We start from the raw sequence: 55,211 nt of genomic DNA, 5'->3' as shown, positions 1-55,211 counted from the left end.
ACTATTGAGTTCTCAAACAACAGACACACCCGGCACCACCACAACAACTCAGCCGTGGATCGCTCCGGAGCAACTTTTCAAACTTACCCGGTTCCGAGGAGCTTTGCAAATCAGCGTTTCCGCGATTTCCATTTCCACGAGGTGGGTCCCCGCCGTTATTCAGCACGCAAATTTGCGAACCATTTTAAGGCTGTTTATCAGGGGGTCGGTCGCTATCTTTCCGCATCAGCGGCGGCGACTCGAATTACTTTACACGGCACCGGGACAGGGCACAAATCAACCTCAAAGAGTTCCCGGGGTGGCGGAATCCCCGAATCTGCGCGGAATTCGGCCCGCTCAGACGGCCCTTGGGCCCAGTTCGGGCGCACCCGGGGTTTGTGGACCGCGTCACATGAAGCACCACAGTCAACCGGGCGTGAGTCGATCTGCCCTCCAGTTGACCGGGGCGGTAGGGAGAGATTGCGGGGTTGGCTTCCTCGTCCAGAGACCTTACGAGCCGCAGGAGGTGTCCGCCGGGCTGTCAGCCGTGGAAGGAATCCCGGGCAGCGCCGCACGAACGGCGCTCCTTAGCTCCGATAACGGCGGAAGGCCTGCGAGTCTCTGCCCACTGCTGTAGATCCGGCAGGAGATTGCCGCTTCGCCTGATGCGGGGAAGAGATCACGGCCGTCTGCGGCAAAGGTCGGCGACCCATGGTAGGCCAGAGCCTTGGCTTGGTCGTCCGTTGTTATTTCGGTCAGGCGGATTGCTGCGGAGCCGGGAGCTTCCAGTGCAAGTGCCTGCACAAAGAGGGCCTGGGCATCCTCCACATTGGGACAGCCCGGAATTACGCGCAGTTCAAAATCCATGGTGCTCTCCTCTCCCCCAAGCGTACTGCGGGATCATCGCGCTGAGGCCGCGGCCTGGGATGCCTTTCGTTGGCGCACGGGACCGCGGCTTCAAAGGCCTTACTTACGTTAGTGGGAATCCGCGCCGTTCGCGCATGCGCACCGCAACGATGATGCCAGACGCAGCGGTGAGGGCGGCGACGGCCGCGGGGATGCCGACGGAACGTGCCCGCCTGGCCGGGTGGGCACGTCGCCGATGGCGGCCAGCGGGGTGGGGGAGACCATGGCGGTGCCGGCGCCGAGCAGAATGGCGGCCGCGAGCCATGTTTCGAAACCGGTTCCTGCAGCGATCATCAACAGGACAACGGCCTGGACCAGCATGCCGCCAGCGATCAGGGGTTTGCGTCCGATCCGGTCAGAGAGCGCACCGGTGACCAACTGCCCGGCGCCCCACACCGCCGGATAAACGGCGGCGAGGATGCCTATGCTTTGGATGCTGAGCCCGGCGCCGGGAAAGAACACGGGGAACAGTCCCCAGGCCAGGCCATCGTTGAGGTTGTTCACCATACCGGTTTGGCTGACTGAAGACAGTGATTTGTCCCGGAAGCTCGTAGGGGTGAAGGTTTTGCGGTTGTTCAGTTCCGGATTGGCTCCGGAGTGAACGACTCTTTGGCTGGCTGCTTCGGTCTCGGCAGGGTGCTGCGTCTCGCGCACGGTCAGGACGGAGAGTCCGAGCCCGACGGCGATGAAGGCGGCACCGAGCAGGAACGGGCCGGGACGCAGCCCCTAGCTTGCCGCGATGTAGCCGGTGGCGAGGGCGGTGCCCGCCACACCGAGGTAGCCGGCAGCCACGTTCAGGCCCATGGCCAGCCCACGGCGCTCGGGACCGACAAGGTCCATTTTCATGACCACGGTGGTGGACCAGGTCAGGCCCTGGCTGATGCCAAGGACGACGTTGGCGGCAACGATCCATCCCCAGGAGGGCCCAAAGATCAACAACAACGGGACGGGGAGGGCGACTGGCCAGCCGGCTATGAGGACGGGTTTACGGCCGTAGCGGTCCGAGAGAGTGCCTGCGACGTAGTTGGTGGCGGCTTTGGCCAGCCCGAACGCCAGGATGTAGGTCAAGACGCCGGTGTATTGGTCGAGGTGGAACACCTGTCCGGCGAACAGCGGCAGGACTGTGCGCTCCTGGCCGAGGGTGCCGCCGACCAGGGCATTAGCGGCAACCAGGAGCAGAAACCGGGCCAGGTTCTGCCGCAGGCCCAGCGCGACGCCTGCCGTGTGCTGCTGGCGCGAGGGGGTGTTGTAGGTCATGAGTCGCTGCGCTCCGGGTCCCGGGAAATACTTCGTCGGCGGCCGGTTTCCCGGTCCGCCGCCGATGATGCGTGGATTCAGCTTCTGGCGCTGCCGTGATTAGTTCGCGGTAGACAACGAGTCCCGGTGTGCGGCCCAGGCGGCGTAGCTGCCGTCTAGTTCAACGACGTCGTACCCGGCGCAGGGCAGGGCGCTGGCCGCGACGGAGTTCCGGACACCGCTTTGGCAGTAGGTCACGATGGTGCCCTCGGCCGGGATCTGGTCCAGATGCCACATGACGCGGCCGCCGCTGAGCTGGTGCGAGCCGGGGATGTACCCGGCGGTGTGCTCGGTGCGGTTGCGGACATCCAGCACCATGGCGGCATCAAAGCCGCTGGATCAGTATCGGGGTGGAGGTGGGCGGGCCGTCGAAGCCGGTGACGTATCCGGCGACGTTGTCGATGCCGTCGCGTTGACTGCCCCGGACTTCAGCGCGCTTTGCCTGCCCGTCCAGACCGTGATCGTCACCGAAAACCTGGTAAATTTTCCTGGCCCTGCCGGAGCGGCCGCACACTCTTGCCCTGTTCGGTGCCGGCGACGGCTTTTCGGCCTTGCGTGACGCTGCCTGTCTTCGGGACTGAGGGTCTTTACTGGGGCGATCTGGACACCCATGGGTTCCGGATCCTGGACCAGCTCCGGGCAGTCCACCCGCACGTGGCCAGCGTCCTGATAGATGAGGCGACGCTGCTGGCGCATCGCGACGCCTGGGGTATCGAGCCGGGCCGCTCGCGGGCGGTGCTGACGAGGCTGACCGCCGCGGAAGCTGCCGTGTCTACCTCCCTGGGGAACGATGCTTTCGGGTCATCGGTCCGCCTTGAGCAGGACCTGGTCCGCTGGGACTGGGCACTCGGGAAACTCCTCCCCTAGCTCCGGTCGCGATTTGTGATCCGGATCACCAATCCGCGGGATCGTGTGTTCCGAATCACAATAGACCAGCGGGATCTCCTCACTGGCCTGTGACCGAGGAGTGAATTGTGAATCGAAAATCTGTAGTGGCCCTTGGGGCTTCAGCTGTCGCGTTGATCGCCGCCACCACCCTGGCAGCGGGGCCAGCCCAGGCCCATGATTCCAAATCAGAAGAGAAAACCGTCACCCTGACCGCCAAGCTGAAGCAACTCAACGGCTCCGGAGCCTCCGGCACGGCGAAAGCTGTCGTACGGGGTGAAACCATCAAGCACATTGAGGTGCACGCCAGGGGTCTGACGCCTGATGCCCCGCACGCCCAGCACATCCATTACGGCGAGCAGGCCATGAACGAGTGCCCCACGCTCAAGCTGGATGCCAATAAAGACGGGCGCCTGAACACCGTCGAGGGTGTTCCCGCCTACGGCCCGGTCGTCGTGTCCCTGAACACCAGCGGCGACACCACCCCTGCCAGTTTCCTGGACGTCACCCGCTTCCCGGTCTCTAATGATGGCCGCTACAATTACAGCCGAAACAACATCAAGTTCACCGATGTGGCAGGTACGGGCTACCCCGGAGAAGGGGGCACCGGAACGGCCAAACAGATCGCAGAGGCCATCCGCGACGGCGAGGGCGTCCTGGTCATTCACGGACTGGATTACGACGAAAACGGCACCTACAACTTCAGTGACCCGGAAGGTGCCAGCGAGCTGAACCCGGACCTCCCCGCAGAGGCCACGGACCCGGCCGCCTGCGGCGTCCTCGAACGCCGCTAACCCACCCCGGGACCCTGATCTGGCACAGTGGCCGGTTGCAGGGCCCGTGAAGTGGGCCCGAACAAAATGGATTCCGGTGGTCCGCCCCTACCATGTCGGGGCGGGCCATCGGCATGTCCGGAGGCGGCAGCCACGAGGTCGAAAAACGGCATTAGTGAGGGTGGCGTCGTCGTGGGGGCCATACGCAACCGGGCCGGATCCGAATAGAGGGTACAAGCTGTTCCGGCCGGCTGCAGCATGCGGCAGGACCGTAACTGGTTCCCTGATTTCCGTCTGCAGTGCCGCTTATCCAGCGATCCAAAAGAGTTCCTCAAGGCTACAACGCACAACACCCGCACCGCCGGGCGGACCATCGTTCAATAGGCAGCACTCGCCGTCGGCGCGGTGTTCCTCCTGGTCGGCGTCCTCGGCTTTGTCCCGGGCATCACCAGCCAGTACGACCAACTTCAGTTCGCGGGGCACGAGTCCGGGGCAATGCTGCTCGGCCTGTTCCAGGTTTCCGTACTGCACAACATCGTCCACCTTTTCTTCGGCGTCGCCGGTGTTGGACTGGCCCGGACCGCGGCAGGCTCGCGGTGCTACCTGCTCTTCGGCGGGGCCATCTGCCTTGTCCTCTGGATTTACGGACTGGTGGTTGATCAGGAATCAGCCGGGAACTTCGTGCCGCTGAACGGCTTCGACACCTGGCTCCACCTGCTGCTGGGCGTCGGCATGATCGCTCTGGCACTGATCCTCACCAAGGGCGGCACCAACACACGGACGCATGCGCAGGGGGATGCGACTGCCCCAGCCGAGCGTCATAGTCCGTCTCCGGCGGATCTAACTCCAGCGGGCTCTTCCTCTAGCGGCCATCTGCCGCCGGGGAAGAGCCCGCCTTTTGTTGTGCTGTTCCCTGTCCATGCTGTTCTCTTGCTGACGGAATCGGCTCCGACTGCTACCGTGACTGGATGCAACGATCAATGGTTCGGCCAAGGAACGGCAAGGTCATCGCGGGCGTCTGTGCGGCCCTCGCGGACCGCTTCGGTGTCCCCCGGACGCTGGTCCGTCTCGGTTTCGTGCTCTTCGGCCTGTTCGGCGTAGGTGAGCTCGTCTACATCGCGCTGTGGATCATCATCCCCAAAGCGAAATAGCAGCAGTCAGCGCGAAGCGACCTCGTCCACGAACGCCACCTGGGCCACGTACTGCTGATACAGCTTCAGGGCGTCGTTGGTGTCGATGTGTCCGAAGCTCAACGTGTCGCGCAGACCTTCCAGTTGGGCGTTGGCGGTCTCGGCCGCGCTGACCCTGTCCGCAATCGAATGTGAATTGGCGAAATTCGTGGCCAGCGCCGCGGCGACGGACAGCAGCACGGCGCCCAGGCACAGCACACGCCACACCACCGAGTCGTCATTCAGCGAGAAGACGCCTTGGAGGGCCTGGGTGAACCCGGTGCCCCCGAAGGCCGGACCGGCCGTCAGCATCGCGGCCAGCGCGCTGCCCACGATGCTGACGTTGGAGAGCCTGTTGCGGCGGGGCCGCTCCCTCCCCAGGTAGGAGCGGACGGCCTGCTGTTTCTGTTCGATGCGGGTGGAAAGCAATTGACGCGTATCCGGTGTCTCATTCATGGCCTGCTACCAGCCTCCCTCGCCGAGTGGTCATTCGACCAGAATCCCACCGCCCCTCCTCGGTGTCCAGATTCGACCACGGCGGCTGGCGGGCCTACCTCAGCCACAAGACAGTGGGGATGCGGTCCGAGTGCATTGCGTAGGGTTCGCTGGGCAGATCGCCGGCCTTCCAAGGCGCGGTTGATTGGACCCTGGGGGTGTGTCCACGGCCGTCGGTAAGCACAGCGCGGACGGTCGCGGTGGCGGCAACAAGCACGATGCCCACGAGCAGGACCAGGAGCAGTTCCATTTTTTGACTCACTTCGGGGTTGAGCGGATTGGATGCACCCAGTTTCATCAGCAGCCGTGTGAGCAATCGGGTGGATCTTCCGGGACACCACCAACGGGCCGGCAGTAAAATTGCACGTATGGCCGAGACCTGGATTCGGCTCCTCGGCCCGCCCCGGATCGAGTCCGCTGACATCACTCCCCCGCAGCCCAGGGGCCGCAAGGCCTGGGCGGTGTTGGCTTACCTTGCCCTGTCCGAGCTGCGCCGGACTATCGGCGGTGCAGCCAATGCGGGCGACCCGTTGCGGCTTGAGCTGCCGGCGACCTGGCACTGCGACGTGCTGGAGCTCGTTGACTCGGCCACCAGCCACGACGCCGACCCGCGGACGTTCGACGGCCAGCTGCTGGAGGGCCTCACCTTTGCGGACAGCCCCGTCTTTGACTCCTGGCTGGCCGACCAGCGGTACCGGCTCGATAACTGAGTCCAGTCGCTGCTCTATGAGGCGTCGCTGGACGCCCTGGCCTCGGGCGTTCCCGCCGACGCCGTCGAGCTGACGTCCCAGGCGCCGCGCCGGGACCCCTTCAACGCGGACTGCACCGCGGTCCTGGTGAAGGCGCTCGTGGCACTGGGCGAGCACCGGCGGGCGCGCGACCAGGTCGCCAAATGCGCTGAGCTTTACCACCGGGAGCTGGGCCTGCCGCTGCCCGAGGAGGTCCGGCTGGCCCTGGCGGATTCGGGTCCGGCGGATCCCAGGATCCCCGCGAACCTGGCCACCGTGCGGTCCTATCTCGACGCCGGCAGCGCCTCACTGTCCGCGGGCGCCGTCGACCGTGGACTCGATCAGCTGCGGCTCGCCGTCGTACTGGCCCAGCGCGCTGGTCAACCAAAGCCCGACCGGCACCTGATCGCCGAGTCGCTCGTGACGCTGGCCGGGGCCCTGATCCACCAGGCGGGCGGCCGCGGCGCCGAGGTGGCCGACTTCCTGCACCGTGCGCTGTCGGCCGAAGCGCCCGACGGCGTCTCCCGCACCGCCGCCGCGGCCCTCCGGGAGCTGGGCTACACCGCGTACTATGAGGACGCCGTGGCTGCCTTCACTGAGTCCGGACGGCTCGCCAAGGCGGTCCGGAACCGCCGGCAGCAGGCCTTCAGCGAGGCGTTGCTGGGCCGCGTGCATCTGCTCCGCGGTGAGCTGGGACCGGCGGCGGCATCCTTGGATCATGCGCAGGACTGGGTGGCGGACGAGCACTGGACCGCGTTCGAACCGTTTGTCGCCGGGGTCCGCCGGGGTCCGCGGGGAAACCTACCTTGCCGCCGGCCGGCTGGAGGACGCCGCAGCTTTGATTGACCGGTCCTGGGTGATGGCCGAGCTCGCCGGGGACCACTGCTACATGGCCCTCGCGGCAGGGGCCGAAGCCCGGCTGTTCCTGGCCCACGGCGATCTCGCTGCGGCCGACCACTGGATCGCCCGGGGCCTCGAACCCAAGCCGTGGTGTCTCTGGGACTCGGCCCGGCTGCTGGACGCCGCGGCGGAAGTCGCCATCGCCACGGGATCCCCGCGCGCACCGGAGTTCGTAAATCGGCTGGCCGCGCTGGCCAGCCGCAGCGGCATGCGCGAGTTCGTGGTCCGGGCGCAGTCGCACCGGGCGGTGCTCGGCGACGAGGCCGCCGCGCAGGCTGTGCCCTGGCTGGCGAAGGAGATCGACAACCCTGCGCTGACCGCGTTCCTGGCCCGGCGCCACGGCGGTTGAGCGCTTTACCGGGACGCATACAGGAAGCCCTGTCCCGGCGTCGTACGCGGGACTACCATGCAGTTGTGCCGATGGGATTGCCACCGTGCTGACCGTTGCGTGGAAGGACATCTGTCATGGAATGCATCACGTGGTTCGCGCCGATCCTGCCCGGGAAACTGGACGAGTGGAAGGCGTTGGACGAGGAGATGAAGGGCCCGCGTCGGGAGGAGCATGCACGGTCGAGGGAGCGTATGGGCGTAACCCGGGAGGTAGCCAGCCTGATGCAGACGCCGGGGGGCGATTTCGTCTGCCTGTTCCATGAGGCCGACGATCTCGCGAAGGCGTTCCGGACGCTCGCGACGTCGGAGGATCCCTTCGACGTCTGGTTCCGGGAGCGTCTGGTGAGCCTGCACGGGCTGACGGCCGAGATGCTGCAGGGCCCTCCCCCGGCCAAGGTGTACTTCGACTACCGCGCCGACGGCTGACCAGGTGACTGAAGCAGCACATGCGGGTTAACAAAAGCAGGGCCCGTCAAAGACGGACCCTGCTCGAAACCTGTAAGGTTCCGGACTCAGAAGAGTTAGCTGGAAGCTAAGTCTTAGAGAGCCTGGATGTTTACGGCCTGGGGACCCTTGGGGCCCTGCTCGGTTTCGAAGGAGACCTTCTGGTTCTCTTCGAGGGAGCGGAAGCCGGAAGAGGCGATCGCGGAGTAGTGTGCGAAGACGTCCTGTGAGGAGTCATCGGGGGAAATGAAGCCGAAGCCCTTTTCAGCGTTAAACCATTTGACGGTACCAGTAGCCATTATTTTTTGTCCTTCGTGAAGGTGGAGGAAATGTCCCGACTTTCGGGTCCTCCGGTGTGGGGTGCTCAAAACCGCTGCTTCAGAAGAACAAGGTCTTGCAACCTTGCGTACTGCCTGAACTACGAACTGCATAAACACAACAACAGGATCAACAGTACAGGAGATTTTCGGGACGGTTTACCACCGGGGCCCGGGTGCCAGGCCCGTTCTTGAGCGCGCGAAAACCGGCACCATAGCGCTCGGCTGAAAAAAGACTGCTCGATCTGGCGCATTGGGATCCTACAGTCGCGCGGACGGATCTTTCTCCCGGCCATGGAAAGCGGCAGACTTGACGGGAGAGCCGTCCACCACCAGAAGGAGAACCCGTGACTACCGCCATGCCAGTCATCGTCTTTGATGTGAATGAAACCCTCTCTGATATGTCCCCCATGGGGGAACGCTTCAGCGAGGTCGGGGCGCCAGCTGGATTGGCCAAACTCTGGTTTGCAGCCCTTCTGCGGGATGGCTTCGCACTCGCGGCCAGCGGGGACAATGGTTCGTTCGCCGGGATCGGGGCCGACGTTCTTCGGAGTCTTCTGGCCGGGGTGGAGCTTAACCGCCCCCTTGACGCGGCGGTCGACCATGTCATGAACGGCATGACCGGCCTGGGCGTGCATCCGGATGTCCCCGAGGGGATCCGGGCCCTCTCCGCTGCCGGGTTCCGGCTGATCACCCTCAGCAATGGCTCGGCCGGGATCGCCGGGAAGCTGTTCAGCGAGGCTGGGATCCGGGACGATTTTGAGTTGCTGCTCTCGGTCGAAGACGCGCCCGCATGGAAGCCTGCCCCGGCATCCTACGAATATGCCGCCGCCGCTTGCGGGACCGATACCGCCGGAATGCTGCTGGTAGCCGCCCACCCGTGGGACATCCACGGCGCGGCCCGCGCGGGGCTGCGCACGGCGTGGCTGAACAGGACCGGGGGAAGTTACCCGGAGCACTTCGAAGCTCCTGAATTCACCGTGACCGCCTTGACCGGGCTTCCGGCGGCCCTGGCTGCTGAAGCCTGACGGGGGCAGACCATGGACGCGGCGGCGGCTCCCCTTATCCGTCGTGCGTCGTCTTCCCCGCCCGGATCTGGAGGTGTCCGCCCCGGGCCGACGCTAGGACGACGTCGACGCACCGATCCTCCACGGCCTGCCAGGGGGCCGCGGTGATGTCGGATCCTCCCAGCGCGCAGGCCAGCCGCGCCAGCGGCGTCAGCCACCGCGCCCATCCCACCGGGTCCTGCATATCCACGACACCGACCCGAGCATGTGCGGCCAGCAACCCGGTCATGTTCGTCCAGGCCTGCTGCCAGTCCCGCATCAGGGACAACGAATACGTTGCCAAGGCAGCATCCGAAACCGCGGCTCCCCCGCTCTCCTGGATGCGGGCGGCGATTGACCGGGGGTCCAGAAGCACCATGTCCGCCTGGAGCAGGATCACGTTCTCCCAGCCGCGCGCCCGGGCGCGGCGCCGCGCCTGGCGGAGCATTTCCGCGCTGCGGTCAATGCCGACGATGGTCCCGGAGGCACCGATGCACTCCTGCAGCAGCGGAAAATTCAGCCCGGTTCCGCAGCCGATGTCCAGCACCTGCTGGCCCCTGGTGGGGGCCAGCGCTTCGATGCCGAGCACCCGTCCGGCATGATAGACAGGGTATTCGCCCGAGAGCAGATCATAAAACGGGGCAAACACCGTGTATTTATCGCGGATAACGGTCTCCTTCTGGTTCGTTCTGCGCAGCGACGCGGTCATTGAGGACAACACCGGCGGTCGCAGTGTCCGGCAGTCAACGTCATCCACGAGGAGTCCATCATGGCAGTCGAGAACCGGATCATTGACTTGCTGGTGGTCGGCGGCGGGACCGCCGGAATCGTGGGCGCCAAAACGGCGGCCGGGTTCGGCGCGCGAACGCTCCTCGTCGAACAGGCCCGCACCGGCGGTGACTGCTTGTGGACCGGTTGCGTCCCGTCCAAGACCCTCCTGTCGGCGGCCGAACACTCCGCAACAGCACGCACACTCACCGGGCAGCCACTCGAATTCGCCGCGGTCCGCAAGCGCATCTTTGCCGCGATCACCACCATCGAACCCGTCGACTCCCCTGCGGCACTCGAAGACGCCGGAGTTGAAGTCATCAAGGGCACCCTGACGTTCCGCTCCCCCGGGGTGGCCGAGGTTGAGGGCAGGACCATCCGCTTCCGGCAGGCACTGATCGCCACCGGAGCAGCACCGGTGAGCAGCGGCATCCCGGGCCTGGACCCAGGGGTCACTGTGAAGTCGGACACGATCTGGGAACTGGACGCCCTTCCGGCGCGGCTGGCGGTTGTCGGCGGCGGTCCGATCGCCTGCGAACTCGGACAGGCCTTCGCCCGACTCGGATCCGAGGTCACCATGATTGTCCGCTCCCGGATCCTCCCCAAGGAAGATCCCGACGCCGCCGACCTCGTCCGGGAGAGCCTGGCGTCCGATGGTGTCCGCATCCTGGAGAACACAACCGTCGAGAACGCGGTCACCACGGACGCCGGATCCCGGCTCCTGCTTCGGGACGGCGCTGCCGTTGACACTGACACGGTTCTGCTGGCCACCGGACGCACTCCCCGCACCGTGGGCCTCGGCCTGGAACGGATCGGGGTGAGCCTGGACAATGCCGGCCAGGTGATCACGGATTCGCGGATGATGACCTCCAACCCGCTCATCTGGGCCGCGGGAGACGTCACCGCAAACCCCCAGTTCACCCATGTGGCCGGCGTCCATGCGTCCGTGGCGGCCTCGAACGCGGTGCTCGGGCTCAAACGCCAAGTCAGCGGCACCGTGCCCCGGGTGACATTCACCTCACCGGAAGTGGCCGCCGTCGGGCTCACCACCGCCGAGGCCCGCCTGCAACACCGCGCCCGGACTGTCCGGCACAGCCACGTCGACCGGGCCGTGACGGAGGACACGACTGGCGGGTTCACCCGGCTGATCTTGGACCGGCGCGGAAATATCCTGGGCGGCACCATCGTCGGCCCGCGGGCAGGGGAATCCCTGGCTGAACTGACCCTGGCAGTCCAGAAAGGGATGACCACCTCTGACATTGCCGGGACAACCCACCCGTACCCGACCTATTCGGACGGGGTCTGGAACGCCGCCGTCGCCGATGTAAGGGAGCGCCTTGCCTCTCCCGTTGTTCGCCAGGCCATGGCGGGGCTGGTCTGGTTCCGGCGCCGCTGGGTGGGCAGGCCCCGGTCTCGGCACCTTCGGTCAGCCTGCCCAGGAACGACAACGACCGGCCGTCCCTGAGTTGATGCCCGGCTACACCTTCGGTAGCGAGTCTCTTGCCACGACGCCGGTGTCCCTCAAAGACCTCGCCCGGCTCGAAGCAGCTGTGCTCTGGACTGAGGATGACGCGCAGGCGTTACGGGCGTGCAGGCGAGATTCTTGGATCGCAATCCGATCGCATCCTCGACGTCTGGTACGGATTTGTTGGCATTTCATGACTTCCTCATGGTAGCTCCGTGACCACTGGTGCCATCCAGCGGCGGCACCACAACCGTCTGGTCGACGTCGTACTTCCGCTCGATCTCTGCACTGTCCACGGAAGCCGCGACACATGCCAGGATGGCCACCGACACCCGGACTTCCGGGAGGCTCTGCCGGAACAGAGCCGGCTTCCCTGATGAACTGCTGATCCGGGCCAGCAAGCGTGCCGCCGGGCAGCGCACTAGGGTATGGCAAGCCGGTCTGCGTTGTTGCTTATGCGTTCCAGGACGCTGATAGCCATGGCATACTCATCCGCTCCGATGCCCGCGGTCAGCTCATGACCTGTGGCTACCAAAAGCCGGGATGCCTCAGAATGCAGTGACGTGCCGCGGCATCGGTCAGGGCCAGGCATCCGTCCAACAGGAACACGAGTCTGTTTCGCACCAGTGCGGCCATGTCGTGCTGCTGCGCGGCACCGCCCGTCGCCGCGGGACGGAAGGTGTTTAGGTTCCGTTTGCATTTGCCTGATAAGCAGAGCTCGTGACCCCCCTCCCTGATGTTTCCTCCCGCGCCTCGCAGCTGTCCGCGCCCAGGCTTGGTGATCTCGGCTTTGAAGCGATGGTCCTGACGGGTGAAACACCGGCCGGCGAGATCGAAGCGCTGTTCCGTGCCGACCGCGGGCTTCGGGCCGTCGTCGTGGACGTCGAGGGAAAGCTGTCCCTGTTGACCCGGGACCAGCTTGATCACCGGATGACGGGCCGGCTGGGCTACGGTAGGGCGCTCAACGCCCGCGTCACGGCAGAAGCGTTGCTGCCGTCTGCCACCTTCATGCTTCCGCCATCGCTGGAACTTCGGGCCGCCGCCGCTGCGCTGTTGGAACGGCCCGAAGAGAGCCGATATCAGGATCTGCTCGTCCCCGCACCGGAGGCCCCGCGCATTGTGCCGGTCTCGGAGGTCTTCGAGGGCCTGTCCGATGTATTCCGGCACGCCGCCCTCCACGACCCGCTCACCGGCCTCGCGAACAGGCTGCGGCTCGAGGAGGCAGGACCGGCGCTCCTGGCCGGCAGCGACCCGTCCCGAACAGCTGTCCTCTACGTTGACCTCGATGATTTCAAGGTCATCAATGACACCTTCGGGCACCGGGCCGGTGACAGCGTTCTCAGCACGTTTTCCGCGAGGCTTCAGGCCTGCACCAGGCCGGGTGACCTGGTGGCCCGGCTGGGCGGGGACGAATTCGCCGTGTTGCTGACCGACGTCAACGAGGCCACGGCCCGAAGCGTCGCCCATCGGATCCTGCAAAGCCTGGATGAACCGTTCAGCCATGACGGCCATGACCTCCGGCTCTCCGCCACCCTGGGCCTGTCCATGGCCAGCGATGTCGACGGGCAGGACCCGGGGACCCGCCTTGAGTACCTCCTCCGCCACGCGGATGCAGCCATGATTCAGGCAAAACACGAAGGTAAACGCCGGCTGGGCCGGATAAATCCCTGCCGGCCCACAACCCGGTTCGCACGCCAGGCCCTCATCCGCCGCCGCCTGCCGCAGGCTCTGGCTAACGCAGGTTTCAGCCTCCACTACCAGCCACTCATGGACATCCCCACTGGTTCATGCCTTGCCGTGGAGGCGCTGCTGCGCTGGGAGGACCCGGAGCTCGGCAGGGTCGGTCCGGATGAATTCATTCACATCGCCGAACACACCGGAGAAATCCATGCGATCGGCCAATGGGTCATCGATCAGGCCTGCGCCCAGGCCCGGCACTGGATGGATGCCGGCACACCACGGGCAATATCAGTGAATATCTCGCCTCTTCAGCTGGCTGCGGGGAACCTAGTCACGGAACTCCACACGGCCTTGGAACGACACAGGGTGCCGACATCGCTGCTGAACATCGAAATCACAGAAAGCACCGCTATCACCGACCTCCCGTCCGCCGCGGCACAGCTCCGCACCCTGATCCACGCCGGCATCGGAGTCGCACTGGACGACTACGGCACGGCCTATTCGTCGCTGTCGCTCCTGCGCGAGCTTCCCCTCACAGCGTTGAAGCTGGATAAGTCCTTCATCGACGCCGTCGACACCGACCCCACCTCCGCGATTCTGGTAGCCGGGGTCATCGTGCCCGCGAAAGCACTGGGGCTGAGAACCACCGCCGAAGGCGTTGAGCGCGAAACGCAGCTGGCCGTCCTACGCGAACTTGGCTGCGACACCGCCCAGGGCTACCTCATCTCTCGTCCACTCTCCGCGGCAGATCTCGATAACGCCCAGGCGGCCCGAGAAGCTGCTTCCGCCTGACCGCCCGGGGGCAGCGGTGGTGGTTGGGATGACTTCGAGGTACCTGCCGCGCCCCTACCGGTGGCCCGACGCCGCCTCCGCGCGGGCGTCGCGGGTGCAGCAGCCGGGCTGTCCGCGGGCGTCGCGGGTGTCGCGGCCGAACTGTCCGCGGGCGCGTCCCGGCGGGTCCGGCGCCCCACGGCGCGCCCCACCGCCATCGAAAGCCGGTGGGAAGGCTGTTCCACGTACCGGTAGAACAACTCTGCGATCACCAACGAGGAGCCCACGGAGACGGCGAGCGCCAGCGGCAGCGAGACGGACCGCAGCAGGGTGACACCGGCCAGGATGATCGAAAGGTGCACCAGGTACAGGCTGAAGGACAGGCGTCCCAGCCATTGCGCGCCCGCTGTGTCACCGAGCCTCTTGGCCGAGCGGCAGGACACGAACAGCAGGACGATCAGCGTCGCGCCCACTGTCACAACGGCTTCGACGCCGGGGATCGGCTGCTCGGGGCTGATCCATTCCGCGTTGGCCAGGAAAATGCCCGCGGCGGCGACGAAGAACCAGACGAAGCGGGGCCAGCGCTGGGTCAGTTCCCGGATCCGCTCACGCTCCGTGCCGAGGACAGCCCCGATGGCGAAAACCGGGAGATAGGACAGCCGGTCCACGTCCTGCAGGGCCCCCACGGCGGGCAGCAGGAGCGCAAGGCCGATTTTCACGTGCCAGAAGCGCCGCCCGCGGAGGGCGAGGAGGACGTAGGCCGGGAGCAGGAGGGAGAACAGGACTTCCCACTTGAGGGACCACAGCGGGGTGTTGATGGTGCTGGCGTTCAGCAGGAGCAGGCCGTCCTTGAGGACCTGGCCCAGGCTGGGGTCGGTCTCGTACATGTCCGCCCACGGGCTCTGCAAGGGCGACGCCGACCGGGGAATGATGGCAATTAACGCAACGGCCACCGCCAGGGACGCCCAGGCCGGCAGGTAGAGGCGGAAAAAACGCTTGGCGTAGTACTGCGCCCGGCGCCCGGCCGCCCCCGGCCGGGTGAACGGCAGGACCAGCACGAAGCCGGAGAGCACAAAAAAGACGTGGACAGCCGGAGTGCCGTTCCAGAGGACGTGCAGCGGGGGAAGACCGCCCACGTCCGCGGGTGGTGAGTCCCGCGGACCGGTCGCCATAGACAACGTTCCCGATTCCCGGGAGTGTGGACAGGGCGTGGCAGGCGACTACCAGCAGGGCGGCAATCCCCCTGAGGCCATCCAGCTGCGTGACCCGTGTTTGACAGTTCTTGGAGCGCATTCACCTCATGTTACCAGTTCGTTACATTGGGCCTTGGTTGCCGGACGGCTGTTCAGGCAGTGATACGACGGCCATGCCGGTCGCAGAGAGACCATTCCCGCGCGCGCTCACGGTTGCTACGATTGCTACGGAGGCAGCCATGACAACCATCCCGCATCGCGAACTGCGCAACCAGAGCAGCAAGATTCTTGAGCGCGTCAAGAACGGCGAAACCATCGATGTCACGAACAACGGCGAAATAGCCGCCACCCTGATCCCTCCGGCCTCCTCCCCTTTAGAGCGGCTGCTTCTGGCAGGACAGGTCCGGCCGGCCGCCGGCATCGTTGACTTTCAGCAGCTGCGGCGCGTCCATCAGACGTCCGGCACGGCAGAAATCCTGGCCGACCTCCGCGGGGACCGTTGATCATCTACGTGGACACCTCCGCCGTCCTGAAACTGGTGGTGGAAGAGAAGGAATCATCCGACGCCGCCACGTACCTCTCAACAGCGGCGGAGCGAGGCGACAAGCTGGTGGCATCCATGCTGCTCTACACGGAACTTCACTGCGCGGCGCACCGACGCGGATTCCCCGCCGGGCTGGTCAATTCCGTGCTCGGCGGGATCAACCTGGTGGATCTGGTGCGCCCGGACCCGATGTACGCGGCCGCTCTGCCCGGCGGCCTTCGGAGCGCTGATGCCATCCATCTCGCCGCCGCCATCCGGCTGCAGAGCGACGTCCTGGTGGCCTACGACGCCGAGCTACTGACCGCCGCGGTGGAGGCCGGACTCAACGTCCTGTCCCCGGGCGTGCGGGACTGATTGTCCCCCGCACCGACCGCCCAGCGGGCTGCGCAGCGGGTTTGCTTTTCAGCTCCGGCGAAGCGGCCAGCGGCTCCAGCCGCCGGCCACCTCCCGCAGCCGGATCTCCGCGTCGCGCAGGTCCATGCGTCAGGCAAGTCGAATGTCAGCTGGCCGTCCGCCGTCGTGTACTTAGTCCAGGCCGCCGACGCCGTGGGGGCGCCAGTAGCGCTCGGTGACCCACCCGAGGGGGCCCCTTGGCTCGGTGCTGCGGTTGTCGTGACTGAGGCGGCGGGTCCGCTCGCAGTGTCCGACGCCGGCGGCGCTGCCTGCTGACCACATCCGGAAAGCGACAGCGAATAGAAATGCCGCGGAAACCACAAAGCAACTTGCCGGGAGCAGTTTACCGCGGCCCAGAGCCGAATCGTCGGACTAGATAATGGAGCCTTTCTCACAGCTATCGAGCCCGATGCCACGTGATCTCGCTGCTCCAAAACGAAAAGTCCCGATGCTTTGGCCGGGATCGACGCGCGCGCCGCAGACATCGAAGCCCTGAGCACCGGGCTTGAGGAGTCGATCGCGCCCTTTGGTCTCGCCCGGGAACTCCTGATCAGCATCCGGGGATTCAGCACCACCCTTCGCGGAAGTCTTCATCGCCGAAACCGGCGCCGCCATGACCGTGTTCCCCAGCGCGGGGCACCTGGCATCCTGGGCCGGCACCTCCCACAGGTCCGACGAATCCGCCGGACGGGTCAAGTCCCCAGGATCCATCCATCACATGGGTGCGGCCACCGCGTGAGCTCTCTTCGAAACGTACTTTGGTGGGTCGTTTCAAGAATCACGCGGTGGCCGCCTCACGCCCGGGAGCCGGGCCGTTACGTCACGTTAATGGGCACTTCCGATTTCGTCTCGGCGGAGCCCAGCGACGGAGGTGCTGTGGTTGCGGCTGCATGCCCGGCGAGGACACCCGTCTGGTGCCGAAGCTTCAGTCGGTACATCAGGACGCCGGTGAGGGTGACGGCAGCGACGAAGAGAACCCCGCCCCACTGCAGGTACCACTCGAATGGCGGCACGGAGTTGTAAATTTCCGGGCGTGGCCAGATGAGGTTCAGTGTCATGGCGCCGCCCCACAGGACCGCGAGGATGTTCACCGGCAGTCCCCATTTGCCCAGGCTGAAGCCGGGCTCGGTGCCGTCATCGGGCAGCGGCCATTTTTTGGCCAGGCGGTTCCGAAGCATGGGCACGGTCACCAGCAGGTAGGAGAGGTAGATCAGGACAATGCTGATGCTGGAGAGGATGGTGAAGATGGCTGGCTGGGAGACGTTCACCATCAGCGGGATGATCGCGATAATTCCGATCACGATGGCGGCGACCGTTGGGGTCTTCCGGACGGGGTGTACCTTGCCCAGGTGGCGGCTGAACGGAAGGTTGTTGTCCCGGGCCATTGCAAACATCATGCGGATGGCGGCGGCGTGGACAGCCAGCGTACAGACCATGACGGCCACCACGATGCACAGCAGGAAGGCTTTGCCGAAGGGGCCGCCCAGCACGGAGAGCACTATGTATTGCAGGCCGCCGTCAGCAGAACCTAGCTTGGGATCATTTAGGTCCGGGGCCGCGAGGAGTCCGGTGAGCAGGATCAGTCCGCCCAGCACAAAGGACGCGGTGATCGCCCGCAGGATGGCCTTGGGTGCTGTGCGCTTCGGGTCCTTCGTCTCTTCGCCGAGGGAGCTGGCAGTATCAAAGCCGTACATCACGTAGCCCGATGCCATGGCGCCGATGATGAACACTCCGAAGAAGCCCAAGGGGTGGTCCGCCCCATACCCGGCGGTTTCGAAGAGGACGCCGGGTCCGCGGACCATGTGCCATGCAAGTGCGAGGATAAGCAACACCGCGGCAACAAGTTCAACGAGGACGCCTACGCTGTTGATCTTGGTCATGAGTTTCACGCCGAAGGCGTTGATGAGGGTGGAGATGCCGATCATGATGCTCGCGAGCAGCACCCCGTTGAGGGCAAAGTCGTAGGTGCCGGTGCCGTCACCGATGATCTGGAACCCGGACCAGATCTGGGGCAGGGTGAGCTGGAGGGCCAGTGCCACGGCGCCCAGTGCCATAATTGAGGAAATTAACAACAGCCACCCGGCCAGCCAGGCGAAAGTGCCGGAGGAGAGCCTTTTGGCCCAGTTGTAGACCGAACCGGCCACAGGGTACCGCCCTGCCAGTTCGGCGAAGCATAAGGCCACCATCAGCTGCCCGGCGAAGACAATCGGCCAGGACCAGGCGTAGGCCGGGCCGGCCATCGCGAAACCGAAATAGAAGAGTTGAAAAACGCCGGTAAGGATGGAGATGTAGCTGACTCCGGCCGCGAAGCTGGCGAACTTGCCGATGCTTCGGTCCAGGGTCTGGGCATAGCCGAACTGGTCCATGCCGCTTGAATCAGTACTCTTGCTGGGTTCTGTCAATGGAACTCCTAAGTCAGAAAAGCACGATGGTGGTGATTTGCGGCCGCTTTGGACGCAGATGAAACCAAGCGACCGGGCGCCGCACCGTTGTGGCGCCCGGCTGTTTCCCCAATGCTGTTGCCTAGTTGGCTGTGCCCTCCCCCGTTTCCTTCGGAGCCGGAGCCGCGCCGAACCAGCCGCTGGGTGCGGGCTGGATGTTCTGCCAGATGTGCTTTGCCTCGCGGTACTCGTTGAGGCCCGCCCGGCCGAGTTCTCGGCCGATCCCGGACTTCCCGAAGCCGCCCCACTCAGCCTGGGGTACGTACGGGTGGTAGTCGTTGATCCACACGGTTCCGTGCCGGAGGGCGCCGGCGACGCGCTGCGCTTTAGAGGCGTCCGATGTCCATACCGCGCCGGCCAGTCCGTATTCTGTATCGTTCGCGATTGCGATGGCCTGATCCTCGGTCCGGAACGTCTCGATGGTCAGCACCGGGCCAAATGACTCCTCGCGCAGTACGCTCATGCCGGAGCGGCAGTTGCCGAGGACGGTGGGCGGGTAGAAGTAACCGTCGGCGAGCGGTCCCTCGTCAGGGATGTAGCCGCCACACAGTAGCTCGGCGCCCTCCGCAATGCCGGCCTGTACGTAGGCGTGGACCTGGTCCCGGTGCTTGGCGGAAATGAGCGGCCCGGTCTCGGCGTCGGGATCGAACGGCCCGCCCATCCGGATCTTTTTCGCCCGTTCCACGATCTCGGCCACAAAGCGGTCTGCAATCGACTCCTCGACGACGAGCCGCGCCCCTGCCGAGCAGACCTGCCCGGAGTGCAGGAAAACGGCAGTCAGGGCGTTGTCGACGGCGGCGTCCCAGTCGGCGTCCGCGAAGACGACGTTCGGGTTCTTCCCGCCGAGTTCGAAGGCGACGTTCTTCACTGTCTCCGCGGCCGCGGCCATGATCGTCTGGCCTGTGGCCAGGCTTCCGGTCAGGGAGACGAGGTCGACGCGCGGGTCGGAGCTGAGTGGGCCGCCCACCGTCGAGCCGGGTCCGGTGACGAGATTGGCGACGCCGGCAGGGACGCCTGCCTCTTCGAGGGTTTCCATGAGCAGGATCGAAGTGGACGGTGTGAGCTCGCTGGGCTTTAGCACGAACGAGTTTCCGGCGACGAGTGCGGGCGCCACCTTCCATGCAGCCTGGAGGAGCGGGTAGTTCCACGGTGCGATGAGGGCACAGACACCGAGCGGCTCGTAGACCACGCGGCTGATGGCGTTGGGCCGGCCCGTATCGATCACCCGGCCGGCGTCGAGGCCTGCGATCTTTCCGTAGTAGCGGAAGCAGGCAGCAATGTCGTCTATGTCGTACTCGGCCTCAACAAGGCGTTTGCCGGTGTCGAGCGCCTCCGCCTGGGCGTAGGCGGCCTTGTCCCGCTCAAGCAAGTCGGCCACGCGAAGCAGCACGCTACCCCGCTCGATATCTGTGAGCTTGCGCCACGGGCCGCCATCGAACGTTACCCGTGCACTGGCGATAGCCCGCTCGGCATCCTCGACCGTGGACGACGCGACAACTGCCACTTCGTGCCCGTCTGCCGGGCAGCGCACGGACGTTGTGCCGCCGTCGGACGCCTGCTGCCAGGCTCCGCCGATGTAAAGGCCCTTGATGGAATCGCGTGATTTCCCGGCCTGATGGACTTGCTCAGCTGTGGCAGTCATTGTCTCTCCTTCTGGTGTGTGCATCCATCATTCCTAGCCCCTGGTCGCAGGGGCGGCGTTGCCGTTACGCTCCAGCGGGCTGACGCCGTGCCGGTAGAACTCCGTGTGCTGCGGCGCCAAAGGTGCATTGCCGGCGATCAGGTCGGCGGCCTTTTCAGCGAGCATCATGACAGGCGCGTAGATGTTGCCGTTGGTGACATAGGGCATTGCGGAGGCGTCCACCACACGGAGGCCGCTGGTGCCGTGCACGGTCATGTCCAGCGGGTTCACTACAGCCATGGGATCGGAATCGGGGCCCATCTTCGCAGTGCAGGACGGGTGGAGTGCTGTTTCGGCGTCGCGGGCAACCCAGTCGAGGATCTCCGCGTCCGTCTGCACGGCCCGGCCCGGAGACAGCTCGCCCCCGCTGAAAGGGACCATGGCGGACTGGCCCAGGATGTCACGGGCAACACGAACGGCCTCAACCCATTCGCGGCGGTCCTGGTCCGTGGAGAGATAGTTGAACACCATGGACGGGTGCACGGTGGGATCGGTGGACTTGATTTTGAGGGTGCCGCGGGCGTCGGAGTACATGGGGCCGATGTGCACCTGGTAGCCGTGCTTGGCATCGGCCTTCTGGCCGTCGTAGCGGACTGCGACCGGGAGGAAATGGAACATCAGGTTCGGGTACGCAACATCCTCGTTGGAGCGGACGAAGCCGCCGCCCTCGAAGTGGTTGGTGGCTGCCGGTCCCGTCCGGCCCAGCAGCCACTGGAGCCCGATCAGCGGGTAGCGCCACAGGTCAAGGTTAGGCTGCATGGAGACCGGCTGGGTGCAGGCGTGCTGGATGTAGACCTCGAGGTGGTCTTGGAGGTTTTCGCCGACGCCGGGCAGGTTGACAACGGAGTTGATGCCCAGGGAGTTCAGGTGGGTCGCGTCTCCAACGCCGGAGAGCTGGAGCAGCTGTGGGGTGTTGATGGCGCCGCCTGCGAGGATCACTTCGCCTGCGTTCACCTGATGGGTCCTGCCGTTGCGGCGGTAAGTGACGCCCGTAGCCACGTTGCCCGTGAAGTTGACCTTGGTGACCAAGGCCCGGGTCAGGATGGTCAAGTTGTCCCGGCCGAAATTCGGCCGGAGGTAGGCGCGGGACGCCGAGAGCCGCTGGCCTTTGTGGACGTTGCGGTCAAATGGCGCGAAGCCTTCCTGGCGGTAACCGTTGACGTCATCCGTCAGCGGGTACCCGGCTTCCTGGGCGGCGGCGAAGAAAGCCTGGAACAGGGGGTTCGTGGCCGGGCCGCGTTCCAGCACGAGGGGGCCTGAGTGCCCGCGCAGTTCATCGTCCGGGTCCGCGGCGGACGCGTTTTCCATCCTGTTGAAGTACGGCAGGCAATGCGCGAAGTCCCATGTTTCCATCCCGGCGTCCGCGCCCCAGCGTTCGTAGTCGAGCGGGTTTCCGCGCTGGAAGATCATCCCATTGATTGAGCTGGAGCCGCCCAGTACCTTGCCGCGTGCGTGCGCTACCCGACGGCCGCCCATGTGAGGCTCGGGGTCCGACTCGTATCGCCAGTCGTACAAAAAATTGCCACTGGGAAAGGTCAGCGCGGCGGGCATCTGGATGAAGAGGTCCCAGGGGTAGTCGCTCCGCCCCGCTTCGAGGACCAGGACGCTGCTCTGGCCTCCATCGCTCAGACGGTTGGCAAGCACGGACCCCGCGCTTCCGCCACCGACGATGACGTAGTCGTAATTGGTTTTTCTCATGCTGCAAACTCTCCTTCTGCCTGGCGCAGATCTTCCGCCCAGGGCCGGTGATCCTGCTTCCGGAAACTGGCGGTACACCGTGGCGCTCCGGAGAAACCGGAAGAGGTCACTTGTGTGGTGTAGGTCATACCGATGAACAGTAGGGTAACTTGAACAAGTGTTCAAGAGCACGGCTGAACAAGTGTTCAGAAAAGTTTGTTTGTTACGTGCAAGGGCTGCGGCGGTTGGGTACGCGCCAGGGACTGGCGGCCGTGCGGCGGCCGAGCTTGACGAGTTCTAGCGTCGTTGGAGAAGGCGGTGGCGCCTTCACGGAATTCCTCTTCAATCCCCGCTAGGCGGCGAAGGCGATCTCCTCAGTACGGGCGATGCTCCTTTGGATGGAGGCCTCGTCCACGCCCAGGAGCGCTGTCAGCCACATCCCGTTTTGCACGACAACAATGTCCGCCGCCCGCACCCTACATTCATCACTGGAAAGTTCAGGTTTGGCATTACCTATCAGCGCCGCGAGTCCACCGAGGTACCGCTCGAAGGCCGCCGCGTTAATCAGCGCAAAGTCTTCATGGGCCTGCGCGAGTGCCCAGAGGTGGAGACGCAGGGACAGATGTTCGGTGGTGAGGAATTCCGGGTCCGCAACGCGGCGAAGAGCCTTCTGGAGCTGCCCGTCGGGGGGCGATGCCGGATCGGGGGCGACCAGCTTGACATCGCGCTCGTCAATCTGATGCAAGGCCGCACGGATGAGGCTCATCTTGTCTTCGAAGTAGTAGTTCACCAGCCCGAGTGCGACGCCGGCTTCCCGGGCCACCGCGCGCATATTGACACCTGAGATGCCGTGGCGTGACAGCAGCTCCAGTGCCGCTTCGAGAATGCGCACCTGCCTGTCAATCTGTTCGCCCTGTTGGCCCGACTTCCTGGTGTTTGTAATCACTTGGCCAGAATATGGCCAAAATCGTGATGGTGCATCCCGCTGACAGGACGCCCTGCCCCAATGCGCACCACTGGCGCCAAAAGCAGCCGAGCGTGCCAGAGCCCGCACGTCCGGGAACCGGCCGTATAGATGTTCCCACGCACGCCACAGCGCCTCTACACGGGAGACTGCTTCCGGGTGGAAGTACCACTCAATGCGATGGCCATCTTGGAACCTCCTGCCCGGTTACCCAGCGATTCGTGGCAGCTCCAACAGCTACCGGCACGACCACTTCTTGCAGCTGCGGGCTGTACTTCTTGATGGATGCGGCCCTTAGAGGCCCGTCGGTTTTCACTTCATCGTCTGTCGATCGGAGGAGGGGACCTACCCTGCGGCTAGGCCTGGATCCGGTATCCCGTCGGGATATCGAAGAGCCTTCGCGTGCTGGCTCCGGCGGCCGCGATCCAAAGGACGGAGTCGTCATCAGCGGCTTGTTCCACCACGCCGGCCGGCCACCTGGGAAAGGTGACCGGCCGTTCGGCCTAATAAGCGAGGAAGCAGAGGCTCAAGGAGCGGGGCGCCCAGCGCCACGCTTCTTGAGAAGCGACCGGGTGTTACCAGCCGCGCTCGGCGAGGCGGTGCGGCTGCGGGATCTCGTCGACGTTGATGCCGACCAGCTTCGCCCAGGCCGCGGGAGGCCTTGGCGATCTCTTCCGGGTCGTCGAAGAAGGTGGTGGCCTTCACGACGGCGGCGGCGCGCTGGGCCGGGTTGCCGGACTTGAAGATGCCGGAGCCGACGAACACGCCGGCGGCGCCGAGCTGCATCATCATCGCAGCGTCGGCCGGGGTGGCGATGCCGCCGGCGGTGAACAGGACCACGGGGAGCTTGCCGCTGGCGGCAACTTCCTTGACCAGTTCGTACGGGGCCTGCAGTTCCTTGGCGGCGACGTAGAGCTCGTCCTCGGCCATGCCGGCAAGCTTCTTGATCTCCGCGCGGATCTGGCGCATGTGGGTGGTGGCGTTGGAAACGTCGCCGGTTCCCGCTTCACCCTTGGAACGGATCATCGCCGCGCCCTCGTTGATGCGGCGCAGGGCTTCACCGAGGTTGGTGGCACCACAGACGAAGGGAACCGTGAAGTTCCACTTGTCGATGTGGTTGGCGTAGTCGGCCGGGGTCAGGACCTCGGACTCGTCAATGTAGTCCACGCCGAGCGACTGGAGGATCTGGGCTTCGACGAAGTGGCCGATCCGGACCTTCGCCATGACCGGGACGGAGACGGCCGCGATGATCGCCTCGATCATGTCCGGATCGGACATGCGGGACACGCCGCCCTGGGCACGGATATCGGCGGGAACGCGTTCCAGCGCCATCACGGCCACTGCTCCGGCGTCTTCGGCGATGCGGGCCTGCTCGACGTTGACGACGTCCATGATGACGCCGCCCACGAGCATCTCCGCCATGCCGCGCTTGACGCGGTTGCTGCCGGCGACGGTGACGTGTTCGTATGAGAGTGGTCTAAGGGACACTTCTTGCTCCAAGGGGGCGGGATGTCTGCGAAGCCAGGCATTTACTAATGGGATGAATGCCTGGGTGCTTGTTCACACTTGGGACTACCGGTACTTCAGGGCTCAGCACTCGATCACGTTCACGGCGAGACCCCCGCGGGAGGTTTCCTTGTACTTGGTTTTCATGTCCGCTCCTGTCTCTCGCATGGTTTTGATGGCTTTGTCGAGGGATACTTTGTGGCTGCCGTCCCCGTGCAGGGACAGCCGCGCGGCGTTGATGGCCTTCACGCTGGCGATGGCGTTCCGTTCGATGCAGGGGATCTGCACCAGGCCGCCCACGGGATCGCAGGTCAGGCCGAGGTTGTGTTCGATCCCCACTTCCGCGGCGTTTTCCACTTGCTCGGGCGTGCCACCCAGGACCTCGCAGAGGCCGGCGGCCGCCATGGAGCAGGCCGAGCCCACCTCGCCCTGGCAGCCCACTTCGGCTCCGGAGATGGAGGCGTTGATCTTGAAGAGGATTCCGACGGCGGCCGCCGCAAGGAGGAAGCGGACCACGCCGTCGTCGTTGGCGCCGGGAACAAACTTCACGTAGTAGTGCAGGACGGCGGGGACGATTCCCGCCGCGCCGTTGGTGGGTGCGGTGACGATGCGGCCGCCCGCGGCGTTTTCCTCGTTGACGGCGAGGGCGAAGAGGTTCACCCATTCCATGGCCCGCAGCGGATCGGTGACACCTGTGTCCGCGGTCAGGGTCTGGAAGAGCGACGGCGCGCGCCGCCTGACGTTCAGTCCGCCGGGAAGGATCCCTTCCGCGGCGCAGCCGTTGTCCACGCATTCGCGCATGACCGCCCACAGTGCCAGCAGCTTTTCCCGCAGTTCAGCTTCGCTGCGCCAGACGAGTTCGTTGGCGAGCATGACGTCGGAGATGGACATGCCCTCGCGCTTGCAGATCTCCAGGAGTTCGTCGGCGGTGGTGAACGGGAAGGGGAGGACTGTGGCGTCGGCCACCACGCGGTCGCCGGCGTCGACGTCGCCGTCCACCACAAAGCCGCCGCCGATGGAGTAGAAGCTCCGCTCGCTCAGGACGGCCCCGCCGTGGTCGAGGGCCCGGAAGGTCATGCCGTTGGGGTGGGCCGGCAGGGACTTGCGCCGGTGCAGCACCACGTCCTCGTCCCAGTTGAAATCCACCCGGTGGTCCCCGCACACCCACAGTTCGGCGTCGAGGGCTGCGGCGGCCACCTGGTCATCAGCCGTGGCGGTGTCCACGGTTTCCGGGTCCAGCCCTTTGAAGCCCAGGACCACTGCCTTGTCCGAGCCATGGCCGTGCCCGGTGGCACCCAGCGAACCGAACAACTCAGCTTGGACGCGTTTGGTGGCGCTCAGGTGGCCGTCGCCCTTGAGTCCGTCGGCGAACAGCTTTGCCGCCCGCATCGGGCCGACCGTGTGTGACGACGAGGGCCCGATGCCAACGGAAAAGAGATCCAGGACGCTAAGCGCCATCAGGGGACCTCCGGCGAGGCGTACTCGCGCATTGCATCGAGGAGCCACCGGCCCAGGAAGTCTGCGAAGGAGGCGCGTGGGAAGAGCCGGAAGCTTTCCTCCCCGGTCTTCTCAAGGACCACCGGGATGTTGCCCACCTCGGTGTTCAGGGCTGTTCCCGCGGTGAAGCTGCGGGGGTGCAGGTCAAGGGCGCAGCCCTTTTCCAGAACTGCCCGGGCCTTCGTGCCCGAGAGCTCGAACGTGGTGCGGTTCGCGGAGAGGTCCACCACCTGGCCCGGGGCGTCGCCCAGTGCTTCCACGAGGGATCCGATGAGGTTGCCACCCAAGGAATCATGGGCAGCTTCCGGTGCCACCACCAGGAACTCGGAAGGTCCGAGCCAGAGGACGCTGATGCTGTCCGTGCCGGTCACTTCGCCGCAGCGCGCCGGCAGGTTGCCGGCTACGCGGGCGATTTGCGAGCCTTCGTCGGAGCGGGGGTCCACGCGGACTCCGACCATGGTCTGGAACGGGCCTTCGTTGAGGACGACCTTGCCCGGGACGGAGCCGGCATTCAGGGCCTCGGCCAGGTGGGAGGCGGGGCTGCGGCGGATGTCCCGGAGTCCATTGACGCCTGTCAGTGCTGCTGTCTTAGCCATCTTTGCGGGTCCCTTCGGGGTCATAAAGTACGGTTTCTGCGACGACAACATCAACGAGCTGGTCGCCGGCGGCGGCCACGAGGATCTCACCGATGCGGTTGCGGCCATTCTTGATCAGTGCCAGCCCAAAGGAACGTCCAAGGGCGGCGCTGTGGTAGCTCGAGGTCACGAAGCCTTGCATGGGGACCGGGCCGTCGGCGGCGTTCGTGGCAATCCCCTTTTCCACCAGCTGGGTGCCTTCGGGCAACCGGAGCGTCTTGTCCACGGGAAGGACGCTGACCAGGTGCTTCCGGTCTGTGCGGCAGGCGTCCGTGCGGGCGTAGGAGCGCTTGCCGATGAAGTCCTTGGCCTTGGAAACCACCCATTCCATGCCGGCGTCCTGCGGGGTGACGGTGCCGTCGGTGTCCTGCCCGACGATCGGGTAACCCTTTTCGGCCCGCAGCACGTGCATAGTTTCGGTGCCGTACGGGGTGATGTTGAAGTCGGCCCCTGCGGCGGCCACAGCTTCCCAGATGTTCAGCCCGTACCAGGACGGAACGTTGATCTCGTAGGCCAGTTCACCGGAGAACGAGATCCGGCAGACCCGGGCCCGCACGCCGGAGGCGAGGGCTGTTTCCTTGAACGTCATGAACGGGAACGCCTCGGCGTCGAGACCGCCGTCGGCGGCCAGTTCCGGGGCCAGCTTCGCCACGACGGCGCGGGATTTCGGTCCGACGACGGCGATGGTGGACCACTGCTCGGTCACGGACGTGCAGTGCACGTCCAGCTCCGGCCATTCGGTCTGCAGCCATTCCTCCAGCCAGTCCAGGACCTTGGCGGCGCCGCCGGTGGTGGTGGTCATGAAGTACCGGTCCTCGTCCAGGCGGAGCGTGACGCCGTCGTCGAAGATCATCCCGTCTGCCATGCACATCACGCCGTAGCGGGCGGAACCCGGGGCGAGCTTCTTGAACGCGTTGGTGTAGATCCGGTTGAGGAACTCACCGGCGTCCTTGCCTCGGATTTCGATCTTGCCGAGGGTGGTGGCGTCCATGAAGCCGACGGAGTCGCGGACGGCGGCGCATTCTCGCAGCACTGCGGCGTCCATGTCCTCCCCCGCCTGCGGGTAGTACCATGGGCGCTTCCACTGCCCGACATCCTCGAACAGGGCACCATGGGCGACGTGCCACGGGTGGATGGAGGTGACGCGGGCGGGGTCGAACAGTTCACCGCGCTGGCGTCCGGCGAGTGCTGCGAACGCCACCGGGGTGAAAGGTGCACGGTAGGTGGTGGTGCCGATGTCGCCGATCCCGCGCGAGGCTTCCCCGGCTTGGCGGAGCGCGGCGGCGATGACGCCGATCGCGTTGACGCCGGAGGTTTTGCCCTGGTCGTTGGCGGTGCTGATCGAGGTGTAACGCTTGATGTGTTCCACGGACCGCAACCCGGCTCCGGTGGAGCGCAGCACGTCGGCCACGGACTGGTCGCGCTGGAAGTCCACGAAGTGGTGGTGCCAGTCATCCGGCGTGCCTTCCTGGCCCGGGACCAGCCACAGCTGCCGGGTCGGGGCGGAGGCCTTCGGCTCCGAATAGACCAGCGGACCGACGACTGCGCCAGCATTTTCAGGGCTGAAGCCTGCGGCGACGGCGGCCGACGCTCCGGCGGAGTTGCCCTCGGCCAGGCAGTCCTCGAGTTCGAAGCTGCCGCGGCCGGAGCCGATGGTCTGCTGGTTCGGGACCACGGTGCTCGGCACGAAAGCGGCGAGCTCGTCGTCCCAGCGCAGCTTGCCCTGCCGCTGGGAGTGGAGGTGGACCAGCGGGCTCCAGCCACCGGAAACGGCCAGCAGATCGCAGGCGACCTCTTCGATGCCGGATGTGAGTTCGCCGTCGTCGTTGATGCTGCGGACCGTGCCGGCGTTGAGCCGGCCGTCGCCGGAGTCCGCGCCGGTGGTGTTGGCAACGGCGCTGCCGATCAGCACCCGGGTGCCTGCTTCGACGGCGGCCGCAGCAACGTCCGTGAACTTGGCACGGGCGTCGACGACCGCGGCGACCTTGACGCCGGCGGCCTGCAGGTCCGCAGCCAGGGCGTAGGCGCTGTCGTTGGTGGTGCTGATGAGAACGCGCTGCCCGGCCGAGACGGCGTAGCGGTTGAGATAAGTGCGGACGGCCGAGGCGAGCATGATGCCGGGGCGGTCGTTGTTCTCGAACACCAACGGGCGTTCGTGGGCACCGGGAGCAACCACCACCTGGTTGGCGCGCACGTGCCAGATCCGCTGGCGGGACACGCCGGGTGCTGCGGGGCTGGACAGGTGGTCGGTGCGGTTCTGGACGGAGATGACGTAGTTGGCGTCGTAGGCACCGAAGGCGGTGGTGCGGTTCAGGACGGTGCACTCGGGGCCGGAAACCAATTCGGCTTCAACGTCCGCCACCCATTCCAGGGCCGGCTTGCCTTCAATGGTCTCGACCAGGCCGGGAGCCGTGGACCCTGACAGGAGCGAACCTCCCAACTCGGGCTGGTCGTCCATCAGGATGACCCGGGCGCCGGTGCGTACGGCCTCGCGGGCGGCGGCCAGGCCGGCCGGACCGCCGCCGATGACCAGGACGTCGGTGTGGACGTACTTCTTGTCGTACTCGGCGCGGTCCTCGTCCGGGTCCAGCTTGCCCAGGCCGTTGAGCAGCTCTGCTTCCAGGCCGTCCACCAGGGTGACGGTAGTGGCCGGGAGCATGGACTCGGCCACGTGGCCCGGGAACCTGGGTTCAATACGAACCAGCGCGTTGGATTCCTCCACGCCGGCGGACATGATGCCGCGGGCCCGGTCCTCGTAGAGCGAGTTGCCGGCGGCGATGCGGCCGTTCGCGATGAGGGCCGAGGCGAGGGTGTCGCCCGGGTGGCCGGTGAATTCCTCGCCGTCCACGGTGAAACGCCAGGAGATGGTGCGGTCGATGCGTCCGCCGGCGTCGAGGCGGGCGTTCTGGGAAGTCACTTGGTTGCTCCTTCCGGGGCGGTGGCGCTGGCGTGGGCCGTGCTTGTGGCAGTGCTGGTTGCAGCGATGCTGGGCGCCGCCGTCCCGGTGGTGGTGCTGTCCGGGGCCGTGCTGGCGGTGCCGGACTCAGGCGCCGGGGCGGCTTTGTCCGGACGGACGGCGCCCATGGGGTAGACAGCCTGGATCTCGTAGGTGACCGTGTCGCGGAGCATGTTGAACCACTGGCGGCAGCCGGTGCTGTGGAGCCAGCGTTCGGCGAAGGCGCCCTTGGTGTTGTCGCGGTAGAACAGGAACTCGGCCCATTCGCGGTCGTTCAGTTCGTTAGGGTTCTCCGGATAGGCCACGTGGGCCTGGCCGCCGTAGTGGAATTCGGTCTCGTCGCGGGAGCCGCAGTTGGGGCATGAAATGAGGAGCATGTCCGGACTCTCTTCTAGTGGGCCACGGCGGCGGCGCCGTGTTCGTCGATCAGGGCGCCGGTTTCGAACCGCTCCAGCGCGAACGGCTTGTTCAGTTCGTGCGGAGTTCCGGTGGCGATGGTGTGGGCAAAGGTGAGGCCCGCGGCCGGGGTGCCCTTGAAACCGCCGGTACCCCAGCCACAGTTGACGAACATGTTCTCCACCGGGGTGGTCCCCACGATGGGAGAGGCGTCCAGGGTGGTGTCCACGATCCCGCCCCAGGTCCGGAGCACATGCGCGCGGGCGAAAATCGGGAAGAGCTCGACGGCGGCTGCCATCTGGTGCTCGATCACGTGGAAGGACCCGCGCTGGCCGTATCCGTTGTAGGAGTCGACGCCGGCGCCCATGACCAGTTCACCCTTGTGCGCCTGGGAGACGTAAACGTGGACGTGGTTGGACATGACCACGGTCGGGTGGACGGGCTCGTGGAGTTCGGAGACCAGTGCCTGGAGCGGGTGGGACTGGATGGGCAGCCGGAACCCGGCCATTTCCGCGAGGACCGAGCTGTGCCCGGCCGCGCACAGGCCCACCTTTTCGGTGTTGATGGTGCCGCGGTTGGTCTTGACGCCGGTGACGCGGTTGCCGTCCTTGAGAAAGCCGGTGACTTCGCAGTTCTGGATGATGTCGACGCCGAGTTCGTCGCATTTGCGGGCGAACGCCCAGGCGACGTGGTCGTGCTTGGCGATGCCGGCGCGGGGCTGGTACGTCGCGCCCATCACCGGGTACCGGATGTTGTCGTTGATGTTCAGGATGGGGCAAAGTTCCTTGACCTGCTTGGGGTCCAGCCACTCGGCGTCCACGCCGTTGAGCTTGTTCGCTCCGACGCGGCGCATGCTCTCGCGCACATCGCCCAGGGTGTGGGCGAGGTTCATGACGCCGCGCTGGCTGAACAGGAAGTCGTACTCGAGTTCCTCCGGCAGGATCTCCCAGAGCTTCAGGGCGTGCTCGTAGATCGCCGCGCTTTCGTCCCAGAGGTAGTTGGAGCGGATGATCGTGGTGTTCCGGGCCATGTTGCCGCCGGCGAGCCAGCCCTTTTCAAGGACGGCGATGTTGGTCATCCCGTGGTTCTTGGCCAGGAAGTAGGCCGTGGCCAGGCCGTGCCCGCCGCCGCCCACAATCACGGCGTCATAGGAGGACTTGGGCTCCGGGTTGCGCCAGAGGAATTCCGGGTGCTCCGGAAGCTGTTCCGTGCTCATTGTGCCACCTCGGTCACGTCAGAGGAGAGGTTGGGGTAGAGGGGGAACTTTCCGGCCAGGATTTCAACCCGCTGCCGGAGTTCCGCCACGGTCTCGTCGCTGAACTCGCGCTTGAGTGCTGCGGCGATAATGTCCGCGACCTCGGTGAATTCTGCCTTCCCGAAACCACGCGTGGCCAGTGCCGGCGTGCCGATACGAAGACCGGAAGAGACCATCGGCGGACGCGGGTCGAAGGGCACGGCGTTGCGGTTGACCGTGATGCCGATCCGGTGCAGGCGGTCTTCGCCCTGCTGGCCGTCCAGTTCCGAATTGCGCAGGTCCACCAGGACCAGGTGCACGTCAGTGCCACCGCTGACTACGGTCACGCCGGACTCTGCAACGTCGGCGGACAGCATGCGTTCTGCGATGATGCGGGCGCCTTCCAGGGTGCGTTCCTGGCGGTCGCGGAACGACGGCTCAGCAGCGAGCTTGAACGCAACAGCCTTCGCGGCAATGACGTGCTCCAGCGGGCCACCCTGCTGTCCGGGGAACACTGCGGAGTTGACCTTCTTGGCGATGTCGGCGTCGTTGGTCAGGATCACACCACCGCGCGGGCCGCCAAGGGTCTTGTGGGTGGTGCTCGTGACGATGTGGGCGTGAGGCACGGGGTTCGGGTGAAGCCCCGCGGCCACCAGGCCTGCGAAATGCGCCATGTCCACCATCAGGTAGGCACCTACCAAGTCCGCGATACGGCGGAACTCGGCGAAGTCCAACTGCCGGGAGTAAGCGGACCAGCCGGCGACGATCAGCTTCGGCTTGTTCTCGACCGCCAGGCGCTCGACTTCAGCCATGTCAATCAGCATGGTGTCTTCGGCGACTCCGTACGGGACCACTTTGTAGAGCTTGCCGGAGAAATTGATTCGCATCCCGTGTGTCAAGTGGCCACCGTGAGCGAGGTTCAGCCCCAGGATGGTGTCGCCGGGCTGGATCAGGGCGAACATCGCCGCTGCATTGGCCTGGGCGCCGGAGTGGGGCTGGACATTAGCGAATTCAGCGCCGAAGAGTGACTTGAGGCGGTCGATGGCCAGCTGCTCGACCACGTCGACGTGCTCGCAGCCGCCATAGTAGCGCTTGCCGGGGTAGCCCTCGGCATACTTGTTGGTCAGCACAGATCCCTGGGCTTCCATGACGGCAGTCGGCGCGAAGTTTTCGGAGGCGATCATCTCCAGTGTGCCCTGCTGGCGCAGCAATTCCTGTTGCACAGCGGCATGGATCTGGGGATCGGTCTCTGCGAGCGAGCGGGTCAGAACATCGACCATCATGTCTCCTAGTCTCTCTAATATCCTGTTGATATATTAGTTCAGTGACTCAAGTATGCTATCCGTGCCGGTAGGTGTCAACAGATTCTTCGACCGGTTTGGCCGGCGGGGCTGGGGGCCACGCGGCGGACCAAAGTGGCCCGGAACGGGCTAAAGCGCAGCCCATTCAGGGCTGCGCTTTAGTTTCGTGGCCGGCGGCGCCCGCCTCAGGCGGCGAAAAGAGCTTCGCGTACCGCGTGCTCGAAGCCAGTGACGTGGATCCGTGCGAGTTCAGCGGCCCCCGCCTCATCTCCGTCGATAACGGCACGGAGCAGGTCCACATGCTCGTGGACGTGCCGGGACAGGTCCGGCAGGCGATCCAGGACCATGCACCAGATTCGTGTTGCGAGATTGTCGTAGCGGATCAGGACATCCTCGAGGTGGGGATTGCCGGCGGCCGCATAGATGCCTCGGTGCACGCTGGCGTCCAGCCGCAGTGTTTCGACGACGGACGCTGCGCTCGCGTCGAATGACTCAACGGCGCGCATGACATCTCGCAGCTGCTCCCTGGCAGACGCCGTGGCCACGCGCGCAGCCCGGGAAGCGGCAAGGGGTTCAAGCTGCGTGCGGATTTCGGAAATGAACGCAAGGTCAGTAACCTCCACGCGCGTCGCGAAAGTTCCCCTCCGCGGGTAGGACACAACAAGGCGATCGAGCTCCAGCCGCTTCAAGGCTTCGCGCACCGGTGTCCGCCCCACGCCAAGGTCCTTGGCGAGCTGGTCGTCATTAAGGAGATCGCCGGGTTTGATGTCCAGCATCAGCAGCCGGTCCCGAATGCGTTCATAGGCCACATCCGCCAACGACCTCCTTGCGGCATCATCACCAGCACGCACCAAAGCTTCGACAGCCATCCGTGGACCCCTTTCAATTCCAGTGAGAAGGCTATTGACCTCTCCCAATGACCAGTATACGCTGGTGATCAAATCTAATATATCAGTAACAATTCTAAGAATATATCTAAAGGCGGAGACATGACGCTAATGGCGACAGACTCATCTACCAGCACGCTGCCCCAGCCGGAGGTTCTTGGGGAAGAGCCGACGAAGAAGTTCGTTCTCACATTGTCGTGCGTCGAACGCGCAGGCATCGTCCAAGCGGTCACCACGTTCCTCTTTGAGCGTGGCTTCAACATCGAGGAACACCAGCAGTTCGATGACGGCCTCCGCGAGACACTGCATCTGCGCACGGCATTCTCGGGCCCCTCTGCCCACACCCCGGACGGGCTCGAGGAAGAATTCCGTTCGATCGCTGACCGCTTCGACATGAAATTCAGCTTTCATGACGAGACGAAGCAGCGCCTCCTCGTAATGGTGTCCAAGTTCGGCCACTGCCTGAACGACTTGCTGTTTCGGTGGCGGGGCGGAAGCCTCGGCGGCGACATCGCCCTTGTGGTTTCCAACCATGAAACCCACCGCGCCATGGCCGAGGCCGCCGGCGTCCCCTTCATCTACCTCCCGGTGACCCCCGAGACCAAGGCAGATGCCGAGCGGCGCCTGCTGGAATTGGTGGACGAGCATAACATCGACCTCGTCGTACTCGCCCGGTACATGCAGGTACTGTCCGACGACCTTTGCCGCTCTTTGGCAGGCCGCGCTATCAACATCCACCATTCCTTCCTCCCGGGATTCAAGGGTGCGCGACCTTACCACCAGGCCTACGATCGTGGCGTCAAGCTGGTGGGCGCCACGGCCCACTACGTCACCGCGGAACTGGATGAGGGGCCAATCATCGAACAGGAAGTCATCAGGGTCGACCACAGCTACGGACCGACCGCCCTTTCAACGGTTGGCCAGGACGCGGAGGCACTGGCACTGTCCCGCGCCGTGCGTTGGCACTGCCAACACCGTGTGCTGCTGGATCGGACCAGCACCGTCGTGTTCCGTTAAGTAGAAGCCACCAAACCCGCAGAGACAACACACGAATATCAGCAGGAGAAACCACATGGCATCGACGCCAAGCATTGTCATTATCGGAGCCGGAATCGTCGGCACGAACCTGGCCGATGAACTGGTCACCCGGGGTTGGAACAACATCACCGTCCTGGACCAAGGGCCGCTGAACATGCCCGGGGGCTCCACGTCCCACGCCCCGGGCCTTGTCTTCCAGACGAACCCCTCAAAATCCATGGCGCTCTTCGCCAAGTACACGGTGGAAAAGCTATTGTCCTTGACCGAGGACGGCGTCAACTGCTTCAACCAGGTCGGCGGCCTCGAGGTCGCCACCACCGAGACCCGTCTCGCTGACCTGAAGCGGAAGCTCGGATACGCAGCATCGTATGGAATTAGCGGCAAGATGCTCTCGCGTGAAGAGTGCAAGGAGCTCTACCCGCTCCTGAACGAGGAAGACATCCTGGGTGGACTCCATGTCCCCAGCGACGGCCTGGCCAACGCCGCCCGCGCCGTTCAGCTGCTGATCAAACGTACGGAAGCCGCGGGCGTCAAGTACCGGGGCAACACCACGGTCACGGGTATCGAACAGTCCGGCCGGCGCGTCACGGGCGTCCAGACCTCCGACGGTGTTATCCCCGCGGACATCGTGGTTTCCTGCGCAGGCTTCTGGGGGGCCAAGATCGGCGAAATGATCGGCATGTCCGTCCCTCTTCTGCCCCTGGCCCACCAGTACGTCACGACCACTCCGGTGCCGGCGTTGAAGGGCAAGAACGCTCTGCCCAACGGGGCCTCCTTGCCCATTCTGCGGCACCAGGACCAGGACCTTTACTACCGCGAGCACGGCGAACGCTACGGCATCGGTTCCTACGCCCACCGCCCCATGCCCGTGGACCTTGACGAACTCGGCACCTTTGAGCCCGCCACGATCACCGAACACAACATGCCCTCCCGGCTTGACTTCACCTTGGAGGACTTCCTCCCGGCATGGGAAGCCACCAAGCGAATGCTGCCCGCGCTGCGGGAAAGCGACATAGAGGATGGCTTCAACGGCATCTTCTCCTTCACCCCCGACGGCGGATCCCTGGTGGGCGAGTCCAGGGAGTTGGACGGCTTCTTCGTCGCCGAAGCCGTGTGGGTGACCCACTCTGCCGGTATCGCCCGCGCCGTTGCCGAACTGCTGACCACCGGCAGGTCGGAGATCGATCTGGGTGATTGCGATATTCATCGCTTTGAAGAGGTCCAGCTGACCCCGGAATACGTCAGCGAAACGTCACAGCAGAATTTCGTGGAAATCTACGACGTCCTCCACCCACTCCAGTCCAAGCTCTCCCCCCGCAACCTCCGCGTGAGTCCGTTCCACGCCCGCCACAAGCAGTTGGGCGGGTTCTTCCTGGAGGGCGCCGGATGGGAACGCCCCTACTGGTTCGAAGCTAACGCGGAGCTGCTGAAGGAAATGCCGGACAGCTGGCTGCCGCCAGCCCGCGACGCCTGGTCGGGGATGTTCAGCTCGCCGATTGCCGCCGCTGAAGCTTGGAAGACCCGCACGGCGGTGGCCATGTACGACATGACTCCGCTCAAGCGCCTCGAGGTCTCCGGCCCGGGAGCACTGAAGCTGCTGCAGGAACTCACCACCGCGGACATGGCAAAGAAGCCCGGCGCAGTCACCTACACCCTCCTGCTGGACCACGCCGGCGGCATCCGAAGCGACATCACCGTGGCCCGGCTGAGCGAAGACACCTTCCAGCTTGGAGCCAACGGAAACATCGACACTGCCTACTTTGAGAGGGCAGCCCGCCATCAGACTGAAAGCGGGAGCGCCAGCGACTGGGTACAGGTGCGCGACACGACGGGCGGCACGTGCTGCATTGGCCTCTGGGGTCCCCTCGCCCGGGACCTGATCAGCACTGTCAGCAGCGACGATTTCAGCAACGACGGTCTCCGTTACTTCCGCGCCAAGGAGGTAGTCATCGGCGGCGTCAACGTCACGGCCATGCGCCTGTCCTACGTCGGCGAGCTGGGCTGGGAGCTCTACACAAGCGCAGACAATGGGCAGCGCCTCTGGGATGCGCTGTGGAAGGCCGGCCAGCCTCACGGTGTCATCGCGGCAGGCCGTGCAGCGTTCGGCGCGCTGCGGCTTGAAAAGGGTTACCGCTCCTGGGGCACAGACATGACCACCGAGCACGATCCCCTGGAAGCCGGACTGGGATTCGCCGTGAAGATGGCCAAGGAATCCTTCGTCGGAAAGAAAGCGTTGGAAGGCCGTACCGAGGAAAACTCCGCACGGCACCTGCGCTGCCTGACGGTCGACGACGGCCGGAGCATCGTCCTGGGCAAGGAACCGGTCTTTTACAAGGACCAGGCGGTCGGCTACGTCACCAGCGCCGCCTACGGCTACACCGTCGCCAAACCGATCGCCTACGCGTACCTCCCAGCCGCTGTCTCCGTGGGCGACTCCGTTGAGATCGAGTACTTCGGCCGGCGCATCCAGGCCACGGTCACCGCAGATCCGCTGTACGACCCCACGATGACCAGGCTCCGCGGCTAACACCCCGCCGGACCATTCAAGGCAGCGGCCCGGACCCATCCCCTCGAACCAGAGTCCGGGCCGCAGCCTTCCATGGCTCTCATACTCAGGAAGACACATGATCAGTTCAGAAACAATCAATGGCTACCTTGCCAGCCTTGCCTCACGCGAGCCCACCCCCGGCGGCGGCGCCGTCGCAGCCATCCACGCCGCCCAGGGGGCGGCACTCGTCGCCATGGTTGGCAGGTACACCACCGGCCCGAAATACGACCAGCACGCCGAACTCGTTCACAGGATCATCAGCACCGCGGACGGACTGGTGGCCGAGGCGCTGGGACTGGCTGACGCTGACCAACATGCGTTCCAGGGCGTCATCGATTCGTACAAACTTCCGACCGGGACGGAAGGCCTCAAGGCCGCACGAACGGAATCCATCCAGGGCGCCCTCATCCTGGCCGCGCAAACCCCCGCACAACTCATCAAGCTAGCCGGCGCCGTCGTGGATCTTGCCACGGAACTTTTCGAGGTCGCGAACGCGAATGTGATCAGCGACATCGCTGCTGCCGCAGACGCAGCCCGCGCAGCCGCCACCACCGCCCGGGTCAACATCGACATTAACGTGGTGGCCATCAAAGACGCCGCGGCCCGTTCACGGCTGGCTGGCCAGACCGACGGCATTGAGGAAAAGGTCATCTTGGCAGCGGACTCCCTCGTGGGGCGCGTGCGCGGAAGGATCCTCGGTTGAGCACCGCACTCCTCTCCGGCAAAACACTGGCAAAGACCATCCAGCAGAGAGCCCATGATGAGGCGCAGGACCTTGCAACGGACGGGCTCCGGCCCACGCTCGCGGTCGTTGTAGCCACCGACGACGGCTCCACGCATTGGTATGTCCGGTCCATCGAACGGGCCGCGGAGAAGGCCGGCATCAGTTGCCGGGTCGTGGACCTTGGCCAGGGCGCCAGCGGACGGGCCCTGGCCGCCGTCCTGACGGACCTCAGCGCCGATCTTTCAGTGAATGGCATCATCCTCCAGACGCCGCTGCCTCCCGGCGTCCAGACGGATGAGCTGGTCGGGCACATTGCCCCGGAGAAGGACATAGATGGCGCGAACCCGTTAAGCCTGGGACGGCTGGCTGTCGGCCAGCCCGCGTTCGCACCTGCCACTGCCCGCGCCGTAATCGAGATCCTTGACTACTTTGACATCCCACTGGCTGGCCGGAACGTCGTCGTCATTGGCCGTTCCGCCGTCGTCGGAAAGCCGCTGTCCCTGCTGCTGCTGGAACGCGACGCTGCGGTTACTATCTGCCACTCCAGGTCAGGTCCGCTGGAGCACTACACCAAGACCGCTGACGTCGTGGTCGTCGCAGCCGGGCGCACCGGTCTGCTGATCGGCGACCACGTTTCTTCAGCGGCCACCGTGATCGACGTCGGCACCAACGTCCTTCCCGACGGATCCCTCGTGGGGGATGTCGACGCAGCCAGCGTGCGCGGCGTCGCCGCGGCGCTGACCCCTGTCCCCGGCGGCGTGGGCTCCGTCACCACATCACTGCTTCTCCTGCACACAACCGAGGCCGCGCGGAAACAGTCGCGTGATCTAGCTCTGGAAGCTGCCGGGTAATCCACGGTAGACGCACTTGCCAGCCTCTGGAACCCGTTGTCGTTGCCGTCGAAGGCGCGGATACCCCCTGAAGGGCGGGACTTTGTCTCCGCGCTCGAGTCCTGGACCCTTCGCACCCTGAAGCGCCGCTGCCTCCGCGGCCGGTTGCCGTCTACAGCACAGCCCTGATGAGCTTCTCGAAATCGGTGACGTGCTGGGCGGTCAACCGCGCAGCAGCTTCGGAGTCCCCAGCCGCGATGCATTCGAGAAGCTCAATATGCTGGGCAATATGCTCGGACACCGGCGGGAGCTTTTCCAGCACCAGGCTCCAAATCCGTGTTGCCAGATTGTCGTAACGAATTAAGACATCCTGGAGGTGCCGGCTTCCTGTGGCGCGATAGATCGTCCGGTGTACCCGCATGTCCAGGCGCATGAGGTCCTGCTGCGACTGCATCCCTGGCAGCAGCTGCTCTACTTCCCGCGCAAAGTCCCTAAGCTCCTGCCGAAGCTGCGGCGACGCCATCCGCGCAGCCCGCGCGGCTGCGGCAGGCTCCAGAAGGTGGCGAATCTCGGAGATTTCAGCCAGATCTTTAATGTCCACGCCCGCGGCGAACGTTCCGCGCCGCGGATAGGCCACCACCAAATGGTCGCTCTCAAGCCGCTTCATAGCTTCGCGGATTGGCGTCCGGCCCACACCGAGACGCCTGGAGATTACCTCATCGTTGAGAGGCTCCCCCGGCTTGATGTCCAGAACGATCAATTCATCGCACAAGATCCTATAGGCGAAGTCGGCAAAGGATTCGTCATCCTGCCTCTGCGGCACCGAGGAACGCCCCGCCTCCACTGGTAATCCGCCAGCGTTTGCCATTTCCAAGACTCCTCCCGATGCGCGTCCGAGCCTTGACGCCCCGGCTCTCAGTACATAGTATTCCAACAACTGATATATCAATACGTAAGAATAAGAATGTCAAGGGCTACAGTGCCTTCGAAATGATAAGCCCCGGACTGCACGGGCTTTGCAACCCGTACGCCACGAATGGAGAGCAATGGGCAATGAAGCTGTTGCAAGGGTGCGGCTGGAAGTTGTTCCTTCAGCCGATCTGCTCACGGCGCTCCCCCTGGTATTTGATCCTCCGGGCCCCGTAAGTGTGACGTGCCTTCCGCACCACGGTCCTGAACGCACCGTAGAAACTTCCACGCGCCTGGCGCGCCTGGGGTACCACGCGGTTCCCCATTTGGCCGCCCGCAGCATCACCAGCGAGGCCCAACTGCATTCCCTGCTGCTGGAGTTGCAAGGGGCGGGAGTCTCCGAGCTGTTTCTCGTTGCCGGTGACCGCCGCGCCCCCGCGGGTCCCTACTGCTGGAGCGGACAGCTCCTGGAGGCTGTCAAAGCGTATTCGGCTGACTTTTCAGTAGGCATTGCCGGCTACCCCGAAGGCCACCCCCACCTGGCCCAGGACAAACTCGTGAGCAGCCTCGAGATCAAGGCGCCGGTGGCGTCATCGCTGGTCACCCAGATGTGCTTTTCTGCCGAGGCGATCAGCAACTACCTTCGGACGATCCGCAAGAACGGCGTCGAGCTCCCTGTGTGGGTTGGGGTGCCCGGTCCGGTCTCAGTCAAAAAGCTGGTGTCCATGGGAGCACGCCTCGGTGTTGGCCGTTCGCTCAAGCTGGCCCGCAGTTCAGGCATGGCAGGCGCCCTCTGGCAGCGAGGGGACGTGATGAACTACGACAGTGGCCGACTGATTCGCGAAGTTCACCAGGAGCTGGCGGGTGATCCCCTCTTTGCCGGTTTCCACGTCTACACCTTCAACGACCTAGGCCGCTTGCCCGGCCTCCTAAACAGCCTGCCGATGCTGCATGAGGCCCCCACAAAGCCACCAAGCAAGCCCGGCCCGCTGTTTCCTGCCCGGATCTGAAGGGAAGATCACATGGCTTCAAAAGCCCCGTTACATAACATCGACGAGTCAAGGCTGACCGTCACCAAACCCAAGACCAAGGCCGTCGGAATCCCCGCGGTGGTGAACTCGCTGAAAATCTCCCTCGAGCAGATGGGTCCGCTGCGCAGTGTCCAAACGCTGCTGGCAGTCAACCAGGTCGACGGGTTCGACTGCATGGGCTGCGCGTGGCCCGAGCACGAAAAGCGCAACGCCGCCGAGTTCTGCGAAAACGGCGCGAAGGCAGTGGCCGAGGAGGGCACCCGCCGCCGCGTCACCCCAGAGTTCTTCGCCAGACACTCCATCGAGGACCTGAAAACGCGGGACGACTACTGGCTGGGTCAGCAGGGCCGGCTGACGCATCCGATGTTTTTGGCCGCGGGCGCAACGCACTACACACCCATCGAATGGGACGCAGCCTATGAGCTGATCGCCCAGGAGATGAAAGAAATGGACCATCCCGGCCAGGCAGTTTTTTACACTTCCGGGCGGACTTCGAATGAAGCCGCTTTCCTTTACCAGCTCCTCGTGCGCGGACTGGGCACGAATAATCTCCCCGATTGCTCCAACATGTGCCACGAGTCCACGGGTTCAGCCCTCGTTGAAACCATCGGCATCGGCAAGGGCTCGGTCAGCCTCGCCGATCTGGAGACAGCCGCGCTGATCTTCGTTGCCGGGCAGAATCCAGGTACTAACCACCCGCGCATGCTTAGCGCCCTGGAAAAAGCGAAGAAGAACGGCGCCGTCATCATCTCCGTCAACCCACTTCCCGAGGCCGGGCTCCTCCGGTTCGAGAATCCACAGACGATCTCCGGAACGCTCGTGGGCACGCAACTGACCGACGACTTCCTGCAGATCCGGGCCGGCGGGGATCAGGCCCTCTTCCAGGGGCTTGGCAAATACCTCCTCGAGGCGGAGGCGCAGGGGAGGAAGACGCCGGGACTGGCTGCTGTCCTGGACCACGAATTCATCAATAACCACACCGTGGGCATCAACGAGTATCTGCGGCACCTCGAAAAGGTCCAGTGGCGTGAAATAGTCGAAGCCACGGGCCTGAGTCTGGAGCAGATCAAGTCCACGGGCGAACGCCTGCTGGCCTCCAATGCCACCATCGTCTGCTGGGCCATGGGCCTAACCCAGCACAAACACTCAGTTCCCACGCTCCGGGACGTCGTCAACGTGCTGCTTCTCCAAGGCAACATCGGTAAGCCCGGAGCTGGAGTATGCCCCGTCCGCGGCCACTCGAACGTCCAGGGCGACCGCACCATGGGCATCTTCGAAAAGATGCCAGCGGCGTTCCACGACAGGCTGGACCAGGAGTTCAAGTTCGTTTCCCCTCGCAAGCACGGCTACGACACCGTTGCGGCGATTCGTGCCATGCGGGACGGCAAAGTCCGCGTCTTCGTTGGAATGGGTGGAAACTTCGTCCGGGCGGCCCCGGATTCCGAGGTCACGGAGCGGGCTTTGGCCAACACAGGCCTGACGGTACAGATCTCCACGAAGCTGAACCATTCCCACGTGTCCACGGGCCGGCGCGCGCTGATCCTCCCGACGCTGGGTCGGACCGAAAAGGACGCGCAGCGCACCGGGGACCAGAGGGTGACGGTGGAAGACTCGATGAGCGCCGTCCATGCGTCCCGCGGACGCATTAGGCCGGCCAGCGAGCACCTCCACTCAGAGGTGGCCATAGTGTGCAACCTCGCCCATAAGCTCTTCACCGGCAGTGACAATTTCCCACTGCCGAACACGCCTAAAGCTGCCTGGCTCTCGATGAAAGACGACTACTCCCTGGTCCGGAGGCACATCGAGGCGGTCATCGACGGCTTCGAAAATTTCGAGGAGCGGATCCGGCACCCTGGCGGCTTTGTCCTCCCCCACCCTCCGCGGGACGCCAGACAGTTCGACACCGCGTCGGGCAAGGCCCACTTCACCGGCAATGAGCTGGAATTCATCAAAGTACCCGAGGGGCGGCTGGTCCTTCAGACCCTGCGCTCACATGACCAGTACAACACCACCATCTATGGCAAGGATGACCGATACCGCGGTATCCACGGTGGGCGCCGGGTGGTTCTTGTCAACGAGGCTGACATCGCTGAGCTGGGCTTTAGAGACGGTGACATGGTTCATTTGATTTCCGAGTTCCGCGGGACAGAGCGGCGGGCGGACAACTTCCGCATCATTTCGTATTCGACACCGAAGGGCTGTGCGGCAGCGTACTACCCGGAGACCAACGTGCTCGTGCCGCTCGATTCGGTAGCTGACACCAGCGGTACACCGACATCCAAGTCCGTCATCGTGCGGCTGGAACGGGCCGAAGCGTGAGCGCCGACATGAGGACGGCAACAGCGTCCAAGGGTGTGGACGGGCCGCGGGTTGAGCAGGCCGTCCGTGAATATCTGCTTGCGATCGGAGAGGACCCGGACAGGCCAGGGCTCGTGGACACGCCCGCGCGGGTGGCCCGGGCGGCTGCGGAGATATTTGGCGGGCTTCATGAGGACCCGCTGGCCGTGCTGGATAAGACCTTTGACCTTGGGCACGGAGAAATGGTCATCGTCAAGGACATCCCTTTCTACTCCACCTGCGAGCACCACCTGGTGCCGTTCCACGGCGTAGCCCACGTTGGCTACATCCCATCGGCTGAGGGTCTCGTTACGGGACTGAGCAAGCTGGCCCGGCTCGTCGATGTCTTTGCACGCAGGCCCCAGGTCCAGGAACGGCTGACAACCCAGGTCGTTGATGCGCTGGTCAGCTCGCTGCGGCCCCTGGGGGCCATTGTGGTAGTTGAGTGCGAGCACCTCTGCATGTCGATGCGCGGTGTCCGCAAGCCCGGGGCCAAGACCATCACTTCAGCCGTCCGCGGGGAGCTCCGTCTGCCCGCGGCCCGGGCTGAGGCGCTCAGCCTGATCCACGGCCGCTAAGAAATCTCTGGACACACACCCAGTCTTACCATACGATGGAACTGATATATCTTTACTGATAATTAATACATATCAGTATAATTTGGGAGAGAGTCATGCCTGACATCACCCATGCCGCACCCCCGGCCAACCTGCCGGTACGCACCCACGAAGTGCAAATCGTCGACGGCAACATCATGGTCATCGAATCGGACGAGGCCCCCAACCTTCCGCCCGGACTGACCCCCGAGGGCCATGTTTAACCGCAGGCCCATGCCTCACCGAGCTAAGGACCCGCTCATGGCTTTTAATAGTGACCTAAAGTCCCATACACCCGAAGAGTTGCCTGCCGACAACGGGTTGGCAGGGGCTCCGCGTAACGAAGAACCTGAAAATGCGGGGAGTAACACAGTAGCTATAAGTGTCTCGGGCGAAGTCGACACAAACCCCGCTGTCCTCGATCCGGAGGAAGGAGGCGCAGCCACCTTGCCGGACGTCGAAGAGTACGAGCAAATCCTCGAAGAGCTGCGCCATGCCAAGACCGAGCAAGCAGTTGCGGATCGCCGGAATCACAAGCTCACCCTCGACAAGATCACGTTCGGGATCACAGGCGTCATCGCCATTGCCTTTGTTATCTGGGGCTTCGTGGGACGCGACAGCCTGTCCGACACTTCCACGGGTGCCCTCAATTGGGTCATGGAGTACACCGGATGGCTTTTCATGCTCATGGCATCGCTCTTCGTGATCTTCGTCCTGTGGCTGGCCCTGGGCAAGTTCGGCAACATCCCGCTGGGCAAGGACGGCGAAAAGCCCGAATTCCGTACTGTCTCCTGGGTCGCGATGATGTTCGCCGCCGGCATGGGCATCGGGCTGATGTTCTACGGCGTGGCCGAACCGCTCTACCACTACGTCTCTCCCCCGCCCGGCACTGTGAACGGACGGACCCCCGAAGCCATCCAGACGGCCATGGCCACCTCGATCTTCCATTGGACTCTTCACCCCTGGGCCATGTATGCAGTTGTCGGCATCGCAATGGCCTACGGGACCTACCGCTTGGGTCGGAGGCAACTGATCTCTGTCGCCTTCACGTCGCTCTTCGGCGTCAGGACGGTCGAAGGGCCAATCGGGAAGTTCATCAATATCCTGGCCATTTTCGCCACCTTGTTTGGTACCGCTGCATCGTTGGGCCTGGGCGCCCTGCAGATTGGCAGCGGTATGACCTCCAACGGTTGGTTCGGCGAAATCGGCACCCCCGTGCTCGTAGCGATCGTTGCCGTCCTGACCTTATGCTTCGTCGCTTCGGCCGTCTCTGGGATCAGCCGCGGCATCCAGTGGCTCTCCAACATCAACATGGTCCTGGCCGTCGTCCTTGCACTGATCGTTTTCGTCGCCGGCCCCACCCTTTTCATCCTTAACTTGATCCCCTCCGCGGTCGGCGACTACGCCCGCGACCTGGCCGAGATGTCGTCCCGGACTGAAGCGGTTGGTGATGAGTCACTGCGTAGCTGGATGAGCAGCTGGACTATCTTCTACTGGGCCTGGTGGATCTCGTGGACCCCGTTCGTAGGGCTCTTCATCGCCCGCATCAGCCGTGGCCGCACCATCCGCCAGTTCGTCACCGGTGTGCTGCTGGTGCCCAGCGTCGTCAGTGTGATCTGGTTTGCCGTCTTCGGAGGCGCCGCCTTCCAGGTCCAGCAGGAAGCCGACAAGGCCAACACCCCCGGCCTGGTCACCATGGTCAACGGGACACCGTCCGTCAACTTCGACGGAGCACTCTTCGACCTGATCAAGAACCTGAGCATGCCTGACTGGGCTACCACTGGCGTTATCGTGCTGGCCATGGTTCTGGTCGCTATCTTCTTTATCACTGGCGCCGACGCTGCCTCAATCGTGATGGGATCGCTCAGCTCCAATGGCGCCGAGCACCCCCGCCGCGGAGTGGTCATCTTCTGGGGCTGCCTCACCGGCGCCGTGGCGGCGGTCATGTTGCTGGCCGGCGGCGATGAACCTTCAGAAGCCTTGGCTGGCCTGCAAAGAATCACCATCGTGGCAGCGCTGCCGTTCGTCATCGTCATGATGTTGCTCTGCTTCGCCCTCACCAAGGACCTGCGTCGCGATCCCCTCTCCTTGCGGCGTCGCCTGGCCACATCCGTAGTGGAGCGGGCCATACGGACCGGCGTGGAACAACACGGCGGCGTTCAGTTCGACCTCGTAACAAAGCACGACTGCGCCGAAAAGTGCCCCGACTCGGACTGTCTGGGAGGGACTCCCACGGGGACCATCCCGACCGTCGAGTCCCAGCACCCCGAGCCGGACCGTAAATAGCAGAGCACCTTAAGTAGCAACCCCGCCCCGGCGGCACGCGGCTGGTTCCAGCCCGTGCCGCCGGGGCACACGCATAGCAATAACAATCCACCCCGGGGCCCGGACTGCAGGATCGCATGATAGTCAGTCCCTTGGAGCCGTAATGACGGAACTGGTCCGGCAGGGACGCGCAACGGACCACGTCCGCAAAGCCAGCTTCTACACGCGGCTCAGCCATGTTATTTCAGAGATCGTCTTCGGGTCGGGCGGTGAGGATCCGATTGGCGCTGACCTGCAGGATGCCGAGCGACTCCTGGATCAGGGGCGATGCGATGCTGCCCCTGCGCACCGCTGCGACAATGCGGCGCGCGGGCTTCCCCTTGCCAGTAATGCGCAGTCGAACCACGTTTTCGGCACTACGCAGGGGCGCCAGTCGCGGCAGCAGGCCCACGCCCAGCCCCGCACCAACGAAGGCGATCTGGGTTTCCCATTCAACGGCCTCATGGGCAATCCGCGGTGTCACCCCGACTGCCGTGAACGCCGCGGTGAATAGGGAATGGTAGGTGGAGCCGGCGGCCTCGGTGATCCAGGGTTCCGACGCCAGCTCTTCGAGCGTCACCGTTTCCCGCGATGCCAACGGATGGTCGGAGGGAATGATCACGTCCAGGGGATCGTCGAGCAGAACGGTCTGCTCGAAGCGCGGATCGTCCTCAGCATAGGTGTCGGACTGCATGGCGACGATGACCGCGAGGTCGATTCGCTCGGCAACCAACAAGTCGAAGCAGCGAGCCGGGTTGGCCTCGAGTACCTGCACCTCCAGCAGGGGGCGTGTTGAGCGCAGGGTGGCGGCCAGCGGCGCGAGCAACTGGGCGGCTGCCGTGGAGAATCCGCCGAGGCCAAAACGGGACTGCACCTGGTCGCCGGCCTCCATGGCCGCGGCGCGCAGGCTCTCCCATTCCGCAATGACGGTGTCGGAGCCCGCCACGAGAAAGCGGCCCGTGGCGGTCAGCCGCACACCCCGGCCGTCCTTCGTCAGCAGCTGCATTCCCAGCACGCGCTGCAGCTCCCGCAATTGCGCGGAGACGGCGGAGGGAGAATAGCCCATGAGCTCCGCGGTTGCGCCAACGGTGCCGCACCGGGCAAACACCCGAAGTGTTATGAGCCGTGGATCGATCATGCACTTATTGTGCACTGTTATCTCCTAAATGTTGCGCTTTTGTTGCAGATCGATCGTCCCTAATCTCATGACTAGAAGGTTTTCGACCACGCCGGTTGCCCCCACCAACCCGTGGTCCCCACGAATCGCACACTTACCCAGCCCTCCCGGGAGGAAACACATGTCTGCTCCAGTGACCGCGCCCCTCAATTCACGCGGAAAACTCGCTTCATCGGTGCCTGCCGAGCAGCTGGCGGAAATCACCGAGTTGTTCGATTTCCGGCGGGTGGGATTTTCCCTCGATGCCCCCTTCTACACCGATCCGACGATTTTCAACATCGACATGCAGGCCATTTTTGGCCAGCACTGGATCTTTGCCGCCAGCATCGCCGAGCTCCCGGAGCCGGGCGACTACGTCACCGTCGACTACGGGCCCTACTCCCTGATCGTGCTGCGCAACGACGACGGCGGCGTGAACGTCCTGCACAACGTGTGCCGCCACCGCGGCGCCCGGGTCCTGACCGAAGCCGCGGGGACAACGGGGAACCTGGTATGCGGCTATCACTCCTGGACCTACTCCCCCAACGGCGATTTGATCCATGCCTCGGCACCGGGGGAAACGAAGTTCGACAAGGGCTGCTTCGGTCTCAAGCGTGCCCACAGCCGCGTGTTCGCGGGACTCATCTTCGTCTGCATTGCGGACGAACCGCCGACGGATTTCGACGAAACCGGAAAGATCTTCGAGCCTTACCTTGCGCCCCACGATCTGTCGAAGACGAAAATCGCCTACCAGCAGAACATCATCGAGGAGGGCAACTGGAAGCTCGTCATGGAGAACAACCGTGAGTGCTACCACTGCGACGGCCACCCGGAACTCGCCTGTTCCCTCTTTCCCACCTGGGGCCTGACGGAGGGCCTGATCCCGCCCCATCTCGAGGAGGTATGGGACCGCAACAAGGAAGCACAGTCCTCGCTCGAGGACCGTTGCCGCCGCTATGGCCTTCCCTATGAGGTCATCGAGGAGCTCGACACCCGCGTAGCGGGAATCCGCATCTCACGAGACTCGCTGGACGGTGACGGCGAATCGTTCTCGCCCGATGGGCACAGGCTCTCCAAGAAGCTGCTCGGCGACTTGCGGGACTTCCGCCTTGGCCGCTGCTCGATGCACCTGCAGCCCAACAGCTGGTTCCATTTCCTCGGGGACCACGTCATCACGTTCGCCGTCTTCCCCGTGAACGAACACCAGACACTGGTACGCACCACCTGGCTGGTGGCTGACGACGCCGAGGAAGGCGTCGACTACGACCTGGAGAAACTCACCCACACTTGGAAGCAGACCAATCTGCAGGACAAGGCGTTCGTGGAGCTGTGCCAGAAGGGCGCCAGCAGCCCCGCCTACGAGCCCGGCCCGTACATGAAGAGCGAATACCAGGTCGAGGCGTTCATCAACTGGTATGTGCAGCGCGTGCAGGAGCACTTGGCATGATTGAACTCCGCACCGTCACGGCAATTCAGGAACCACAGCGCATTCGCGGTCTTGAGATGCCGTGGAACAGGGTGATGGGCAGCACCGAGGGACCCGCCGGTGCCGCCCGCGCGTTGGGTCCCTGGCATCCGCAGGAGTTCATGGCCGAATGTGTCGAGACCGTTCCCGAGGTGGGCGGCATGATGACCTTCGTGTTCCGCCGCTCCGACGGTGCGCCCCTGGCGTTCCGTCCGGGCCAGTACGTGAACGTCGCCTTTCCCGTGAACGGCGAGGACCAGGACGCGGTGGACCGCAGCTACTCGCTGTCCAGCTCCCCCACCAAGCCGTGGACCTTCGACATCACCGTCAAATGCGACCCCACGGGACTGGTCTCACCATGGGTGCACGAGAACGTCAAACCCGGCACCGTCCTCGAGATGCTCGGACCGGTCGGGGCATTCCACCTGCCCGACGCCGACCGGCGGGCACGGTACCTCTTGCTGGCCGCCGGCGCAGGCATCACCCCCATCATGTCGATGTTGCGGACCATCCACTCCCTGCCCGGACAGGCCGATGTCGTGGTGCTGTACCACGGAGCGGAAGCCGGAGGCTTTGCCTTCCACCAGGAGTTGGCCTACATCGCCTCCGTGGACTCGCGCGTCAAGGTCTTCTACTCCCTGGGCGACCGCAGCAAACCCGAGGGGTGGGAAGGTCTCACCGGAAGGCTGACGGCGGCCATGCTCGACGAGGTGGCCCCCGATGCCAACGGCCGCCAGGTCTATGCCTGCGGCCCCGAGGGTTACCTGAACACCGCCACCGAGCTCCTCGAGAAGGTCGGCGTCGACGGCACCTCCATCCACATGGAATTCTTCTCGGGAGACCGCCAGACGATCCTTGAATACCAGGCGGAGCTCGCGCTGGCAGTGGACATTGCGGAGGAAATCGCCGAGGAAATCGCCGATTCCGCCGAGGACTACTACGAAAGCCAGCCCACCGCGTTCGGGCTCTACGAACCCGGCTACGACGCCGAGGGGACCCTGAGGGCCACGGGGCTGCCGCTGGAAACCGGCGACCCGGACGCGCCCTGTCCCGAAGCCCCCGACGCCAGTCCGGACGGGGGGCCGGAGGCCGGGTCACCCGATGCCTCGAGCTTCGACACGGTCGGAACGGGACCCCTCACCCTGTCCTTCATGCGCACCGGCATCAAAGTGCGCATCGACCCCGCCGAACACATCCTCGGGGTGGCCCAGCGTGCAGGCGTCAGGATCGGCGCGAACTGCAAGGAAGGCATGTGCGGCTCCTGCAAGGTCGTCAAGCTTTCCGGGGAGGTCGAGATGAACCATCAGGGCGGGATCCGGGCACGGGAAATCGATGCAGGCAAGTTCCTGCCCTGCTGCTCCACCGCGCGGACCGATCTGGTGATCGATGCCTAGCCGCTTCCAGCTGCTCCAGGCCGGACAGCATCAGGGATTGTTTTCACGGCGAGAATAGCGCACCACCGGCTCGAGGGGCAGGCGCGTTCAGGATGCCGGCCCCCGTCCATCGCCAGGCGGCGGCCGGTCAAGGCACCTTAGGGTGACGGCCTGTACTGTGTCCGGCGGCGGGCATATCCTGCAGGAAGACCCGACCCTGACCAGCAATACCGAGGTACCCCATGGAAATGCCCAAAGCGTCCGACGCCGACAAGGACCACTTCCGCTCGGTGCTCCCCGACCATCCCGAGGTGGTCATCAAGCCGATGTTCGGGAACCTCGGCGCCTTCGTGAACGGCAACATGTTCGCCGGCCTGTTCGGCCCCACCATCGGCGTGAAGCTGTCCGAGGCGGACAAGGAACTGCTCGAAAGCACGGAGCGGACAGTTCCATTCGGGCCCGCCGAGCGCCCCATGGGCGGGTACACCGGGTTGCCGGAAATCTGGAACGCCGAGGGCGACGGCGACAAAGCGCGGGCGCGGGCTTGGGTGGAGAGGGCGTTCGAGCATGTGGCCGGACTCCCGCCCAAGGCTCCCAAGGTTCCGAAGGCGAAGGCCGCGAAGAAGTAGCCATGCCCTCCCCCGCGTAGGCCCGGTCCACGAGGTCGACACCCTGGTGATCGGCGCGGGGCAGGCCGGCCTGGCCACCAGCTACTGGCTGAGCCGGCACGGCGTCGAACATCAACTGCTGGAGCGGCGGCCGGAACTTGGCGGCGCCTGGCAGGACCGGTGGGACTCGTTTTACCTGAACACCCCGAACTGCTCGTTCCTGCTGCCGGAACTGACCTACGACGGCCCCGAGCCGGACGCCTTCCTCCCCGGGACGAGGTGATCGGGCTCTTCCGGAACTACGCCGCGAGGATAAATGCGCCGGTCCTGCTCGGCACGGAGGTGACCCGGGTCAACGCGGCAAACGGCGGCTTCGCATGGATACTAACCACGGCGGCTGGCGGGCACGGAACGTGGTCCTCGCGAACGGCGCCTTTCAGCTCCCGCGCGTCCTGCCGGCTGCCGCCGCGCTGCCAGGGCACATCCGGCAGCTGCACAGCCACGACTACCGCAACCCGCAGCAGCTTCCGGAGGGCGCCGTGCTGGTGGTGGGCACCGGGCAGTCCGGCGGTCAGATCACCGAGGACCTGCTCGACGCCGACAGGGAGGTCCACCTCTCCGTCTCGGCCTGCCCCGAGGCCCCGCGGCGGTACCGAGGCCAGGACGTTTTCCACTGGATCCTGCAGGTCAACCTCCACGGCCCCGAGCACGGCATCAACGGCCTCCAGGCGGAACAGCTCCCCTCCCCCGCCGCGCGCTTTATGTGCAACCCGCTGATCTCCGGCAACGGCGGCGGCCACGGCATCCACCTGCGGGACCTCGGCCGCCGGGGCGTCCGGCTGCACGGCCGGTTTGAGGGAACGGACGACGGCGTACTCGGCTTCAGCGACGACCTCCCCGCACGCCTCGCCCTGGTGGAGGCGGGGTTCGGTGCGCGGCTGGGGCGGATGGCCGACGCCTACATTCACGCCGCAGGCATCGAGGCACCTCCCGCGGAACCTACGGCGGCAGATGACTGGCTGCCCACGCAATCCGGAGCCCACCTTGACCTCGGCGCCGACGGCGTCACCTCCATCATTTGGTGCACCGGGTACGGCCTGGACTTTGGCTTCCTCGACATCCCGGTGCTCGACCAGTGGAACTATCCGCGCCACAGTCGTGGTGTCACCGACGTTCCGGGTCTCTACGCCGTGGGCAACCCCTGGCTCACCAAACACCTGTCGGCCACGCTGTCAGTGGTGGGCGACGATGCCGAGTTCGTGGCGGCGCACATCGCAACGCGGTGAGCGGGCTGCATCCTGGCCAGCTACCGGCAGCGGCACGCGCAATACGAGGCCGACGCCGACGTGCCGGCCGCGTACACGGTCGCACCATCGCTATGGATCCGTTGCCCACACCCATCGGGGTAGTGACGGCCATCGCCGTCTGCTCCTCCGTGGTTGACGTGCCCAATGTGCACCAGCGGCGCCCTGCTGATGGCGAGCGCGCAGCCTAAGGACGAGCGGAGTTCTTCCGGGCGCTGCTGCCTTCAACCGGATTCAGGCCTTTGGGCGGAAAGGCCCCGGCCAGTCCTTGAGCCGGATCCGTTTGAGGTCCTGGACGGTGCCCAGCGTGCCCCACTCGTCCAGGCCCAGCCGGGACAGCGGCTCCAGCAGGTCAATCCGAGGGTGGCTGCCGTCCAGAACCGAGTCACTCACGGCAGCGTGCGTCACTTCGCCGAAAACCAGGATGGAATCACCCATCGGCAGGACCGAGCGAAGACGGCATTCGAGCACCGCCAGCGTTTCCTTAACCCGGGGCGCTCCCACGGTGAGGCTCGGCTCCCGGGTGAGGCCGGCGGCGTCAAACTCACTGACATCGGGCGGAAAATTGGTGCCGGTAGCGTTGACCTCCTCCAGGAGCGCGGCCGGGGCGAGGTTCACCACAAATTCTCTGGACTCGGTGATGTTGCGGAGCGAATCCTTCTCCCCCACCGAGGTGAACTGCACGATGGGAGGATTCGTGGACGCCACGGTGAAGAACGAGTGCGGGGCCAGGTTGTCGACGCCCTCCGGCGAGACACTCGAAACCCAAGCGATGGGCCGTGGCACCACCACGGCGGTGAGCAGCCGGTAGAAATCACCGGTGGACGTGGTTGCGGGATCGAAATCAGTGCGCATACTGCCAGACTAACGGTCAGGGAAATATGGCGGAGGAAACAGGATATGACGATCCAGCCATACCGTTCACCGTCAACCGGGTGCGGGGTGCGCGCCGTCCTCTTCGACACCTTCGGCACGGTGGTGGACTGGCGCACCGGCGTCGCCCGGCAGGCGGCCGCCTTCGCCGCGACGCATGGGCAGGATCTCGACGCCGAGGCGTTCGCCGATGACTGGCGCGCCCTCTACCAGCCGGCAATGGAGGCCATCCGCTCCGGATCCCGCGAATTCGCCACCCTGGACACACTCCACCGCGAAAACCTGGACCAGGTGCTCCGCCACCACGGTTTCTATCCGGACCGGCTGGACGCAAGAACCCTGGAAGAGTTGAACAGATCTTGGCACCGTCTGCCCCCGTGGCCGGACAGCTTGGGGGGCCTGGCCGCCGTCCGCCGTGGCTACATCGTGGGCCCCCTCTCCAATGGCAACACCTCGCTGTTATTGGACATGGCCAGAAACGCCGGCCTTCCGTGGGACGTGATCATCGGCTCGGACATGACGCGCACCTACAAGCCGTTGCCCACGGCCTACCTTCGGACTGCGGAGTTCCTGGACCTCAGGCCCGGTGCAGTGATGCTCGTGGCCGCCCACAACAACGACTTGCGTGCTGCCCGGGAGGCTGGACTGGCGACGGCGTTCGTCGCCCGCCCCACCGAGTACGGCCCGGGCCAGGTTGCGGATCTGTCGCCGGAGAGCGATTGGGACCTCTCGGCATCGAGCATCACCGAACTGGCTCACGAGGTCGGGGCCTGAGCTGCATGCCGCATATGGCTTCGTGATCTGGACCGTGGGCCGCGATGCCGAGTACATTGCGCAACACATCGCCGGGAACATCACCGCCCGGTGAAGGCGGCATACCAGAGAGGCGGCTACCCCGCGCCAGGCCCGTCGAAGTTCACGGGCGCGGCGAGGCCGGCCGAGCTGAACCATTCCCTGGCCCATGCCTGGACCGCGGGTGTCGCGAGGTGCTCGGCGACAAGCTGCGGCGACCCGTCGAACACGGACTTCCCCTCCTCCAGGAGGTCCCCGGTGCCGCTGCCGGCGAGGAGCCCGAAGAGGGCAGGCTGGTCGACGAAGGGAAGCTTCCGGCCGTCGCCATCGGTCAGCGCGCCCCAGCGCGAGGTAAACAGCGAAAACTCCTCCGGACGTTCCCCGTGGTCCGCCACGAGCGGGCAGGCTTCGCCGTCGAGCCGGATCCGCCGGTAGTTTGGCTCCGTTTCGTCGAGGGCCATCAGTTGGACATCGTCCAGCCACGAAAGCCAGACCGCCGTGCACTCTCCCATCAGCGGATACGGGGCGGCGGCGATGTAGCCGGCCTTGCTCACGTGGGCGGAGTGGCCAACGGCGATGTTGTGGAGGTGCCCCCGGACCAGCGGCAGGACCGCGCTGACAGGCTGGTGGTAGTTGGCGAATTTCCGCCGCATCACGTCGGCGCTCGAATTCGAGCCGATGGAGACCACCAAGGAACGGGCCTCCAGCGGAGCCGCGCCGGCTTGCGCGAGAGCTTCATCCAGTCCGGCTGAAAGCTCAAGGGACCGGAAGTCATCGCCGTCCATGACACCCGAGGCCACAGGCGGATCCCACGGATACAGCAGCGGATCGAGATGCCCGGCGCCGTCGGCCTGGCTCAGTCCCATGGAGCCAGCCGGGTGAAGCCGTTGGCATCGTGCTGGAGACTGATCAAGGTGGCCCGCTTTCGTGGTCGGGACTTCCAGTGTCCCGCACTTTGAGGGAACCGGACCTTCCCCGCCGATTCGGCCGCGAGGCCCTTCATGCGAGTCGAGGCCGGACAGGCGGGGCTGGTCACCAGCTACTGGCTCACCGGGCACCGGGTGGAGCGCCGGGTGCTTGAGCGACGGGATGCTCTGGGTGGGCGCGGCAGGACCGGTGGGACTCGTTCTACCTAAACACGACCGACTTCTCATTCACGTTGTCCGGGCTGACGTACGACGGTCCCGGGCCGAATGCCTTCCGTCCCCGCGACGCCGTTATTGACCTGTTCCGGGACTACGCCCAGCGGATCGCCGCACCAGTGCAGCTGAGCACGGAGCCCACTCGGATCGCCAGAGCGGGCGGCCACTTCAGCGTCGAAACCGCCAGCTCCCATATGTGCCGTCGGTTGTTACGCGGCGAGACCGTAGGATTTTCTGGTGGATGAAATCATCAAGACCCTCACGCAATTGGCACCTCTGGTCAGCGCAATCTTGGTCCCGCTGGTCGGTGGAGTGATTATTCCCCTTTTGACAAGCCGGCAGGGCCCGCAGGACCCTGCCGCTGTGCGGTCGATGAAGCTCCACGCAAAGCTGCACGAGTCCCTCCCGCCTGAAGCTCAAAAGCCCATCCAATCCCTGCTTGAGTTCGAGTCTGCTAAGTACGCCAGAGCATTGATGAAGAAGGGGGCGCGAAAGCTCAATGGTGGTAGCGTCGCCGCCCTCGTTTTTGTCGGATTGGTCGTTGGCGGCTTGGCATACGGATTAACCCTGCTAGGTCTGGTGTGGTGGCCCGGCTTCATCATTCTGGGCATTGAAGCCGTTATGGGCATCGCCCTTATGGTCATCGGGGCGGGGCAGCTGTACGACTATGAGGACGTGCCGGACCCTTTGGCCCCAACCGTCGCAGGTGGATCTTCAGGCGATCCCCGCAAGGACGACGCCATGGCCTCAACTTCCCGCGGGCAGAGCTCGGGACTGCCCCGGGTTTGCTTGACTCCTGACTTGTGAGGATTCGTTCCTTGCAGCAAGGATGTTCACATGCCCAAGCCTTTCCCCGCCGAGTTC

General features: G+C 64.8%; 50 protein-coding genes and 6 pseudogenes. 30 read left to right on the top strand and 26 right to left on the bottom strand.

Annotated features, from left to right (window positions below):
• Window positions 1-489 precede the first annotated feature (489 nt).
• From ABIB51_RS20225 to ABIB51_RS20215, 3 genes and pseudogenes are all read right to left on the bottom strand, one after another.
• Window positions 490-846 carry a hypothetical protein gene (locus ABIB51_RS20225; protein ID WP_354191140.1) on the bottom strand — a complete coding sequence of 119 codons (357 nt, stop codon included), beginning with the start codon at window positions 844-846 and terminating at the stop codon, window positions 490-492.
• A gap of 103 nt (window positions 847-949) precedes the next feature.
• Window positions 950-2,142, bottom strand: a pseudogene (locus ABIB51_RS20220) (MFS transporter).
• A 99-nt stretch (window positions 2,143-2,241) separates the two neighbouring features.
• A pseudogene (locus tag ABIB51_RS20215) lies at window positions 2,242-2,593 on the bottom strand (rhodanese-like domain-containing protein); the annotation flags it as partial.
• A gap of 143 nt (window positions 2,594-2,736) precedes the next feature.
• Here ABIB51_RS20215 and ABIB51_RS20210 point away from each other — a divergent pair.
• Window positions 2,737-3,048 carry a Wadjet anti-phage system protein JetD domain-containing protein gene (locus ABIB51_RS20210; protein WP_354191139.1) on the top strand — a complete coding sequence of 104 codons (312 nt, stop codon included), beginning with the start codon at window positions 2,737-2,739 and terminating at the stop codon, window positions 3,046-3,048.
• Window positions 3,049-3,155: 107 nt separating this feature from the next.
• Window positions 3,156-3,860: a hypothetical protein gene (locus tag ABIB51_RS20205; protein ID WP_354191138.1), complete on the top strand. Its 705-nt coding sequence runs from the start codon at window positions 3,156-3,158 to the stop codon at window positions 3,858-3,860.
• A gap of 285 nt (window positions 3,861-4,145) precedes the next feature.
• Here ABIB51_RS20205 and ABIB51_RS20200 read toward each other — a convergent pair whose 3' ends face one another.
• Window positions 4,146-4,370 (bottom strand): hypothetical protein, encoded by a 225-nt coding sequence (locus ABIB51_RS20200; RefSeq protein WP_354191143.1) that lies wholly within the window; start codon window positions 4,368-4,370, stop codon window positions 4,146-4,148.
• On the opposite strand from ABIB51_RS20200, the pseudogene ABIB51_RS20195 reads away from it, so the two are divergent.
• Together ABIB51_RS20195 and ABIB51_RS20190 are read left to right on the top strand one after the other, a co-directional pair.
• Window positions 4,284-4,529, top strand: a pseudogene (locus ABIB51_RS20195) (DUF4383 domain-containing protein); the annotation flags it as partial. The gene ABIB51_RS20200 and the pseudogene ABIB51_RS20195 overlap by 87 nt on opposite strands.
• 290 nt (window positions 4,530-4,819) lie before the next feature.
• Entirely contained in the window at window positions 4,820-4,990 is a 171-nt protein-coding gene (locus tag ABIB51_RS20190; RefSeq protein ID WP_354191137.1) for a PspC domain-containing protein, read from the top strand.
• Between the two features lie 6 nt (window positions 4,991-4,996).
• Here ABIB51_RS20190 and ABIB51_RS20185 read toward each other — a convergent pair whose 3' ends face one another.
• Window positions 4,997-5,464, bottom strand: a complete 468-nt coding sequence (locus ABIB51_RS20185; RefSeq protein ID WP_354191136.1) for a hypothetical protein — start codon at window positions 5,462-5,464, stop codon at window positions 4,997-4,999.
• 94 nt (window positions 5,465-5,558) lie between these two features.
• A complete protein-coding gene (locus ABIB51_RS20180; protein ID WP_354191135.1) occupies window positions 5,559-5,801 on the bottom strand; it encodes a hypothetical protein in 243 nt (80 codons plus the stop codon).
• 70 nt (window positions 5,802-5,871) lie between these two features.
• Here ABIB51_RS20180 and ABIB51_RS20175 point away from each other — a divergent pair, with 70 nt between their 5' ends.
• The 4 genes from ABIB51_RS20175 (at window position 5,872) to ABIB51_RS20160 (ending at window position 7,947) form a co-directional block, all read left to right on the top strand.
• Window positions 5,872-6,213 carry an AfsR/SARP family transcriptional regulator gene (locus ABIB51_RS20175; protein ID WP_354191134.1) on the top strand — a complete coding sequence of 114 codons (342 nt, stop codon included), beginning with the start codon at window positions 5,872-5,874 and terminating at the stop codon, window positions 6,211-6,213.
• Window positions 6,214-6,339: 126 nt separating this feature from the next.
• Window positions 6,340-7,077, top strand: coding sequence for a hypothetical protein (locus tag ABIB51_RS20170; RefSeq protein WP_354191132.1), 738 nt, complete (start codon window positions 6,340-6,342; stop codon window positions 7,075-7,077).
• Window positions 7,070-7,480, top strand: coding sequence for a hypothetical protein (locus ABIB51_RS20165; protein ID WP_354191131.1), 411 nt, complete (start codon window positions 7,070-7,072; stop codon window positions 7,478-7,480). Before ABIB51_RS20170 ends, ABIB51_RS20165 begins: the two co-directional genes overlap by 8 nt.
• Before the next feature lie 116 nt (window positions 7,481-7,596).
• Entirely contained in the window at window positions 7,597-7,947 is a 351-nt protein-coding gene (locus ABIB51_RS20160) for a DUF6176 family protein (protein WP_354191130.1), read from the top strand.
• Between the two features lie 113 nt (window positions 7,948-8,060).
• Here the strand turns inward: ABIB51_RS20160 and ABIB51_RS20155 are convergent, their stop codons facing one another.
• Window positions 8,061-8,264 (bottom strand): cold-shock protein, encoded by a 204-nt coding sequence (locus ABIB51_RS20155; RefSeq protein ID WP_024365339.1) that lies wholly within the window; start codon window positions 8,262-8,264, stop codon window positions 8,061-8,063.
• 365 nt (window positions 8,265-8,629) lie between these two features.
• Here ABIB51_RS20155 and ABIB51_RS20150 point away from each other — a divergent pair, with 365 nt between their 5' ends.
• Window positions 8,630-9,310, top strand: a complete 681-nt coding sequence (locus ABIB51_RS20150; RefSeq protein ID WP_354191129.1) for a haloacid dehalogenase type II — start codon at window positions 8,630-8,632, stop codon at window positions 9,308-9,310.
• A 34-nt stretch (window positions 9,311-9,344) separates the two neighbouring features.
• Here the strand turns inward: ABIB51_RS20150 and ABIB51_RS20145 are convergent, their stop codons facing one another.
• A complete protein-coding gene (locus tag ABIB51_RS20145; RefSeq protein WP_354191128.1) occupies window positions 9,345-10,085 on the bottom strand; it encodes a class I SAM-dependent methyltransferase in 741 nt (246 codons plus the stop codon).
• Window positions 10,086-10,097: 12 nt separating this feature from the next.
• On the opposite strand from ABIB51_RS20145, the gene ABIB51_RS20140 reads away from it, so the two are divergent.
• Window positions 10,098-11,561, top strand: coding sequence for a dihydrolipoyl dehydrogenase family protein (locus tag ABIB51_RS20140; protein ID WP_354191127.1), 1,464 nt, complete (start codon window positions 10,098-10,100; stop codon window positions 11,559-11,561).
• A gap of 720 nt (window positions 11,562-12,281) precedes the next feature.
• Window positions 12,282-14,033, top strand: a complete 1,752-nt coding sequence (locus ABIB51_RS20135; protein WP_354191126.1) for a putative bifunctional diguanylate cyclase/phosphodiesterase — start codon at window positions 12,282-12,284, stop codon at window positions 14,031-14,033.
• Here ABIB51_RS20135 and ABIB51_RS20130 read toward each other — a convergent pair.
• Window positions 13,958-15,184: an acyltransferase family protein gene (locus ABIB51_RS20130; RefSeq protein ID WP_354191125.1), complete on the bottom strand. Its 1,227-nt coding sequence runs from the start codon at window positions 15,182-15,184 to the stop codon at window positions 13,958-13,960. The two genes, ABIB51_RS20135 and ABIB51_RS20130, sit on opposite strands and share 76 nt — an antisense overlap.
• 260 nt (window positions 15,185-15,444) lie before the next feature.
• On the opposite strand from ABIB51_RS20130, the gene ABIB51_RS20125 reads away from it, so the two are divergent.
• The 3 genes and pseudogenes from ABIB51_RS20125 to ABIB51_RS20115 all read left to right on the top strand — a co-directional run.
• Window positions 15,445-15,708, top strand: a complete 264-nt coding sequence (locus tag ABIB51_RS20125; protein ID WP_354191124.1) for a type II toxin-antitoxin system Phd/YefM family antitoxin — start codon at window positions 15,445-15,447, stop codon at window positions 15,706-15,708.
• A complete protein-coding gene (locus tag ABIB51_RS20120; RefSeq protein WP_354191123.1) occupies window positions 15,705-16,103 on the top strand; it encodes a type II toxin-antitoxin system VapC family toxin in 399 nt (132 codons plus the stop codon). The genes ABIB51_RS20125 and ABIB51_RS20120 overlap by 4 nt, the downstream gene beginning before the upstream one ends.
• A gap of 501 nt (window positions 16,104-16,604) precedes the next feature.
• Window positions 16,605-16,869, top strand: a pseudogene (locus ABIB51_RS20115) (transposase); the annotation flags it as partial.
• 88 nt (window positions 16,870-16,957) lie between these two features.
• On the opposite strand, the gene ABIB51_RS20110 reads toward ABIB51_RS20115, so the two are convergent.
• The 13 genes and pseudogenes from ABIB51_RS20110 to ABIB51_RS20050 all read right to left on the bottom strand — a co-directional run bounded on the left by ABIB51_RS20110 (window position 16,958) and on the right by ABIB51_RS20050 (window position 33,299).
• Window positions 16,958-18,508: an APC family permease gene (locus tag ABIB51_RS20110; RefSeq protein WP_354191142.1), complete on the bottom strand. Its 1,551-nt coding sequence runs from the start codon at window positions 18,506-18,508 to the stop codon at window positions 16,958-16,960.
• 157 nt (window positions 18,509-18,665) lie between these two features.
• Window positions 18,666-20,225 (bottom strand): aldehyde dehydrogenase family protein, encoded by a 1,560-nt coding sequence (locus ABIB51_RS20105; RefSeq protein ID WP_354191122.1) that lies wholly within the window; start codon window positions 20,223-20,225, stop codon window positions 18,666-18,668.
• Window positions 20,226-20,258: 33 nt separating this feature from the next.
• The gene (betA, locus tag ABIB51_RS20100) at window positions 20,259-21,962 is read right to left on the bottom strand and encodes a choline dehydrogenase (protein WP_354191121.1); all 1,704 of its coding nucleotides are present in this window, start codon (window positions 21,960-21,962) and stop codon (window positions 20,259-20,261) included.
• Between the two features lie 331 nt (window positions 21,963-22,293).
• Window positions 22,294-22,887 carry a TetR/AcrR family transcriptional regulator gene (locus tag ABIB51_RS20095; RefSeq protein ID WP_354191120.1) on the bottom strand — a complete coding sequence of 198 codons (594 nt, stop codon included), beginning with the start codon at window positions 22,885-22,887 and terminating at the stop codon, window positions 22,294-22,296.
• A gap of 126 nt (window positions 22,888-23,013) precedes the next feature.
• A pseudogene (locus ABIB51_RS20090) lies at window positions 23,014-23,082 on the bottom strand (DUF4913 domain-containing protein); the annotation flags it as partial.
• Between the two features lie 398 nt (window positions 23,083-23,480).
• Window positions 23,481-24,327 (bottom strand): annotated as a pseudogene (gene pdxS / locus ABIB51_RS20085) (pyridoxal 5'-phosphate synthase lyase subunit PdxS).
• 168 nt (window positions 24,328-24,495) lie between these two features.
• Window positions 24,496-25,869 (bottom strand): L-serine ammonia-lyase, encoded by a 1,374-nt coding sequence (locus ABIB51_RS20080; protein WP_354191119.1) that lies wholly within the window; start codon window positions 25,867-25,869, stop codon window positions 24,496-24,498.
• Entirely contained in the window at window positions 25,869-26,504 is a 636-nt protein-coding gene (locus ABIB51_RS20075) for a sarcosine oxidase subunit gamma (protein WP_354191118.1), read from the bottom strand. The genes ABIB51_RS20080 and ABIB51_RS20075 overlap by 1 nt, the downstream gene beginning before the upstream one ends.
• Complete coding sequence (locus tag ABIB51_RS20070; RefSeq protein ID WP_354191117.1) at window positions 26,497-29,460, bottom strand: sarcosine oxidase subunit alpha family protein; 2,964 nt, start codon at window positions 29,458-29,460, stop codon at window positions 26,497-26,499. Before ABIB51_RS20070 ends, ABIB51_RS20075 begins: the two co-directional genes overlap by 8 nt.
• Entirely contained in the window at window positions 29,457-29,876 is a 420-nt protein-coding gene (locus tag ABIB51_RS20065) for a sarcosine oxidase subunit delta (RefSeq protein ID WP_354191116.1), read from the bottom strand. Before ABIB51_RS20065 ends, ABIB51_RS20070 begins: the two co-directional genes overlap by 4 nt.
• A 14-nt stretch (window positions 29,877-29,890) precedes the next feature.
• Window positions 29,891-31,111: a sarcosine oxidase subunit beta family protein gene (locus ABIB51_RS20060; RefSeq protein ID WP_354191115.1), complete on the bottom strand. Its 1,221-nt coding sequence runs from the start codon at window positions 31,109-31,111 to the stop codon at window positions 29,891-29,893.
• Window positions 31,108-32,409: a serine hydroxymethyltransferase gene (gene glyA, locus ABIB51_RS20055; RefSeq protein ID WP_354191141.1), complete on the bottom strand. Its 1,302-nt coding sequence runs from the start codon at window positions 32,407-32,409 to the stop codon at window positions 31,108-31,110. Before glyA ends, ABIB51_RS20060 begins: the two co-directional genes overlap by 4 nt.
• 206 nt (window positions 32,410-32,615) lie before the next feature.
• The gene (locus ABIB51_RS20050) at window positions 32,616-33,299 is read right to left on the bottom strand and encodes a GntR family transcriptional regulator (RefSeq protein ID WP_354191114.1); all 684 of its coding nucleotides are present in this window, start codon (window positions 33,297-33,299) and stop codon (window positions 32,616-32,618) included.
• A 120-nt stretch (window positions 33,300-33,419) separates the two neighbouring features.
• Here ABIB51_RS20050 and purU point away from each other — a divergent pair, with 120 nt between their 5' ends.
• From purU to ABIB51_RS20030, 4 genes are all read left to right on the top strand, one after another.
• Window positions 33,420-34,334 carry a formyltetrahydrofolate deformylase gene (gene purU / locus ABIB51_RS20045; RefSeq protein WP_354191113.1) on the top strand — a complete coding sequence of 305 codons (915 nt, stop codon included), beginning with the start codon at window positions 33,420-33,422 and terminating at the stop codon, window positions 34,332-34,334.
• 55 nt (window positions 34,335-34,389) lie between these two features.
• The gene (locus ABIB51_RS20040) at window positions 34,390-36,882 is read left to right on the top strand and encodes a GcvT family protein (protein ID WP_354191112.1); all 2,493 of its coding nucleotides are present in this window, start codon (window positions 34,390-34,392) and stop codon (window positions 36,880-36,882) included.
• A 97-nt stretch (window positions 36,883-36,979) separates the two neighbouring features.
• The gene (locus ABIB51_RS20035) at window positions 36,980-37,606 is read left to right on the top strand and encodes a cyclodeaminase/cyclohydrolase family protein (protein ID WP_354191111.1); all 627 of its coding nucleotides are present in this window, start codon (window positions 36,980-36,982) and stop codon (window positions 37,604-37,606) included.
• On the top strand, window positions 37,603-38,478 hold the full coding sequence (locus tag ABIB51_RS20030; protein WP_354191110.1) for a bifunctional 5,10-methylenetetrahydrofolate dehydrogenase/5,10-methenyltetrahydrofolate cyclohydrolase: 876 nt from the start codon (window positions 37,603-37,605) through the stop codon (window positions 38,476-38,478). The genes ABIB51_RS20035 and ABIB51_RS20030 overlap by 4 nt, the downstream gene beginning before the upstream one ends.
• Window positions 38,479-38,629: 151 nt before the next feature.
• Here ABIB51_RS20030 and ABIB51_RS20025 read toward each other — a convergent pair whose 3' ends face one another.
• Window positions 38,630-39,325: a GntR family transcriptional regulator gene (locus ABIB51_RS20025; RefSeq protein ID WP_354191109.1), complete on the bottom strand. Its 696-nt coding sequence runs from the start codon at window positions 39,323-39,325 to the stop codon at window positions 38,630-38,632.
• Between the two features lie 178 nt (window positions 39,326-39,503).
• Here ABIB51_RS20025 and ABIB51_RS20020 point away from each other — a divergent pair, with 178 nt between their 5' ends.
• The 5 genes from ABIB51_RS20020 to ABIB51_RS20000 all read left to right on the top strand — a co-directional run bounded on the left by ABIB51_RS20020 (window position 39,504) and on the right by ABIB51_RS20000 (window position 45,616).
• Complete coding sequence (locus tag ABIB51_RS20020) at window positions 39,504-40,376, top strand: methylenetetrahydrofolate reductase (RefSeq protein WP_354191108.1); 873 nt, start codon at window positions 39,504-39,506, stop codon at window positions 40,374-40,376.
• A gap of 12 nt (window positions 40,377-40,388) precedes the next feature.
• Complete coding sequence (locus tag ABIB51_RS20015) at window positions 40,389-42,716, top strand: FdhF/YdeP family oxidoreductase (RefSeq protein WP_354191107.1); 2,328 nt, start codon at window positions 40,389-40,391, stop codon at window positions 42,714-42,716.
• An 8-nt stretch (window positions 42,717-42,724) separates the two neighbouring features.
• Window positions 42,725-43,312, top strand: a complete 588-nt coding sequence (gene folE, locus ABIB51_RS20010) for a GTP cyclohydrolase I FolE (RefSeq protein ID WP_354191106.1) — start codon at window positions 42,725-42,727, stop codon at window positions 43,310-43,312.
• A 95-nt stretch (window positions 43,313-43,407) separates the two neighbouring features.
• On the top strand, window positions 43,408-43,554 hold the full coding sequence (locus ABIB51_RS20005; RefSeq protein ID WP_354191105.1) for a Rieske (2Fe-2S) protein: 147 nt from the start codon (window positions 43,408-43,410) through the stop codon (window positions 43,552-43,554).
• 10 nt (window positions 43,555-43,564) lie between these two features.
• Window positions 43,565-45,616 (top strand): BCCT family transporter, encoded by a 2,052-nt coding sequence (locus tag ABIB51_RS20000; protein ID WP_354191104.1) that lies wholly within the window; start codon window positions 43,565-43,567, stop codon window positions 45,614-45,616.
• A gap of 223 nt (window positions 45,617-45,839) precedes the next feature.
• Here ABIB51_RS20000 and ABIB51_RS19995 read toward each other — a convergent pair whose 3' ends face one another.
• Window positions 45,840-46,772, bottom strand: a complete 933-nt coding sequence (locus tag ABIB51_RS19995) for a LysR family transcriptional regulator (protein WP_354191103.1) — start codon at window positions 46,770-46,772, stop codon at window positions 45,840-45,842.
• A 160-nt stretch (window positions 46,773-46,932) separates the two neighbouring features.
• Between ABIB51_RS19995 and ABIB51_RS19990 the strand changes: the two genes are divergently transcribed.
• From ABIB51_RS19990 to ABIB51_RS19970, 5 genes are all read left to right on the top strand, one after another.
• Window positions 46,933-48,237: an aromatic ring-hydroxylating oxygenase subunit alpha gene (locus ABIB51_RS19990; protein WP_354191102.1), complete on the top strand. Its 1,305-nt coding sequence runs from the start codon at window positions 46,933-46,935 to the stop codon at window positions 48,235-48,237.
• Window positions 48,234-49,649, top strand: a complete 1,416-nt coding sequence (locus ABIB51_RS19985; protein WP_354191101.1) for a ferredoxin reductase — start codon at window positions 48,234-48,236, stop codon at window positions 49,647-49,649. Before ABIB51_RS19990 ends, ABIB51_RS19985 begins: the two co-directional genes overlap by 4 nt.
• A 221-nt stretch (window positions 49,650-49,870) precedes the next feature.
• Window positions 49,871-50,257 carry a TfoX/Sxy family protein gene (locus ABIB51_RS19980; RefSeq protein WP_354191100.1) on the top strand — a complete coding sequence of 129 codons (387 nt, stop codon included), beginning with the start codon at window positions 49,871-49,873 and terminating at the stop codon, window positions 50,255-50,257.
• A 46-nt stretch (window positions 50,258-50,303) separates the two neighbouring features.
• Window positions 50,304-50,519, top strand: coding sequence for an NAD(P)-binding protein (locus ABIB51_RS19975; protein ID WP_354191099.1), 216 nt, complete (start codon window positions 50,304-50,306; stop codon window positions 50,517-50,519).
• A 94-nt stretch (window positions 50,520-50,613) separates the two neighbouring features.
• Window positions 50,614-51,522 (top strand): NAD(P)-binding domain-containing protein, encoded by a 909-nt coding sequence (locus tag ABIB51_RS19970; protein ID WP_354191098.1) that lies wholly within the window; start codon window positions 50,614-50,616, stop codon window positions 51,520-51,522.
• 252 nt (window positions 51,523-51,774) lie between these two features.
• Here the strand turns inward: ABIB51_RS19970 and ABIB51_RS19965 are convergent, their stop codons facing one another.
• The gene (locus ABIB51_RS19965; RefSeq protein ID WP_354191096.1) at window positions 51,775-52,395 is read right to left on the bottom strand and encodes a flavin reductase family protein; all 621 of its coding nucleotides are present in this window, start codon (window positions 52,393-52,395) and stop codon (window positions 51,775-51,777) included.
• A 45-nt stretch (window positions 52,396-52,440) separates the two neighbouring features.
• On the opposite strand from ABIB51_RS19965, the gene ABIB51_RS19960 reads away from it, so the two are divergent.
• Entirely contained in the window at window positions 52,441-53,187 is a 747-nt protein-coding gene (locus ABIB51_RS19960) for a haloacid dehalogenase type II (RefSeq protein ID WP_354191095.1), read from the top strand.
• A 116-nt stretch (window positions 53,188-53,303) separates the two neighbouring features.
• On the opposite strand, the gene ABIB51_RS19955 is transcribed toward ABIB51_RS19960, so the two are convergent.
• Window positions 53,304-54,071 carry a hypothetical protein gene (locus tag ABIB51_RS19955; RefSeq protein WP_354191094.1) on the bottom strand — a complete coding sequence of 256 codons (768 nt, stop codon included), beginning with the start codon at window positions 54,069-54,071 and terminating at the stop codon, window positions 53,304-53,306.
• Between the two features lie 513 nt (window positions 54,072-54,584).
• Between ABIB51_RS19955 and ABIB51_RS19950 the strand changes: the two genes are divergently transcribed.
• Window positions 54,585-55,154: a hypothetical protein gene (locus tag ABIB51_RS19950; RefSeq protein ID WP_354191093.1), complete on the top strand. Its 570-nt coding sequence runs from the start codon at window positions 54,585-54,587 to the stop codon at window positions 55,152-55,154.
• Window positions 55,155-55,211: the final 57 nt, after the last annotated feature.

The organism is Arthrobacter sp. UYCu712 (assembly GCF_040547005.1).
In the GTDB taxonomy this organism is placed as follows: domain Bacteria; phylum Actinomycetota; class Actinomycetes; order Actinomycetales; family Micrococcaceae; genus Arthrobacter.
This window is presented reverse-complemented; position numbering and strand designations above follow the sequence as displayed.

Bases quoted from the DNA above. Each gene is read 5' to 3' on its own strand.
- ABIB51_RS20225 (WP_354191140.1), bottom strand. From the start codon at position 846: ATGGATTTTGAACTGCGCGTAATTCCGGGCTGTCCCAATGTGGAGGAT.
- ABIB51_RS20190 (WP_354191137.1), top strand. From the start codon at position 4,820: ATGGTTCGGCCAAGGAACGGCAAGGTCATCGCGGGCGTCTGTGCGGCC.
- ABIB51_RS20185 (WP_354191136.1), bottom strand. From the start codon at position 5,464: ATGAATGAGACACCGGATACGCGTCAATTGCTTTCCACCCGCATCGAA.
- ABIB51_RS20180 (WP_354191135.1), bottom strand. From the start codon at position 5,801: ATGAAACTGGGTGCATCCAATCCGCTCAACCCCGAAGTGAGTCAAAAA.
- ABIB51_RS20175 (WP_354191134.1), top strand. From the start codon at position 5,872: ATGGCCGAGACCTGGATTCGGCTCCTCGGCCCGCCCCGGATCGAGTCC.
- ABIB51_RS20160 (WP_354191130.1), top strand. From the start codon at position 7,597: ATGGAATGCATCACGTGGTTCGCGCCGATCCTGCCCGGGAAACTGGAC.
- ABIB51_RS20155 (WP_024365339.1), bottom strand. From the start codon at position 8,264: ATGGCTACTGGTACCGTCAAATGGTTTAACGCTGAAAAGGGCTTCGGC.
- ABIB51_RS20140 (WP_354191127.1), top strand. From the start codon at position 10,098: ATGGCAGTCGAGAACCGGATCATTGACTTGCTGGTGGTCGGCGGCGGG.
- ABIB51_RS20130 (WP_354191125.1), bottom strand. From the start codon at position 15,184: ATGGCGACCGGTCCGCGGGACTCACCACCCGCGGACGTGGGCGGTCTT.
- ABIB51_RS20125 (WP_354191124.1), top strand. From the start codon at position 15,445: ATGACAACCATCCCGCATCGCGAACTGCGCAACCAGAGCAGCAAGATT.
- ABIB51_RS20110 (WP_354191142.1), bottom strand. From the start codon at position 18,508: ATGGACCAGTTCGGCTATGCCCAGACCCTGGACCGAAGCATCGGCAAG.
- ABIB51_RS20105 (WP_354191122.1), bottom strand. From the start codon at position 20,225: ATGACTGCCACAGCTGAGCAAGTCCATCAGGCCGGGAAATCACGCGAT.
- betA (WP_354191121.1), bottom strand. From the start codon at position 21,962: ATGAGAAAAACCAATTACGACTACGTCATCGTCGGTGGCGGAAGCGCG.
- ABIB51_RS20080 (WP_354191119.1), bottom strand. From the start codon at position 25,869: ATGGCGCTTAGCGTCCTGGATCTCTTTTCCGTTGGCATCGGGCCCTCG.
- ABIB51_RS20075 (WP_354191118.1), bottom strand. From the start codon at position 26,504: ATGGCTAAGACAGCAGCACTGACAGGCGTCAATGGACTCCGGGACATC.
- ABIB51_RS20065 (WP_354191116.1), bottom strand. From the start codon at position 29,876: ATGCTCCTCATTTCATGCCCCAACTGCGGCTCCCGCGACGAGACCGAA.
- ABIB51_RS20060 (WP_354191115.1), bottom strand. From the start codon at position 31,111: ATGAGCACGGAACAGCTTCCGGAGCACCCGGAATTCCTCTGGCGCAAC.
- glyA (WP_354191141.1), bottom strand. From the start codon at position 32,409: ATGGTCGATGTTCTGACCCGCTCGCTCGCAGAGACCGATCCCCAGATC.
- ABIB51_RS20050 (WP_354191114.1), bottom strand. From the start codon at position 33,299: ATGGCTGTCGAAGCTTTGGTGCGTGCTGGTGATGATGCCGCAAGGAGG.
- purU (WP_354191113.1), top strand. From the start codon at position 33,420: ATGACGCTAATGGCGACAGACTCATCTACCAGCACGCTGCCCCAGCCG.
- ABIB51_RS20040 (WP_354191112.1), top strand. From the start codon at position 34,390: ATGGCATCGACGCCAAGCATTGTCATTATCGGAGCCGGAATCGTCGGC.
- ABIB51_RS20035 (WP_354191111.1), top strand. From the start codon at position 36,980: ATGATCAGTTCAGAAACAATCAATGGCTACCTTGCCAGCCTTGCCTCA.
- ABIB51_RS20025 (WP_354191109.1), bottom strand. From the start codon at position 39,325: ATGGCAAACGCTGGCGGATTACCAGTGGAGGCGGGGCGTTCCTCGGTG.
- ABIB51_RS20020 (WP_354191108.1), top strand. From the start codon at position 39,504: ATGGGCAATGAAGCTGTTGCAAGGGTGCGGCTGGAAGTTGTTCCTTCA.
- ABIB51_RS20015 (WP_354191107.1), top strand. From the start codon at position 40,389: ATGGCTTCAAAAGCCCCGTTACATAACATCGACGAGTCAAGGCTGACC.
- folE (WP_354191106.1), top strand. From the start codon at position 42,725: ATGAGGACGGCAACAGCGTCCAAGGGTGTGGACGGGCCGCGGGTTGAG.
- ABIB51_RS20005 (WP_354191105.1), top strand. From the start codon at position 43,408: ATGCCTGACATCACCCATGCCGCACCCCCGGCCAACCTGCCGGTACGC.
- ABIB51_RS20000 (WP_354191104.1), top strand. From the start codon at position 43,565: ATGCCTCACCGAGCTAAGGACCCGCTCATGGCTTTTAATAGTGACCTA.
- ABIB51_RS19995 (WP_354191103.1), bottom strand. From the start codon at position 46,772: ATGATCGATCCACGGCTCATAACACTTCGGGTGTTTGCCCGGTGCGGC.
- ABIB51_RS19990 (WP_354191102.1), top strand. From the start codon at position 46,933: ATGTCTGCTCCAGTGACCGCGCCCCTCAATTCACGCGGAAAACTCGCT.
- ABIB51_RS19985 (WP_354191101.1), top strand. From the start codon at position 48,234: ATGATTGAACTCCGCACCGTCACGGCAATTCAGGAACCACAGCGCATT.
- ABIB51_RS19980 (WP_354191100.1), top strand. From the start codon at position 49,871: ATGGAAATGCCCAAAGCGTCCGACGCCGACAAGGACCACTTCCGCTCG.
- ABIB51_RS19970 (WP_354191098.1), top strand. From the start codon at position 50,614: ATGGATACTAACCACGGCGGCTGGCGGGCACGGAACGTGGTCCTCGCG.
- ABIB51_RS19965 (WP_354191096.1), bottom strand. From the start codon at position 52,395: ATGCGCACTGATTTCGATCCCGCAACCACGTCCACCGGTGATTTCTAC.
- ABIB51_RS19960 (WP_354191095.1), top strand. From the start codon at position 52,441: ATGACGATCCAGCCATACCGTTCACCGTCAACCGGGTGCGGGGTGCGC.
- ABIB51_RS19955 (WP_354191094.1), bottom strand. From the start codon at position 54,071: ATGGGACTGAGCCAGGCCGACGGCGCCGGGCATCTCGATCCGCTGCTG.